Annotated in this window: 44 protein-coding genes (1 of these 44 running past the window's edge); 22 read left to right on the top strand and 22 right to left on the bottom strand. The window is 63.4% G+C overall.

Features of this window, described 5'->3' with window-relative positions:
• From OEX18_00220 to OEX18_00200, 5 genes are all read right to left on the bottom strand, one after another.
• On the bottom strand, positions 1–2,658 hold the 5' portion of the coding sequence (locus tag OEX18_00220) for a S8 family serine peptidase (protein MDH4335686.1). Its footprint begins 4,359 nt before the window's first position; 2,658 of the gene's 7,017 nt are visible here — the first part of the coding sequence; the start codon lies at positions 2,656–2,658; its stop codon lies off the left edge, out of view.
• A 37-nt stretch (positions 2,659–2,695) separates the two neighbouring features.
• Positions 2,696–3,430 (bottom strand): GEVED domain-containing protein, encoded by a 735-nt coding sequence (locus OEX18_00215; GenBank protein ID MDH4335685.1) that lies wholly within the window; start codon positions 3,428–3,430, stop codon positions 2,696–2,698.
• The gene (locus OEX18_00210) at positions 3,427–4,842 is read right to left on the bottom strand and encodes a T9SS type A sorting domain-containing protein (protein MDH4335684.1); all 1,416 of its coding nucleotides are present in this window, start codon (positions 4,840–4,842) and stop codon (positions 3,427–3,429) included. Before OEX18_00210 ends, OEX18_00215 begins: the two co-directional genes overlap by 4 nt.
• 113 nt (positions 4,843–4,955) lie before the next feature.
• Positions 4,956–5,627: a hypothetical protein gene (locus tag OEX18_00205; GenBank protein ID MDH4335683.1), complete on the bottom strand. Its 672-nt coding sequence runs from the start codon at positions 5,625–5,627 to the stop codon at positions 4,956–4,958.
• Positions 5,628–5,792: 165 nt separating this feature from the next.
• Positions 5,793–10,007 carry a response regulator gene (locus OEX18_00200; protein MDH4335682.1) on the bottom strand — a complete coding sequence of 1,405 codons (4,215 nt, stop codon included), beginning with the start codon at positions 10,005–10,007 and terminating at the stop codon, positions 5,793–5,795.
• Positions 10,008–10,098: 91 nt separating this feature from the next.
• On the opposite strand from OEX18_00200, the gene OEX18_00195 reads away from it, so the two are divergent.
• The gene (locus tag OEX18_00195; protein ID MDH4335681.1) at positions 10,099–10,470 is read left to right on the top strand and encodes an STAS domain-containing protein; all 372 of its coding nucleotides are present in this window, start codon (positions 10,099–10,101) and stop codon (positions 10,468–10,470) included.
• Positions 10,471–10,527: 57 nt separating this feature from the next.
• Here the strand turns inward: OEX18_00195 and OEX18_00190 are convergent, their stop codons facing one another.
• Positions 10,528–11,310: a dimethylargininase gene (locus tag OEX18_00190; GenBank protein MDH4335680.1), complete on the bottom strand. Its 783-nt coding sequence runs from the start codon at positions 11,308–11,310 to the stop codon at positions 10,528–10,530.
• Positions 11,311–11,489: 179 nt separating this feature from the next.
• On the opposite strand from OEX18_00190, the gene OEX18_00185 reads away from it, so the two are divergent.
• From OEX18_00185 to OEX18_00170, 4 genes are all read left to right on the top strand, one after another.
• Entirely contained in the window at positions 11,490–12,053 is a 564-nt protein-coding gene (locus OEX18_00185; protein ID MDH4335679.1) for an RNA polymerase sigma factor, read from the top strand.
• Positions 12,050–12,871 (top strand): hypothetical protein, encoded by an 822-nt coding sequence (locus OEX18_00180; GenBank protein MDH4335678.1) that lies wholly within the window; start codon positions 12,050–12,052, stop codon positions 12,869–12,871. Before OEX18_00185 ends, OEX18_00180 begins: the two co-directional genes overlap by 4 nt.
• A gap of 121 nt (positions 12,872–12,992) precedes the next feature.
• Entirely contained in the window at positions 12,993–14,906 is a 1,914-nt protein-coding gene (locus OEX18_00175; GenBank protein MDH4335677.1) for a von Willebrand factor type A domain-containing protein, read from the top strand.
• Positions 14,907–15,093: 187 nt separating this feature from the next.
• Entirely contained in the window at positions 15,094–16,629 is a 1,536-nt protein-coding gene (locus OEX18_00170; GenBank protein MDH4335676.1) for a sulfatase-like hydrolase/transferase, read from the top strand.
• Between the two features lie 8 nt (positions 16,630–16,637).
• On the opposite strand, the gene OEX18_00165 is transcribed toward OEX18_00170, so the two are convergent.
• Positions 16,638–17,525 (bottom strand): response regulator, encoded by an 888-nt coding sequence (locus tag OEX18_00165; protein ID MDH4335675.1) that lies wholly within the window; start codon positions 17,523–17,525, stop codon positions 16,638–16,640.
• A 162-nt stretch (positions 17,526–17,687) separates the two neighbouring features.
• On the opposite strand from OEX18_00165, the gene OEX18_00160 reads away from it, so the two are divergent.
• The 5 genes from OEX18_00160 to amrB all read left to right on the top strand — a co-directional run bounded on the left by OEX18_00160 (position 17,688) and on the right by amrB (position 22,665).
• Positions 17,688–18,269, top strand: a complete 582-nt coding sequence (locus tag OEX18_00160; GenBank protein ID MDH4335674.1) for a hypothetical protein — start codon at positions 17,688–17,690, stop codon at positions 18,267–18,269.
• Between the two features lie 164 nt (positions 18,270–18,433).
• Positions 18,434–18,730 carry a hypothetical protein gene (locus OEX18_00155; GenBank protein ID MDH4335673.1) on the top strand — a complete coding sequence of 99 codons (297 nt, stop codon included), beginning with the start codon at positions 18,434–18,436 and terminating at the stop codon, positions 18,728–18,730.
• A 764-nt stretch (positions 18,731–19,494) separates the two neighbouring features.
• Positions 19,495–20,679 carry a T9SS type A sorting domain-containing protein gene (locus OEX18_00150; GenBank protein MDH4335672.1) on the top strand — a complete coding sequence of 395 codons (1,185 nt, stop codon included), beginning with the start codon at positions 19,495–19,497 and terminating at the stop codon, positions 20,677–20,679.
• Positions 20,680–20,873: 194 nt separating this feature from the next.
• Positions 20,874–21,425, top strand: coding sequence for a hypothetical protein (locus OEX18_00145; protein ID MDH4335671.1), 552 nt, complete (start codon positions 20,874–20,876; stop codon positions 21,423–21,425).
• Positions 21,426–21,525: 100 nt separating this feature from the next.
• A complete protein-coding gene (gene amrB, locus OEX18_00140) occupies positions 21,526–22,665 on the top strand; it encodes an AmmeMemoRadiSam system protein B (GenBank protein MDH4335670.1) in 1,140 nt (379 codons plus the stop codon).
• An 18-nt stretch (positions 22,666–22,683) separates the two neighbouring features.
• Here the strand turns inward: amrB and OEX18_00135 are convergent, their stop codons facing one another.
• The 4 genes from OEX18_00135 to OEX18_00120 form a co-directional block, all read right to left on the bottom strand.
• Positions 22,684–24,528 carry a family 16 glycosylhydrolase gene (locus OEX18_00135; GenBank protein ID MDH4335669.1) on the bottom strand — a complete coding sequence of 615 codons (1,845 nt, stop codon included), beginning with the start codon at positions 24,526–24,528 and terminating at the stop codon, positions 22,684–22,686.
• A gap of 41 nt (positions 24,529–24,569) precedes the next feature.
• On the bottom strand, positions 24,570–25,595 hold the full coding sequence (locus OEX18_00130; protein MDH4335668.1) for a glycosyl hydrolase family 17 protein: 1,026 nt from the start codon (positions 25,593–25,595) through the stop codon (positions 24,570–24,572).
• A 91-nt stretch (positions 25,596–25,686) separates the two neighbouring features.
• Entirely contained in the window at positions 25,687–27,105 is a 1,419-nt protein-coding gene (locus OEX18_00125) for a T9SS type A sorting domain-containing protein (GenBank protein MDH4335667.1), read from the bottom strand.
• Between the two features lie 188 nt (positions 27,106–27,293).
• Complete coding sequence (locus OEX18_00120; GenBank protein ID MDH4335666.1) at positions 27,294–28,880, bottom strand: T9SS type A sorting domain-containing protein; 1,587 nt, start codon at positions 28,878–28,880, stop codon at positions 27,294–27,296.
• Between the two features lie 275 nt (positions 28,881–29,155).
• On the opposite strand from OEX18_00120, the gene OEX18_00115 reads away from it, so the two are divergent.
• Together OEX18_00115 and OEX18_00110 are read left to right on the top strand one after the other, a co-directional pair.
• Positions 29,156–30,517, top strand: a complete 1,362-nt coding sequence (locus tag OEX18_00115; protein ID MDH4335665.1) for a GH1 family beta-glucosidase — start codon at positions 29,156–29,158, stop codon at positions 30,515–30,517.
• 22 nt (positions 30,518–30,539) lie between these two features.
• A complete protein-coding gene (locus tag OEX18_00110; GenBank protein MDH4335664.1) occupies positions 30,540–33,725 on the top strand; it encodes a glycosidase in 3,186 nt (1,061 codons plus the stop codon).
• A gap of 9 nt (positions 33,726–33,734) precedes the next feature.
• Here the strand turns inward: OEX18_00110 and OEX18_00105 are convergent, their stop codons facing one another.
• On the bottom strand, positions 33,735–34,556 hold the full coding sequence (locus OEX18_00105; protein ID MDH4335663.1) for a glycoside hydrolase family 16 protein: 822 nt from the start codon (positions 34,554–34,556) through the stop codon (positions 33,735–33,737).
• A gap of 26 nt (positions 34,557–34,582) precedes the next feature.
• The gene (locus tag OEX18_00100) at positions 34,583–35,974 is read right to left on the bottom strand and encodes a hypothetical protein (protein MDH4335662.1); all 1,392 of its coding nucleotides are present in this window, start codon (positions 35,972–35,974) and stop codon (positions 34,583–34,585) included.
• Positions 35,975–36,145: 171 nt separating this feature from the next.
• Between OEX18_00100 and OEX18_00095 the strand changes: the two genes are divergently transcribed.
• Positions 36,146–39,541: a hypothetical protein gene (locus OEX18_00095; GenBank protein MDH4335661.1), complete on the top strand. Its 3,396-nt coding sequence runs from the start codon at positions 36,146–36,148 to the stop codon at positions 39,539–39,541.
• A 15-nt stretch (positions 39,542–39,556) separates the two neighbouring features.
• On the opposite strand, the gene OEX18_00090 is transcribed toward OEX18_00095, so the two are convergent.
• Positions 39,557–41,023 carry an MFS transporter gene (locus OEX18_00090; GenBank protein MDH4335660.1) on the bottom strand — a complete coding sequence of 489 codons (1,467 nt, stop codon included), beginning with the start codon at positions 41,021–41,023 and terminating at the stop codon, positions 39,557–39,559.
• A 394-nt stretch (positions 41,024–41,417) separates the two neighbouring features.
• Here OEX18_00090 and OEX18_00085 point away from each other — a divergent pair, with 394 nt between their 5' ends.
• The 5 genes from OEX18_00085 (at position 41,418) to OEX18_00065 (ending at position 45,695) form a co-directional block, all read left to right on the top strand.
• Complete coding sequence (locus OEX18_00085) at positions 41,418–42,068, top strand: hypothetical protein (protein ID MDH4335659.1); 651 nt, start codon at positions 41,418–41,420, stop codon at positions 42,066–42,068.
• A 315-nt stretch (positions 42,069–42,383) separates the two neighbouring features.
• On the top strand, positions 42,384–43,217 hold the full coding sequence (locus OEX18_00080) for a glycosyl hydrolase family 17 protein (GenBank protein MDH4335658.1): 834 nt from the start codon (positions 42,384–42,386) through the stop codon (positions 43,215–43,217).
• A complete protein-coding gene (locus OEX18_00075) occupies positions 43,210–44,190 on the top strand; it encodes a glycosyl hydrolase family 17 protein (protein MDH4335657.1) in 981 nt (326 codons plus the stop codon). The genes OEX18_00080 and OEX18_00075 overlap by 8 nt, the downstream gene beginning before the upstream one ends.
• 37 nt (positions 44,191–44,227) lie before the next feature.
• Positions 44,228–44,956: a hypothetical protein gene (locus OEX18_00070; protein ID MDH4335656.1), complete on the top strand. Its 729-nt coding sequence runs from the start codon at positions 44,228–44,230 to the stop codon at positions 44,954–44,956.
• A 16-nt stretch (positions 44,957–44,972) separates the two neighbouring features.
• Positions 44,973–45,695, top strand: a complete 723-nt coding sequence (locus OEX18_00065) for a class I SAM-dependent methyltransferase (GenBank protein ID MDH4335655.1) — start codon at positions 44,973–44,975, stop codon at positions 45,693–45,695.
• A gap of 136 nt (positions 45,696–45,831) precedes the next feature.
• On the opposite strand, the gene katG is transcribed toward OEX18_00065, so the two are convergent.
• The 8 genes from katG to OEX18_00025 all read right to left on the bottom strand — a co-directional run bounded on the left by katG (position 45,832) and on the right by OEX18_00025 (position 53,109).
• Positions 45,832–47,970, bottom strand: a complete 2,139-nt coding sequence (gene katG, locus OEX18_00060; GenBank protein ID MDH4335654.1) for a catalase/peroxidase HPI — start codon at positions 47,968–47,970, stop codon at positions 45,832–45,834.
• 106 nt (positions 47,971–48,076) lie between these two features.
• Positions 48,077–48,490, bottom strand: a complete 414-nt coding sequence (locus OEX18_00055) for a transcriptional repressor (GenBank protein MDH4335653.1) — start codon at positions 48,488–48,490, stop codon at positions 48,077–48,079.
• Between the two features lie 32 nt (positions 48,491–48,522).
• Positions 48,523–48,831 carry a hypothetical protein gene (locus tag OEX18_00050; GenBank protein MDH4335652.1) on the bottom strand — a complete coding sequence of 103 codons (309 nt, stop codon included), beginning with the start codon at positions 48,829–48,831 and terminating at the stop codon, positions 48,523–48,525.
• 42 nt (positions 48,832–48,873) lie between these two features.
• Positions 48,874–50,241 carry a permease prefix domain 1-containing protein gene (locus OEX18_00045; protein MDH4335651.1) on the bottom strand — a complete coding sequence of 456 codons (1,368 nt, stop codon included), beginning with the start codon at positions 50,239–50,241 and terminating at the stop codon, positions 48,874–48,876.
• A 26-nt stretch (positions 50,242–50,267) separates the two neighbouring features.
• On the bottom strand, positions 50,268–50,621 hold the full coding sequence (locus OEX18_00040; GenBank protein ID MDH4335650.1) for a helix-turn-helix transcriptional regulator: 354 nt from the start codon (positions 50,619–50,621) through the stop codon (positions 50,268–50,270).
• 204 nt (positions 50,622–50,825) lie between these two features.
• The gene (locus OEX18_00035) at positions 50,826–51,686 is read right to left on the bottom strand and encodes a hypothetical protein (GenBank protein ID MDH4335649.1); all 861 of its coding nucleotides are present in this window, start codon (positions 51,684–51,686) and stop codon (positions 50,826–50,828) included.
• A gap of 37 nt (positions 51,687–51,723) precedes the next feature.
• Positions 51,724–52,674 carry a pyridoxal-phosphate dependent enzyme gene (locus OEX18_00030; protein ID MDH4335648.1) on the bottom strand — a complete coding sequence of 317 codons (951 nt, stop codon included), beginning with the start codon at positions 52,672–52,674 and terminating at the stop codon, positions 51,724–51,726.
• Positions 52,675–52,857: 183 nt separating this feature from the next.
• A complete protein-coding gene (locus OEX18_00025; GenBank protein ID MDH4335647.1) occupies positions 52,858–53,109 on the bottom strand; it encodes a T9SS type A sorting domain-containing protein in 252 nt (83 codons plus the stop codon).
• 189 nt (positions 53,110–53,298) lie between these two features.
• On the opposite strand from OEX18_00025, the gene OEX18_00020 reads away from it, so the two are divergent.
• The 4 genes from OEX18_00020 to OEX18_00005 all read left to right on the top strand — a co-directional run bounded on the left by OEX18_00020 (position 53,299) and on the right by OEX18_00005 (position 57,528).
• Complete coding sequence (locus tag OEX18_00020) at positions 53,299–53,958, top strand: FMN-binding negative transcriptional regulator (GenBank protein MDH4335646.1); 660 nt, start codon at positions 53,299–53,301, stop codon at positions 53,956–53,958.
• A gap of 122 nt (positions 53,959–54,080) precedes the next feature.
• Positions 54,081–54,488: an OsmC family protein gene (locus OEX18_00015; GenBank protein MDH4335645.1), complete on the top strand. Its 408-nt coding sequence runs from the start codon at positions 54,081–54,083 to the stop codon at positions 54,486–54,488.
• A gap of 65 nt (positions 54,489–54,553) precedes the next feature.
• On the top strand, positions 54,554–54,721 hold the full coding sequence (locus OEX18_00010) for a hypothetical protein (GenBank protein ID MDH4335644.1): 168 nt from the start codon (positions 54,554–54,556) through the stop codon (positions 54,719–54,721).
• A 302-nt stretch (positions 54,722–55,023) separates the two neighbouring features.
• Positions 55,024–57,528: a PIG-L family deacetylase gene (locus OEX18_00005; GenBank protein MDH4335643.1), complete on the top strand. Its 2,505-nt coding sequence runs from the start codon at positions 55,024–55,026 to the stop codon at positions 57,526–57,528.
• Positions 57,529–57,671 lie beyond the last annotated feature (143 nt).

Genomic DNA, 57,671 nt, shown 5'->3' with positions numbered 1-57,671 from the left:
CGTGACCGCGGCGCGCACCAGGTATGGCGAGTCCGTCTGCTCGGTGTCCGGCAGCGGTTCGTGGGCGATCGTGGGATAGCCCTCCAGCCAGCCCAGGATTCGGTCCATCACGAGGTTGCGCGAGTCGCCATCGGCAATGCCTTCAAAACCGAATGGCAGATAGACGAGGCGATACACGCCCGTATCCACCGAGAGGCCGGCCGTGCCCCGCACGGACGTGGCTTCCAGCGGAGCAGCGCGGCCCGGATCGAGGGGCGTTTCCGTGTTCAGCGCGGGGACCTGTTCGTCGTACCAGAAGACGGGCTTCGCGGGCGCGATCGGATTGATCTCGGCAGGGTATCCCTGGTTGTTGGCCCCGTCGCCTCCCCGAATGAGGAACTCGAAGCCACCGCCGACGGGACTGTCGGCGTCGCCCCTTATTCCACGCAGGCGCGAATCGTCGACAACGAACTCGGCGTGTAGATAGTCGGCGTAGAAGGGCGAGGCGTAGGTACCCCACTCGATATCCTGACCTGAAATCAGCAGGTGCCCACCGTTGTCGAGATACGCGGAAAGGACCGCTTGCTCGAGAGAGGTGAGGGTCTGCTGATAGTCATTTCCGGTGAGCCACACGACCGAATCGAACTTCAGCATGTCTTCCGGGCTGATCACGCGATCAACGGTGAGGTATCTGCGCCCGGTTGCCACGACTGCCACCTCGTAGTAGCGCTCGAAATCGTCGCCCTGGTCGTCGTCCACGATGAGCACACTGGCGGGCGCAACCACAGCATCGAACGTGACCAGCCCGTCCACGATCACGTCAACCGTCCCCGTGAATATCTCGTACGGATATCCGGCAACGACACGAATTCTCTGCGCCCCCGCGGGGAGCCAGAGCGAATAAGCGCCCGTGGCCGCGTCGCTGACGGTCTCCTTGACGACTTTCGTGCCCACCATCACCTGGACGGCGGCCTTGAGTGGCTCACCCGTCTCGGCATTGCTAACCACTCCCGCCACCTCGCCCCCCGGCAGGCGCGTGAGAACGATATCGCCGGGCACAACCCGGTTGGCGGAGATGATGGTATTCAGGGTCGCGGACTTGTGGCCGTACTCCTCGAACAGAATCTGGCGGCGCCCCGGGGTGAGCTGCATGCCGTAGCGGCCGTCCGTGTCGGTGACGGCCGTCAGCCCGGTGACAAGATCCTTCACCCGCACTGCCGCCACCGCCTCACCCAGGTTGTTGGTGACGGTCCCGGTGATCTCCCCCACACCCCTCACCGCAGCCGCCACCGCCGCGTACGCGTCGAGACGGCCGTAGCCCCAGTTGTTGTCCTTGCCCGGCGTACCGTAATCGATGGCGGTGGTCACAAGGAGTTGCTTGAGGGTTGCAACGGTGAGGCCCGGGTTGGCCTGCAGCATCAGTGCAACCGTGCCGGCCACGTGCGGAGACGCCATGGACGTACCGTCCCAGCCGGACCACTGCCAGCCGCCGCCCGGTACGGTGGAGAGAATCTCCACGCCGGGCGCAGAGATGTCCGGTTTGATAAAGGTGCCCACATAGGGTGGCGTGTTCCAGGTGACGGGCCCGCGGCTGGAGAAGTCAGCGATGTCGTCATGGTCGTCGGTGGCTCCGGCCGCGAATGCGCTGGGTACATTGCCGGGACAGCCGGTCGTGCCCGGCGCCGGCCCGGCGTTGCCAATCGCCATGCTCGGAAAGATGCCTGCCGCCACCATATTGTCGGTGGGCGCAACCAGAACATCCCAGACACCGCCGGCACCGAGCGACATGTTTACCACCTGCGCGCCGTCGTCGGTGGCGGGGTTGCCGTCCGGATCGATGATCCACTCCATGCCGGCGATGATCTGAGCAAACGTGCCGCTTCCGCCCACAAGAATGAGACCGTGCATCAGCCGGGCACCGGGCGCCACCCCCACGTCATAACCGCTGGCGGTTCCACCGACCATCGTTCCGCTCGTGTGGGTACCGTGCTGATCGGTGTCGTGTGGTTGCGAGCCGGGCACGCGTTCTCCCAGGAGGTCGAACTCCGCCCAACCGCCGGGGTAGGTGGCATCCGAGGGGTCGTTCGTCACCATCTTGCCCGCAATGTCGGGGTGGGTGATATCAACGCCCGTATCGAGTCCGCCTATGCGGACACCGTGCCCGTTCAATCCAAGCTCGGACCAGACGCGCTTGGCGCCGATGTGAGCAATGTTGTCCCATGGTTGCACCGGGCTGGTGGGCTGCGCTTCCAGCTTCTGCGGAAACTCCGGCAACGTGTAGACGTAATTCTCGAAGACACGGGCAACGTCATCGCGGCGCGCGATCTCCTCGATCACATCCGCAGTCGCCTGGACCAGCACAACGTTGTCGATCCAGAACGGCCGAACGAGTCCCACCTTGCCGGCGGATGTGCGCGTCCGCAGGACCTGCAGGAGCGCGCCTTGCGACACGGATGCCGTCTGGCGCAGGGCGGACAGCGCCTGCACCGGCTCGCCTTCCACCGCGGCCAGGTCGCTGCGGGCCTTCATCTTGACGATGACAGTAACGCGCTCGCCACGCGCAGCCCGGGCGGCCATGGCGCGAACGCCTTCCGTGACCTTGTCGGTGCTGCGCGCATCGGTCTGGGCCACGGCGAGCGGCACCAGCCATATCATGGCCGATAGGACGAGGGCAGACACGACGCGGATTCTGTGGAGCATGTTGCGGACCCTCTCGCTAGTCGTCGCGCTTGTTGCGCCGCACTTCATACTGGACCCGGTAGTCTTCCACATCCCCGAACAACTGGTCGCCTGCCGGGCCCACCCGGGCGTCGCCATAGGCCACCGTTCCCCGCACCCACAGGTCCGCCACTTCGCCGCCGTGGCCATGGTCGAGGGTTCCCCTGGATGTGGGCGGGATGTCGGGCACGCGGAACGCCGTGATAAAGAACACCGTCACAGGCTCGCGACGCTTCGTGATCTTGCCGGACACGTCCACGTTGCGCTGGACGACGAGCTCGTCAATGCCCCAGGCGTCGTTCCGGTTCCAATCCACCCATAGCGAAACGGTGAGGGGGTCGCCGAAGTCACCGGGTATGCGCGTGGAAGCCTCGGGCAGGCGGATCTTCCACATGACGACGACAAGATGGTTCTTCTTCCACACCGGCCCTGAACCAATGAAACGAATGCCATCCGCACGATCCGGGTTCATGCCGAGCTGCTCGAAGCCCGGCTGCAGAATCCGCAGCGGCGGGTAGGCGGGGGGGACGGGAAGGGGGTCTCCGCAGGTAACAACGGGCTCGCCGGAGCGCAGGACAACCTCGCCACTGCGCATGAACTGCTCGACGTCGATCTCGTTCGCGATCGCCTCGTCGTAAACGTACACTTCGTCGGCGGGCGCGGCATTGCCGGTGGTGGCGGCCATCGCCGCCGCCACCACGAGCAACACAATGACCATCCTGCCAGGGGTCATTTCAAGAGCACCATGCGACGCGTCTGCTCGAGCCCTCCCGCACCCTGCAGGCGCGCGAAGTACACTCCGCTCGCCTGCGGCACGCCACGATCATTCACGCCGCTCCACGCAAAGCTGTGGATTCCGGCGCCGACGAAACCGTTGTGCAGCGTGCGCACGTGCTGGCCGGCGGCATTGAAGACGTCGAGATGCACGTTGCCGGCCGTGGTCACGGTCAGCGGAATGGACGTTGCAGGGTTGAACGGATTCGGGTAGTTCTGCCCGAGTTCCATTCCCGCGACACCGGGTGTACCGGCAACGCCGGTCAGCGGGTCCAGGTAGACCAGGAAACTGCGATAGGCGAAGGGGAAGGTCGTGTCCTGGCCAACACCGCATAGCACCTTGCCATCATCTGACACGCCGTTGAGTCCCAGAATGTCGAACTGCGGCGGCAGCGTGACGCCGTTGGCCACGAGGAAGGTCTCGAGGTTGACCATGCCCCCCGCCTGCGTCCAGATGAAGCCGGTTGCCGGCGCGGGCGCAAAGTCGAAGCGGTTGTACCCGACGACCATGCTGCCGTCCGGTGTCACGTCCATGCACTTGGCGAGGCCGTACCCCGGAAACGTGCCGGGCAGCGCGCCAATCAGCTGCTCATCCCAGGTGGTGCCGTTGAAGCGCCAGATGGCGGCGACCAGAGCGTTGGTCGTGGTGTTGTACGACTCACCCACCACCATCTTGCCATCCGCCGTGACTGCTTCCGCATCGTGAAAAGCATCCTTGGTTGACAGGTGCGTGAGCAACCCGTCATCCCACACCGTCGGCTGCCAGTTGCCGAAGGGAGCTTCGTCCCAGCCCACAATGACAGACCCATCTGCGTTCGCATCGTTCGCGCGGCTGTTCCTGCCACTGCTACCCAGGCTCACCGCACCGGTGGCCTCGGTCCAGAAAACGGCGTGCGCGGTCCCATCCGTCTGGCCCGGGCGCCAGTAAAGGCCGACCACTGTCTTGCCGTCGTCCGAAATGCCCCACGCGCTACCGTAAGCCGTGCCCAGGATCCCACCATCGGGGGGTGCGGGCGGCAGGCACTCCTCCCAGCCTGCGCCTTCCGTCCAGCGTCCGATTGTCGCGTATGTGCTGTCCAGGCTGGAGATGGTCGCAGACACCTGTGTTCCGTCGGAAGAGACGTCGGGCGTGCCGGCCTGAACACCGGCCCAGATTGCCGGGCGGCCGAGCGGCACGATGCCCGTGAGTGGTGTCCACCGGAAGGCTTCGAAGGTGCCGTTCATGTTGCCAACGACCACCCTGCCGTCCGCGTTGATGCCGGTCGCCTGCCCCTCACCAATCATCCGGAATGCGACCTGCCCGTTCGCTGCACCGCACAGAACAACCGAGCCGATACAGAATGCTCCGATAGCGGATGTGATACGTTTCATTCCAGGACTCCCGTAGAAAAGTTGTCTCGATTCATCGATGAGCAATGGGGGGGGCTGCATCGCGGAAACCGGAAACGGGCCACCCATGTGGGTGGCCCGTTTCACACTCGAAACTACCGGTACAACGACTTGACCTTGCCCCAGGTCGAAGTCTCTGTGCTCACCGGGCACGAGCCCTCGATCTTGATGGCGATATCCAGGCCGGGGTTGAACACAAACCACGCCGGCGGACCGGGGAACGCGTACTGGTCGTACGAGGCCGGATCAACGCCGAGGTAGGTCGTCGAACCCAGCGCGAGTTCGCCACCCCCCGGGCCGGACGGCGCGTTCGGGGTGATGCTGATCCAGTAGTCACCCGCGGGCAAATTGATGTTGAGCCCACAGGCGGTCAGGGCGAAGTACTCGCCACCCGCGCCGGACATCAGCGTGGCCGTCATCGGCACCACCGCTCCAACGGTCGGGTTGTCCGTCCCGTCAATCGGCAAAGCGCCTGTCCGCGGGAACACATTGACGACGCCCTGCGAGATTGCGCCACCCCAGCCCGGATCGAGGGCCGAGTAGTACATGGTCACGCAGTCAACCACGCACTGGCCGGTAAGTGTAACGTCTGCAACGGTATACACCGTCATTCCAAACGGGGGGCCACCGGAGATGGTGTTAAAGAAGCCGGCACCCAGGGGGTCGAACGTCGACTGGTCCCAGATGGTGGTGGCGTTTGCGATCGGCGCAACCGCGACGAGTGCAACGAGGGCCAGGGCTGCAAATCTGATAGCTGCCTTGTTCATAAGGATTTCCCCTCTTTATCGAGGTTGAGGGAGGCCGAATCCCACTGCCCTGTCTGGAATACCCAGGTGCTGGATCCGACGAATGTACGATTTACAGTGGAGATTGTAGAGAAAACGCCCTTTGGCCCGCTAGCAGGCATGTTGCGGACTTTAGCAGTATTGTCTCTATCGGCGGCGCTGGGGGTAGTCCGAGGGCAGAACCCCGTACTGGGCCCGGAAGCTCTTGGAAAAGTAGGAGAGATTCTGGAAGCCGACGGCCAGCGCCACCTCGGTTACGTTGCCATAGCCCCCCTTGAGGAGCTGCGCGGCCCGCTGGATCCGATGGGTTCGAACGAACTCGCTGGTGGACTTCCCCGTCAGTGCCTTGAGCTTGCGGTGGAGTTGGGCGCGGCTCATGGCGACCTCCTCGCACAGGTGCTCCACCCGGAAATCGGTATCGTCCAGGTGGGCCTCGATGACCTCGCGTGTCCGCACAAGGAAGCGCTCGTCCGCGGACGTCACCGGCATGGCGTTCGGGGCGAGAATCGCAACAGTGCGCGCAAAACGTTCGGCGAGCTTGCGCCGCTGCTCTATCAGGTTGTTGGCGCGCAACTTGAGTTCTTCGGCATTGAAGGGCTTGGCGATGTAGTCATCCGCGCCGGTCCGAAGCCCTTTCTTGCGGCTCTCCGCTTCGACACGCGCGGTGAGAAGGATGACCGGAATGTGGCTGGTCCGCTCATCTTCCTTGAGTTTCTCGCACAGTTCGAAGCCATCCGTTTCCGGCATCATCACGTCGCTCAGCACGAGGTCTGGGATTTCGGCCACGGCTTTTTCGAAACCCGCGCGTCCGTTCTCGGCTTCCAGAACCCTGAAATCGGGCGAGAGTTCGTGACGCAGATATGACCTCAGGTCCAGGTGATCCTCGACGACGAGAATCATCGGCGCGTCCTCGACCGTCTCCTCTTCTCCGCCCTCTGCCCCGTCCGTATCCGCCGGCTCGTAGGTGAGCGACTCTCCTGCCCCGGCCAGCATTCCCTCCGCCTCTGCGAGTTCGGCGACAGGCGCCTCCGTGAATACCGGCAGCACCACCTGAAAACGGGTTCCCGACTGCGGATCGCTGTCGACGGAGACATCGCCATACATCCAGTCCACGAGTTCCTTCACCAACGACAGCCCGATGCCGGTTCCGCCCGAGGGCGACACTTCGTGAAAACGGTTGAAGATCCGTTTTCGTTCGGCGGGGGGAATGTAGGACCCGGTATTGCTGACCGTGATCTGGACTCTGCGCGCGTTCCCGTGACGGCTACCCTCCACACTGGAGCGGCCCATGCGCGGCACGCGTGTCAGGACGGTTTCAGGCGAGACGGATACCCCGATCAGAACAGTGCCACCTTCCGGCGTAAACTTGAACGCGTTGGACATCAAATTCGTGACGATCTTCTCCACGATGTCCGCATCGAACCATCCGTCACCTGCCTCCACAGGGATGTTCGTCTCCATGCGGACGCCGCGTGTGCCCGCGAAGGAATCGAACGACATCACCAGTGCCCTGAGAAACGCCAGGTAATCTCCCCGTTGCCATTTGACGGGCAGGCGGCCGGCCTCCAGCCGCGACAGATCCAGCAACTGGTCGATCAACTGCCCGAGACGCCTGGCATTGCGCGCCATCGTCTCGAAGAGGCGCGAATCCCCCGACCCTGGATCGGTCGCAAGACGCTGCAGCGGCGTTTCGATGAGGGTCAGCGGTGTGCGGAACTCGTGCGATATATTGGCAAGGAAGCGCGACTTCACACGATCCAGCTCGTGAAAATGCTCCGCCTCGGCGCGTTCGACGGCGAGCGCGGTCCGCATACGCGCCCGGTGCATGATCTGCCGGTAGACAACCGAGAGAACACCGACGCCCAGCAGGAAGTAGAGCGCGTTGGCCCAGTTTGTCTGCCACCAGGGCGGGGCGATACGGATCCGCAGGGATGTGCCTGCTTCATTCCACACACCGTCCCGGTTGCTGCCCTGTACCCGGAACACATAGTTGCCCGGCGTCAGATTGGTGTAGGTGGCCGTTCGCCTCGGGCCAGGCGTGCGCCAGTCGTTGTCGTAGTCATCGAGGCGGAAGCGATAGCGATTACGTTCGGGCCGGCCGTAGTCGAGGGCGGCGAAGGAGATCGACAGATCGTTCTGGTTGTGATCGAGCCTGATATTCTCCGTCATGTGCAGTGCCGCGCTCAGGGGCGACGCGCCACCGATTCCCATCGGCCGGTCCGACACGGTCATGCTGGTAAGCACCACCGGCGGCACGAAGCCGCTGTCGCGGATGTCACTGGGCCGGAACGACGTCAGCCCTCCTGCTCCACCAAACAGCAACGTGCCATCGCCTGCCCGAAAGCTCGCGAACTGGGCGTCGTTACCCGGCAGTCCGTCGCGCTCCTCGTAGGTCTTGACCACGCCCACGCCGGGCATGTAGCACGCGATTCCCTTGCCGGTCGCCAGCCACAGCCGCCCCGCGTCGTCCTCCAGAATCGAAACCACGAGATCATTGGGAAGACCATTGTTGATGCCGACGGACTGGACCACGCCGTTCTTGGCATTGAAGCGCAGCAAGCCGGCGAAGGTTCCGAGCCACAGATCACCGCCTTCGGCATCGTGAATGTCCACGATGGAATCGAGCCCCAGGCGAGGGTCGAAGAAACGCGTGAACGTCTGCGTACCTTCGTCAAACAGGTTGAGCCCGCGCGCGTCGGTGCCGGCCCAGACACGCCCACGCGGGTCGACATGAACCACGACCACCGCCTGCTGGCTGAGGGACGTCGTGTCCGAGGGATCGTTGGCGAAGTTCGTGAGCTGGCCCGTCCGCTTGTTCAGACGAAACAAACCATGGTTGGTCGTTCCCACCCAAAGGTCTTCCCCCTGCGATGCCATGGACCGCACATTGGCGTGGCCCAGCTTGTCGGCCACGGGCCCGGATTCGATCCTGGCGGGGACGGGCGCGCCGTCCCGCAAGTACCAGACGCCCCGCGACGTACCAACCCAGACAACACCGTCATCGTCCCGGTGGAAACTGCGCACCACGCCAAACGCGCGCCCCGCGTGCTCCTCCACCGCCCGGAAAGGCGCATCGATGGTGGCCGCGCGGGACAACGCGCCCACATCGCTGTCGCGTCCGTAACGTCCGGTCGACACCAACACTGTGCCTTCGCGATCCCGATAAACCGCCTCAACCTGGTCATAGGGAAGACTGCCGCTGTCGGAGGGGTCGTGACGGCGCACCCGGAAGCCCACGCCGGCCGGATCGATCTTGTTGATGCCGGCCAGCCAGCTGCCGGCCCATATCAGACCGGAGCGATCACAGTACATCGCCAGAAACGGGCCGTTTGCGAGCGTTGGCAGGCGTTCCGGATCGTACGCGAAACTGCGAAACCGCCGCGCCACGGGGTCGAACGCATAGATACGGGCCACGGAGCCGATCCACAGCACGCCGTCCGGGGCGGCGGCAATGCTCAGCATGCGCAATTCCCGGGCACCGCCGGTATCGGGCTGCGGGACAAACGGAACGAATGTATCCGTGGTTGGGCTCCACAATGACAGCCCCAGATCCGAAGCCACCCACAGCGCACCGTCCGGCGACAGAAATATATCCCGGATGATGGTCTGGTGGAGCAGTTCGGTACCGGGACGGGTGGTATCGAAAAAACGTGCCTGCGCGGACCCGCGCTCCACGACAGCGATGCCGTTCGACTCAGTCCCCACCCACACGTTTCCGCGCGGGTCGACCCCGAGCGATGAAAAGACGACCGCGGTGCCATCCTCGGAGCCGTCCTGTGGCCAGATCCAGGAGATTACTCCGGTCTCGGGGGCCAGCACCGCAAGGCCGTTGTCGAGTGCAACCCACAATCGTCGGTCGGAATCCTCGGCCACATCGCGAACGTGGCCTCCGCCCGCGCTGCCATCGCGCCGGAAGGAATACCCCCGGAAGGTTTCGGTTGCGGGATCGAAGCGCCACAATCCATTGAGAAAGGTGCCAATCCAGATGTAGCCGGCTTGATCCTCCATGATGGACTCAATGGTCCGATCCCCGAGTGCCGTGCTGTCGTCGGGCGACGGCAGAAACACCGTCATCTCGTAGCCGTCGTATCGCGCCAGGCCGTTCTGCGTTCCGAACCACATGAAGCCGCCGCGATCCTGTGCGATTGCGCGGACGGAGTTCTCCGGTAGCCCGTCATTGACGGTGAGCTTGTCAATGGTGGGCTGGTAGGCACTGGAGAAGATGGACTCGTTTTGCGGGCCGTTACCGACCGGAGACGAAGACGCCATCGCGGGGCACAGAAGCAGCAGCACGGCGGCGCAGATGCCGCTGCCGCCGCCTCGCTTGAGCCTCGAGATCCCGCGGAGACGCCCTTCGAGCATAGGCTTCTATTATAGCAGTCCCGGTACCCTCTACGGTAAGCTGTAGCAATCGCAGGGGGGGGCAACGAGTACCGTTGAAGGAGGGGTCGAATTGCTGAAGCTGAAGCGAAGAGATATTGACGAAGTTGTAGTCGTGGAGATGTCGGGGAATCTCATGGGCGGACCCGGCCACGATCGGGACGATTTTCACGCCTTTATCAAGGCGTCGCTGGAAGAAGACAAGAGGCTCTTTGTCATCGACCTGGGCAAGGTTGCCTGGGCCAACAGCCTCGGCGTCGGGATGCTGATTGGCGCGCTCGCGAGCGTCAGAAGCGCCGAAGGAGAAATGGTGCTCGCCCGTCTGGCTGACAGAATGAAGAGTATCTTCATCACCACGCAACTGACCCGTATCTTCCAGACATTCGATAGCACCGATGAGGCCATCCAGTATTTGAAGCAGAGCAAGGCCGCCGGAGCCCAGTAAGCCGGATCAACGGGCGAATGGGCCTTCGCAACCCATGCGGTGCCTGACCATCATTTCTCACCCGCTCGTGAGGATCAGACTGCAGCACGTCACGCCGCCCTCGGCCTTGGCCAGCTCCGAGGCGTCGACCAGACGGAGCAACATTCCCTTTGAATCGAGGTGCGTCCGCACGAGAGCTGCCGTGCGTGAATATGCGCGCGGATAGATGACGCCGTCGCCAACCCATAGCGCATTCGCCGCATGTGGTTCCGCGGGATCCACATCGATCCACGCGACATCGCCAAACGCACCCCGGTCCACCCACGTGCCGTTTCCCAGGAGCGTGCTCTCCCCCACCGCCGTTACCGCGGACTTCAGGTGCAGACAGCCGCGCACGTCCACCGCATCCACCGAATAGCCGTGCTCTGAGACCAGAGCGCGCAGGTGCACGATTCCCGCATCATTGGTCCGGCTCGACCGCCCCACAAAGAACCGCCTGCCCACAAGTAGAACGTCGCCCCCATCCAGTGTGCCCGGGGCTTCGATGCGCACCACGTCGCGGTAGCGCGCGAGCAGCGGTTCCACCCCCGGCAACTCGGCGCGGCGCGACTCCGCGCCCGGGCGGGTCATGACGGCCACCTCGTCCATCACCAGGGCCACGTCTTCCACGAATACGGCGTCGGGCAGGTCGTGCGCCGCGGGTGCGCGCACGATCTCGCAGCCCAGTTGTACGAGCGCGGCTTCGTAGGCCTCGTGCTGTTCGACGGCGCGCGCGTAGTCGATGGGCTCACGGGCGAGGTGGGTGAGCTCGCAATGAACAATACTCCTGCTGACTTGACGGGTTATGGCAATGCGGGACATGGGACGCTCCTGACCGGTTGGGGCGAACCCCACACTACCAGAGCAGAAGGCCTCCGGCAACGCCGCGCTTGGCCGGCAAAATCAATGGCATTAAGCGGTTAGAGTGTTCGCCAGGATGTCGCAGGCGTGCCATCATTCCTCGATTCCATCCAAACCTTTTCCCGACTCGGAGCGACTCAATGGCTGAGATGAGCGCGCCCCAGGAAAGCCTCCGGACCGACCGCGAACTGGTCGAGGCCGTTCTCCAACGCAGGGACGAACGCGCCTTCCGGGAGCTCTACCGCCGCCACACGCCACGCCTGTTCATGCTGGTGGCGCGGCTGCTGGCGCGGGGCGATCACGAAGCGGAGGATGTCGTGCAGGAAATCTGGGTCCACGCCTTCGAGAGCCTCGACCGCTTCCAGTGGAACTCCGCATTTTCCACCTGGCTCACCGGCATCGGTCTCAACCGCGTGCGCGACCGCGTCCGCAAATACGGACGCTCGCGCGAAACCGGTGTGGCGGTGGTTCCGGACGTGGCCGTGGTTCCGGACCCGCACGAGGCGCGGGTCGACCTGGAACGCATGATCGCGCGCCTGCCCGACGACCAGCGCATGGTGTTCGTATTGCACGACGTGGAAGGAATGAAGCATCGGGAGATATCCGACCATCTCGGCATCCCGGAGGGAACGTCCAAGACGCTCCTCTCCGGCGCGCGGCAGAAACTCCGCGCCCTGATGTCGAACAAGGGAGCAGAGCGATGAGCGACGAACTGACGCCAGAAGAACGCAAGGCACTGGACAGCCTTCCCCGCGAGCGCATACCCGCCGGGCTGGAGGAGCGCGTGGTGGGCGCCATGCGCGAGCACGGCTTCCTGGAGAAGCGGCGCCCGGCCATTGTGCTCACCCAGACGCGTATTGCGGGGCTGCTGGCCGCGTGCGTGGCGCTGGTGATCGGCGCCTATTCCGTTGGATTGCACCGGGGCGGCGACGGGCAGGCGCCCCCTGCGTTCGAACGGGTGAAGCCGGACGAACCGGGGCGTTTGAATCAGCCGGCCGCGACGCTGCCCGAAGAGGAAGCGGCTGAACCGGTCGCAACCGCCAAGACGCTTGTCGCCGACCAGCCTGCGAAGGAGCAGCCGCGACAGGCGGCGCCATCGAAGGATGAGGCGCGCGAGGACGAACAGAAGTTGGCGGAGGGCTCGCTGGAATCGAAGCAGAAGCGCAGTCGCGCAGCGCAACCCGCGGCACCGGCACAGTCCGAGGCGGACCGTGCTGCCCGGAACGCGGCGCTCGAGAAGGGGCTCGCGTCGCGGGACAACGAGCTGGACGACGTGCTTGAATCCGCAGAAACCCCCGCAGCCACGGCCGTCCTCCAGGAGCAGGCTGCGCCCGCACCGGACGCGCGCGAGGCTGCAGGCAAGAAGAACTCCACACCCACCTTCACGTTCGTGCTGAACGGCGTGGCGGTTACCGTCGAGACGCCCGACAGCGTGCGCGTGGTCCAGGACGCCCAGGGCAGGATGCTCCTCATCTATACCTCGGACGGCATCATCCGCATCCGCGTGGCCGACGAGGACTGATCCCGCCCGCCCAAAAAGCCGCCTTTTCCAAAAACCAAACGCGCGCCCGCGGCGACTCAGGGGTGCAATCGAGAGTCACCGCGTCAGTGGGTGACCTCATCCTTATAGAAAGGGGCATCCCATGAAGACCATCATCTGGATCAGCATCATGCTGGCAATAACGCTGGGCGCGGTTTTCTCCAGCGCCAAAGGAACCGGACGCATCACGGGACACGTCTATGATCCCGCCACCCAGGCGCCCGTTGCGGGCGCCACGGTGGTCGTGGTGGGCACACAGCTCACCACGCACACCGGCACCGACGGCGCGTATACCATCAGCAACGTGCCCGCGGGCGTCTACATCGTTCGTGCCGAAAAGACCGGTATGCCGTCGCTTCTGCAACGGATTTCCGTAAACGACGGACAGACGGTCACGCTGGATTTCGGGCTGGTGACGGTTCAGGACCTCCCCGCCGTGCTGGAGAGCACAACCCGGAAGGATGAAGTGAAGGCCCTGGAGCGGCAGCGCAACTCGCAGCCGTCGATGCCGCAGGTCCCGGGTTCTGCGAGCGTGGGCAAGGTCAAGGGCATGTCGTGCGAGAGCCCCGCGATGTCATGGCGCTCGCCGGGATTCGAGTCCTACGACACCATCACTGAGAACAGCTGGCTGTCCGCACTCGCCAAACCACTCTCGACGTTCTCCGTTGACGTGGACGCCGCATCGTACGGCAACGTGCGCCGCTTCATTACCAGCGGCCAGCTGCCGCCGGTGGACGCGGTGCGCATCGAAGAACTGGTCAACTACTTCGACTACGACTATCCCGATCCGCGCGGCAAGCATCCCTTCTCGATCACCACCGAGGTGGCCGAGTGCCCGTGGAACCCCGAACACAAGCTGGTCCACATCGGCCTGCAGGGCGAGCGCGTCGCGGTGGAGGATCTGCCACCGAGCAATCTCGTCTTTCTCATCGATGTGTCCGGCTCCATGAATCAGCCCAACAAGCTGCCGCTGCTCAAGTCGTCGTTCCGCATGCTGGTGGATCAGCTGCGTCCGCAGGACCGCGTGGCCATCGTGGTGTACGCGGGCGCGGCCGGGCTGGTGCTGCCCTCCACCAGCGGGAGCGACCGCGAACAGATCCTGTGCGCCATCGATCGCCTCGAGGCGGGCGGTTCCACCGCGGGCGGCGCCGGTATCAAGCTGGCCTACCAGGTGGCGCAGCAGAACTTCCTCGACGACGGCAACAACCGCGTCATCCTGGCCACCGACGGCGACTTCAACGTGGGTGCATCGAGTGACAGCGACATGGAGCGACTCATCGAAGAGAAGCGCAAGAGCGGCGTGTTTCTCACCGTGCTCGGGTTTGGCGAGGGCAACCTGAAGGACTCCAAGATGGAGACCATCGCCGACAAGGGCAACGGTCACTACGCCTACATCGACAACATCGTGGAGGCCAAGAAGGTCCTTATCAACGAGATGGGCGCCACGCTGCTCACCATCGCCAAGGACGTCAAGCTGCAGGTGGAGTTCAATCCCGCGCGCGTGGCGTCGTACCGGCTGGTGGGTTATGAGAACCGACTCTTGCAGGACCGCGACTTCGACGACGACACCAAGGACGCCGGCGAGATCGGCGCCGGGCACTCGGTGACGGCGCTGTACGAGATCGCACTGGCCGATCGTGACGATCGCGACGGCACGCCGCTCAAGTACTCGGATCGCACGGTGCGGCACGACAGTCGCCACAGTGACGAACTGCTCACCGTGTCATTCAGGTACAAGGAGCCCACTGCCTCGGAGAGCAAGTTGCTCGCGGTCGCGGTCAAGGATCGCAACACGCGCTTCGCGAACGCCTCGGACAACTTCCGCTTCGCGGCGGCGGTGGCTGAGTTTGGCATGGTCCTGCGCAACTCGCCCGAGAAGGGCAGCGCCACCATGGAACAGGTCATCGCCACCGCGCGCGCCGCGCGCGGCGAGGACGTACACGGTTACCGCGCCGAATTCGTGAGCCTGGCCGAAACGGCGCAGGCACTCATGACGCCGGTGTACGGCGTGAGGTAGTCACGCGGGAGGGCGTTGGGCGCGCCGTCTTCCGCTGACCGGGCCGTCCCCGCAAGGGGACGGCCCGCACGTTTCCCCGCAAACCCCGGTCCCAAGGTACTTGTATCCGTGGCTTCCGCGGCCTACTCTGGCAGGATCACAATTGAGGCGTCCAGCGAGATAAGTTCCGAACGTCGGGGATTACCAGTTGAGATACAGCGCTTTCTTCCACCCCATTCTCTTCGCCCTTGCGCCTGTCGCGTCTCTCTATGCCAACAACGTCATGAAGGCGCATGCCTCGGCGGCCGTGGTCCCCGCCGTTGCAATGCTTCTGGCCTGGCTCCTTGGCTACGCAATTTCTTATCTCCTGTCGAGGGACCGCTACAAAGCCGCGCTGATTACATCCCTGTGGCTGTTCCTGGTGACCGCCTTCGGCCCGGTGTCGACCAGTATCAACGCGTGGGTCCTGTTCGGCATTCCCCTGGCGAAGCCAACCGTCCTGCTCACCGTCTGGGGACTGGCACTCCTGGCCGGCACGTTGGCGATACTGAGAACGAGGGCAGACCTCCGGCCGCTGAACCGTCTCGCCATCGTCGTCGGCGCGGGACTGTTCGTCGTTCCGCTGTGGACGATTGCGCGCTTCGAAGTCACGTCGAACCGAACGGCCACGACGGTAAACTGTACCTACTCCGATGATATGGACTTCGCCAGCGCCATCCCCGATTCCGCACCCGACATCTACTTCATCTGTCTCGATCGCTACGCCAGCAACAGCAGCCTGAGAGACTACTTTGACTACGACAACTCGGCGTTCACCGACCACCTGTCGAGCCGTGGCTTCTATGTTGCCCAGGAAAGCTACTCCAACTACGTAATGACGCTGCAATCACTCTCCGCCACGCTTAGCATGCGATACATCGACTGCCTCACCAGCCTCATGGGGAACGACAGCGTCAACCGGCTGCCCCTGTTCTTCATGCTAGAGGACTATCGCGTCTGGCGCTTCCTCAAGGCGAAGGGCTACCTGTTCATCCATGCCGGCACGCGCTTCCATGTGACCGCCCACAATCCCAATGCGGATATCAATTACAACGTGGAACAGCTGCCTGAATTCACACGCATGTATCTGGAAACAACCATGGCGGCTCCGGTTCTGAGCAAGCTGCGGGTGCTCGACGACAATCGAGCCGAGAAATACAAACGCGTCAACCACAACTTCGCCAGGTTGATGGCCGTGCCCGACACGCCGGGTCCCAAGTTCGTGTTCGGGCACTTCTTGATACCACACGAACCGTACGTCTTTGACAGCAATGGCGGGTTTGTCGACAGCGATGCCGAAGCGGCGCGCAGTGCCCGGGATAACTATGTGGGTCAGCTGGAGTACACCAACAAGCGCGTTCTGGAACTGGTCGATGCGATCCTGCAGAAGTCCCGCAAGCCCCCGGTCATCATCGTGCAGTCCGACGAGGGCCCCTACCCGGCGGGCACCAAAGCGGCGGAGTTCAAGTGGGAGAGCGCAACCCGGGACGAGTGCCGGGAGAAGACACGGATACTGAATGCAATGTATCTGCCCGGGATCGACCCGGCCGTGTTTCACCCGTCAATGACACCGGTCAACACGTTTCGCCTGGTGTTCAACCAGTACTTCGGGACGAACTACGAAATCCTGCCGGACGAGTGCTTCGCCTACTACGACCTGTTCCACCTGTATCGCTTCGTACCAATTACCGACCGAGTTCGCTAGATTATTCGTCAGGTTGTCCGCCGGCGTCTCGTCATGGTGACTTCGCTACCGGTCGCGTTGAAGGTCACGTCGTCCATGAAGGTGCGCAGCAGCAGCAGTCCGCGACCGCTCACCTTGAGCAGGCAATCCGGGTGGAGCGGGTCCGGCACGCAGGAAACATCGAACCCCTTGCCCTCATCCTGCACGCGGTACTGTACCACGTCGGGGCGGAGCGTTTCCGTCACCCGCACACGACGGTCGCGATAGGGATCTTGCGTCGCACGCTGCTGCCGGAGTTCCGCGTACACATCCGCGCCCTGCTCGCGAATCGCGGAGTCCAGTTCCAGGTTGCCATGGTCGATGGCGTTGCTCAACGCTTCCGCCAGCGCGGTGCCAATTTGAAACAGCTCGGTATCGTCGCAGAAGTTGACCTGGCGGAGATTTCCCTGCAGGTGGCTGATCAGCGCATTGGGACCGTCCATTTCGTAGCCCAGGAGGAAGCTGGCCTCGCTGTGTTCCAGCAGCGAACGGGTTCGCTCGCGAAAACGCCGCTCTTCGACCGCGGCCATCACCATCCCCATTGCGTCGCAGAGATTGTTGCGCAACTTGGCCTTGGGAACGTAGCTGAGCGCGCCCGCACGCAACGCGCTGACCGCGGTTTCCTCGCTCCCCTGCGAGGTCATGAGCACCACGGGCAGGCCTGAAAACCGGCTCCGCACCAGCCGGACAAGCTCCAGGCCGTCCATCTCCGGCATGTGCAGGTCGGTCAAAACGGCGTCGGGTGGATGGTCCTCGATTGCGGACATAGCCTCGCGGCCATTGCAGGCGAAAATGGGGGTCATGCCGTGGTCCCGCAGGCACTCCCCCGCGAGATCACGGGCCTCCTGGCTGTCGTCGACGACGAGGATTCTCTCCATGCTCTTCAGCCTCCTGTCTCGGCGGTTGGAAGCCAATCATATCACATTCCGCTGCCTCCTCACTGACGCCAGCCGGGTTTTCTGTAGTAGAATCGTGCCGGCCACAGCTCCAATACGAGAAGGAAGGCCGACGATGCACGCATCCGTCTCCCCGGTGCTCTGTTGTCTGCTGCTGCTCCCGGCATCGTGCCGGACACAATTGGCCTCTACGGATCCAGCCAGGCGAGCTACGTGATGGCGGTCGCGCTGGCACGGACGCGCGATGTCGCATTCGTGGTTGCGTGGTCGTGTCCCATGGAGAACAGTATTTGGCAGGGCGCCTACCTTGTTGGCAACTACGTGCTCTGCGCGGCGGAGATTCTGGAGGGCATTCCCGCTATTCGCGACGGTCTGGGGTGGGCGGGCGTTGCGCCCGAGGAGGACTTCACGCCCGCGGACACCACGTCGGAGTCGTTCTTGGATCCGGCGAAGACGGTCAGCGCGTTGCCAATCCCCGTCCTCGCGTTGTTCGCGGAGAACGACCGCCAGGTCGACCCCGCGCAGGGCGCGGCGGTGTTACTCCAGACGGTGGCGGAGTGGCTGGGACGGTTGCGGGGCGTGTTGCAGAAGCCATGGCCGCTCTGTTCATTGTGTGAATCAATGCACAAGGTCCGTGGGTGGGCGGCGGTCCATCCGCACGTTGCCGGCATACAGGCGCACACCCATGTGGTAGAATTCCCGTCTATCTCGTCAGCAACCGGTTAACCCTCATGCCGAAAGGCTCCCCTATGAGAAAGCGCAAATGGGCAGGGATTACCCTTGTGTTGGTTTTGAGCGTGGCGACGCTCGTGGTTTTGTCGCCGAGGAGCAGTACCGACAGCAGTGTTGTCGCGGTTGAGCCGAGCACCGAGACGCCGGGTACGGCCAGTATGATGGCGTACCTGGACCCGGAAACCGGCGAACTCACCGTGGGCGTCATGCCCACCGAGCCGCTTACGCTCGATGCCGATACGCAGAACGCGCTGCGCCGTGACACCGAAGGGTTGGAGATCGTGCGGCACGCCGACGGTTCCGAGTCGATGGACCTGCAGGGCCGCTTCCAGAGCGTGTCCGTGGTGCGCATCGATCAGAACGGCAACGCCGTCGTGTGCGCCGACAATGCCGAGAACGTGGAGAACATCCTGACGGAAACGACGGTTGCTCCCGCGACGCTGGAGGTGAAGTAATGCGACGCCTGCTCGTATTCGCATTGCTCCTGACCCTCGCGAGCGTAACCGCCGCCAATGCGGCGGTCATCACCATCCTGAACAACGACACCGCGGGTGAAGGCTTCAACGACCCGACCCCCGCCACACCGGTCGGCGGCAACCCGGGCACCACGGTCGGCCAGCAGCGGCTGAATGCGTTCCAGCACGCGGCCGACATCTGGGGCGGGCTGCTGCCCAGTTCGGTGACCATCATCGTCCGCGCGCAGTTCAACCCGCAGACGTGCACGGCGACATCCGCGGTGCTCGGTTCGGCCGGACCGTCGCAGGTGTGGTCGGACTTCGCGGGCGCGCCGCTCGCCAACACCTGGTACCACGTCGCACTGGCGAACAAGCTGGGTGGGGTCGATCTGAATCCCGCGCTGTATGACATCAATGCCACCTTCAACAGCAACCTCAACGGCGATCCCGCCTGCCTCGGCGGCCGCGGCTGGTATTACGGCTATGACGGCAACGAGGGCACCGACGTGGAGTTGCTGCCGGTGTTGCTGCACGAGATGGGTCACGGCCTCGGTTTCAGCACGCTGGTGGGCTCGAGCGGCGCCGAATCCGGCGGCCGCCCCGACGTGTACGAGCGGCACATCCGCGACAACACGCTGGGAATGACCTGGGACAACATGACCCAGGCGCAGCGCGCGGCGTCCGCCGTCAACACGGGCAACGTGGTGTGGAACGGCAACTGCGTCACCACCCGGGCGCCCGAGGTGCTGGGCGGCACGCCCACCATGTTCGTGAACAGCGGTGGGCCGCTGCCACCGAAGATCCTGTACGGCAACGCCTCCTTCGGCCCCTCGTCGTTCAACGTCACCGGCAACCTGGTGCTGGTGGACGACGGAACCGGTACGGTTACCGACGGGTGTGAACCGCTGGTCAATGCCGGTGCGGTTGCCGGCAACATCGCGCTCATCGACCGCGGGACCTGTGCGTTCACCCTGAAGGCCGCGGCCGCACAGGCCGCGGGGGCCATCGCGGTGGTCATCGCCAACAACGTCGCCGGCTCCACCCCGCCGGGACTGGGCGGTGCGGACCCCACCATCGTCATTCCGGTGGTGAGCGTCACCATGGCCGACGGCACCGCGCTCAAGAACGCGCTGCTGGGCGGTCCGGTGAACGTTACGCTGGGGCTGGACCCGTCGGTTCTGGCGGGTGCGGATGCCAATGGCAGGGTGAAGCTGTACGCGCCCAACCCGTACCAGGGTGGCTCGTCGATTTCACACTTCGACGTGAGCGCGTTTCCTGACCTGTTGATGGAGCCGGCGATCAACAGCGGCCTGTCCAGCGACGTGGACCTCACGCTGGCGCACTTCCACGACCTGGGCTGGACGAACACCTGCGACCTGCCGGTGAGCGTCGCCATCGCGGCCTTCAACGTTCGTCCCACCAGCAGCGGCGTCGAGATCCGTGCGCGGTTCTCATCCACGCTGGGCAGCGCGAACTACGTGGCGGTGTATCGGGCCGACAGCGGCCGCGACGTGTTCGCGGAGCTTGCGATTGTCGACGCGCCGCGCAACGGCGACTTCCTGTATGTCGACAACACCGCGCTGGCGGGCAAGACGTACGTGTACCGGATCGGCGTCATCGACGGCGACGGCGAGTTCCTCTCGCCGACGGCGGAAGTGAGACTGCCCGGTGCGAGTATCGAGCTGGCGCAGAACTCGCCGAACCCGTTCAACCCGACCACCAGCATCCGCTTCACGCTTCCGGCGAGGGAGCGGGTCGGCCTGGCGATCTACAGCGCGAGCGGCGCGCTGGTTCGCATGCTGGTCGACGACGTACGCGACCGCGGAGCCCACGACATCACGTGGGACGGCCGCGACTCGTCGGGCACACCGGTGGGATCGGGCGTGTATTTCTATCGCCTGACGGCCGGGAAGTTCAACGAGTCGAAGAAGATGGTGTTGCTGAAGTAGGCGCGGGCAACCCCGCTTTGGAACAACGAAGAGGGCGCCTGGACCGCGAGGTCCGGGCGCCCTTTTCTTGGGCGGGCCTTCCACAATGCTGAGGGGACCTTTCGACGCCCGGATGCTGATACCGTGATCACTTTCGGGGCCCTTTCCTGCGTTGAGGGTGAGCAGACACTTACCCGATCGACGAAAGGATCACCGTGAAGATCGACAAACTTATTTCATTGCAATCAGTTAACGGGATCGCCCTCGCCGCCGTGCTCACCCTCACCGTGGCCGGCTGCGGTGACGAGGACACCCCGCTGGCCCCTCCGGTGGACACCGGCCCCACCACCCACACCGTCACCGTCACCGTGGCCTCCGCGATCGTCATCGCGAGCTGCGAGAACGACCCCACCAACCCCGGCGACTTCACCTTCGAGCTGGTGGTGCGGGAGAGCGGTGTGGACCAGGCGGACTGGAAACGATTCAATGGTTCGTTCAGCGGCCTCGCCGGCCAGGCGGCCGACTTCGATGACATCGTGTTCACCATGGAACGCGAGCCCAAGACAAACGACTTCTTCATGCTCGAATTCCACCTGTACGAGTGGGACACCAACGGGCTGTACGACGACCGCATGGCCGATTCCATCGGCTACAGCAATCACTACTGGCAGGGCGGCAGGGACTGGAAAAATGGTCCCGAGACGATCTCTGTTTCCGGCTCATCGGAATGCCGCGTGCAGATGGTCTGCTCGGTGGAGGTGGAGTAGACAGCGGGAATGGCCGGCTGTAAGCGCGGCGCGGGGACCGTGCTATAATGACGACCTGCTTTGCATCCGCGGATTGTCCGCAGGCAGGTGAAGGATCGTCATGCATGGTTTCCTCAAGCGGGGCGCCGCCCTGGCAGCGCTGATCGTCTTGTCGCACTCCGCGCGGGCGGACGAGCGGCAGGACCTTCTTGCCGCGGTTAGCATTCCGTCCGAAAAGCAGCTGCGCGGGCAGGCGGACACGGTGGGGTTCGTCACCACCGCGGCGCAGATGGATTCGGTCCTGGCGCAAGCCCGTACGCTGGCGGCGGCACGCGGCGCGGAGCTCGTCGCTCAGTATGAATGGACCGATGACACCGCCTTCGCCGCAGCCGTCTGTCCCCACGACGACTACTACTACGCCGGCCGGCTCTACGCACTGCTGACACCGCACATCCGCGCGAAGACCGTGATCCTCTTTGGCGTGTTCCACAAGGCCCGCGCCTTCGACTGCCGTAACCGGCTGGTCTTCGAATCGTTCGACGCGTGGCGCGGTCCCTACGGCCCGGTGAAGCCGTCGCCGCTGCGCGACGCCCTGCTCGCACGCCTCCCGCAGGACGACTTCATTGTCGACAACGACATGCAGACGGTGGAGCACTCCGTGGAGGCCATCGTGCCGTGGCTCCAGGCCGGCAACCGGGACGTCGAGATTGTCTCCATCCTGGTCCCGTACATGGACTGGGCCACAATGGATCGCCTCGCCGGCGAAGTCTCGTCCGCGCTGGCTTCGATCATGAAGGAGAAGGGCTGGGCGCTGGGACGCGACGTCGCCATCGTCGCGTCGGCGGACGCGGTGCACTACGGCGACGCGGGCTGGGGTGGAAGCGTGTACGCGGATTTCGGCACGAGTCCCGACGGATACGCGAAAGCCGTCGAACGCGACCGGAACCTCGCCACAACCCGGCTCACCGGCACCCTTCGCCGTGACAACCTGCGCGGGTTTCTGTACACGTGCGTCGACAGCACGGACGTCACCCGCTACGCCCTCACGTGGTGCGGCCGTTTCTCGGTTCCGTTCGGTCTCGACGTCGCCTCGCGAGTCAACGAAACCCTCTTCAGCCACCCGCTGACGGGAACACTGCTGGACTACGGAACCAGCCTCGGAGAAGTCTCCCTCGATCTGGCGCGGATTCCTGGCCTCGGCGCGACGGCACCCAACAACCTCCACCACTGGGTTGGCTACGCGGCCATCGGATACCGATAGAACAGATCGGCCAGCCGTCTACTTGAGCAGCACCATCCGTCTCGTCTCTGAGAATCCGCCCGCGTCCAGCCGGTAGAAGTAGACGCCCGAAGCAACAACCTGTCCGCTCTGGTCACGGCCGTCCCAGGTGAGTTCGTAGCGGCCCGCATGGCTCGATTGCTCATCCACCAGTGTCCTTATCCGCTTGCCGGTCACATCGTAAATGGCGAGCGTGACCGGAACGTCATCCTGAACGTCATAACGGATCGTCGTCGCCGGATTGAAAGGATTCGGATAGCACGGGTGCAATGCGGCCACCGCCGGCCGTCCCCCGCGTCCGACCGCGGTCGGCACCGTCGCTACATCGAAGTAGTTCACGTTGAAACCATCGGTGTCCGCCACGAACCGCATGACCTGCGTCCCCGCGGCGAGGGTTGCCGTGGCGGGCACGGTCGTCCACGTCTGCCATCCACCCGTGACCGGCACCGCAACCGGCCCCGTCTGGTTGATACCGTTGAAGGCCAGATGGAACGAACCGCCCGTGGAAAGAGACGCGACCCGCACGTCAAACGTGTAGTCGCCAGCCGTTGGAACAGAGACGGTGTACTCGAGCCATTCGCCGGCCGCCAGCCATCCCACGTTGTATCCGCCGCCCGTGTCACTACACGCTTCGATGTCTACGCCATCGGAGGGACGGTACTGCCCGCCATTGTTGCCCGCATCGACATCGTGGTACGCCACACCCTCTCCGCCGGCGTCGAAGTCCTCCGCCTCGATCTTTGTCGGCAGGACAAACGCGCTTCCCAGATAGGGCAGTTGCCCACAGCCCGCGCCAACGGTTACGTCAACGGCGTCCGTTGCAAAACCACCAAGGTTGTCAATGGCCCTGGCGACCAGCTGGTAACATCCGTTGGGTACGGACGTCCAAACGAAGCTGTAGGGCGCCGCCGTGTCCTCGCCCAGATAGGCGAACCCGTCGTAGAACTCAACGCGGGCAATGGAACCGTCGGGATCGGAGGCCGTCGCGTCGATGGTGATGTCACCCGCGGGAAGAACGCTACCCGAACCGGGCGCCGTGATCGTGACCATCGGGGCCGCATTGGCGATGTCCTCGTACACCCGGACGTAGTCGACAAGGAACTCCTGCGGAAAACTCGCGGTAATGCAGCCGGCATTCGTACAGCCGGTATAGTTGCCCCCCACGGCGGCATTCAGGATGATGTAGAAGTCCTGGTCAAAGGGCGCGCGCGGGTTTGCGGGTGCGCCGTCGCTGTACCACTGCGAGCTGGTTCTCGTGTAGTAGAGCGCACCGTCCACGTACCAGCGCATTTCATCGGGTTCCCACTCGATGGCATAGACGTGAAAATCGTTGGCGAAGTTCGCTCCGCCCAGTGAGTACGAGCCGCCCGAGTAGGTGTTGTTGGGCCAGCTTCCTCCGTAGTGAATCGTCCCCCCAACCGAGGTGGTACTGTTTGCCGCCTCCATGATGTCGATCTCACCGCTCCTGGCCCAGACGCCGTAGACCGCATCCTGGGGCAACATCCAGAAGGCAGGCCACATCCCGCCGCCGGTCGGTATCCTGGCCCGCATCTCGATACGGCCGTACAGGAAAGTCTGCTTGTTCTTCGTTGTTATTTTTCCCGAGGTAAAGCCCGCGCCGCCAAATGATTCTGCGCGGCTGGTGATGACCAGGTTGCCGCCGGACACAGCCACGTTCTCCGCCCGGTAGTACTCCAGTTCATTGTTCCCCCACCCGCACAGACTCGGGCATCCGGTCCCGACGTCATAATTCCAGTCGCCGGTGTTCAGACTGGTGCCATTGAATTCATCCGACCAGACGAGCGACCACGTCGCGTGGGCTGCGCTGGTGATTGAAACAAGCATCACCGCAAGCACAATGATGCGGAGGGATGCAGCAGGTCTTTTCACTTTGACACCCCGTTACGGACCGCGAGCTTGGGCGTTCTGTCGGCCTTGTAGAGGCCCCAGTGCTTCTCGACTTCGTCGGCGTGCTCGCCACCCTTCCAGTTTTCGTCGAATGCCTCGAAGAAGAAAACAGTGACGTGCTCGCGCTGTGCCCAGGACGTGATCGCATCAAGAAACGCGGCCTGTTCCGCCTCTCCGGGATGTCCCTTGATCAGGCGCGCCTGCTCGCCTTCGTTGTGCATCATCGTCGCCCAGCCGGTCTCTCCCAGGACAACGACGCGATCCGGGTGCTCGGCCGCAATGGCGTGATATGTGTCGCGCGTCCATTGGAAGGCGTCTGCCGCGAGGATTCCGTTCCACATGGGATGCGCGTGCATGACGATGAAATCCACCTCCCTGGCAAGCGCATGGCTCTCGGGCTTGTTCCAGAAGTTGTAGTCGTCTGCCACGGTGACCGGAACGAGGGTCGCCGCGCGCACGGTGCGGACATGCTGAATCAGAATATCCAGCGGGCTTCTGTGCGCCGACCAGTCTACCTGGGTTTCGTTCCCCACGCTGACGGCGACCACGATGTCGGCGTACTCATTTGCCAGACGGACGCCCGCCTCCACCTCGCGCCGGTTCGCCTCGCGAGCCTCCGGGAACGACTCGATCACGTCACCGTTCTCCCCCCGGCGCTCTTCGACTGCGATCCACACGCCCAGCATGACTTTCATATCGAGGTGATCGGCGCGAATGATCTCCAGCATGCGTTGCGTCGTTTCGCCCGCGCCGTAGGTTCGCAGCAGATGCCAGTGGCGCAGCATGACCCCCATGTCTTCGCGAATCTGCTCCCGGGAGGGCGATGGCCCGCCGGGATGCTGGCCGTCGCGGTGGGGTCCGTACGACACCGCATTCCCAACCCACCGTTCGTCGATGTAGGGACGAAACTCGCGCACAGCGGGCGCCATGGCCACAGGATCGCGCCCGGAACCGTTTCCGGCCACCAGTGCGACCGCCATGCAAACCAGAACCCACGAATCCATCGTCACCCGTACTCCTCAAACGACGCGGCTGCGCCCCGGGATCACCGGAGCGCAGCCAGCGCCATGGTCACAAATACCAGCAGGCACCGCTCTACTTGAGCAGCACCATGCGCCGCGTGATCTGGTCCGAGGAGGTTCGCAGTGAGTACATGTAAACGCCGCTCGATACGCGCTCGCCGCTTGCGGCGGTTCCGTCCCACGTCACGGCGTGTGAACCGGCGTCCATCGACCCCTTGAAGAGCGTGGTAACGCGGTGCCCGTTCACATCGTACACGCTGATTTCGACGTTGTCCCGCTCCACGAGGTCGAACGTGATCTGCGTGCTGGGATTGAACGGGTTCGGGATGTTCTGGTGCAGCTCGGCACCGCGCGCGCTCGGTGTGTCCTCGACGCCGGTTGCCGTGACCTTGGCGAAGGCCGCGTCATCCACGAAGACGGCGCCATTCTCAAGAAACACCCCCTGGGTGAACAGGATGAACGCGTCGACGGAAACCGCTCCCACGGGCGCCGTAGCGGTAACGAGGTACCGCGTCCATGTGCCCAGGGGCGATGTGTTGTTGGCGATGATTACATCAGCGCCGCCCAGATCGGCCCCGACGTTGTTGCGGTACACGATTCGGGCAAGGGCCACATCCTCGTTGGTGCCGCGAATGGCATTCTCCGCGCACGTATTCAGCGCGTAAACACTCAGCAGCCAGCGTTCGCCAGGAACGGCGGCGAAACTCTGGTACATTCCCGAGTCGCTTCCGGGGGTGAAGGTTCCAAACAGTTTCGCAGCGCCCGTCGGCGTCCGGCGCGCGAAGGAGCGGTTGTCATAGAACACATTGCCGAATGTGGTCCAGCCGCTGAGATCCGTGTTGAAGCTCGGGTTGACGAGCACATTGGGACTCGCTACGGGCGCACCCTCACAGAAGAGAAGGTCGTCCACGAAGACCGCTCCCGTATCACAACCCGGCTGGAGGAACAGGATCATCGCCTGGACACGCAGCGCACCCACCGGGGCGGGCGCAGACACCGAAAAAGGAACCCACGCGTCGAGCGGACTGCTCCAGTTGCCGATGATGACCTCGTTGGTCGCCATCTCCGCGCCACCGACGGCCGCGTTGTAGAACACGATCTTGGCGATCGCGCGGTTGCGGACGCAGGTGTCATTTCCCGGCATCGGATCGGCGCTGGACACGAAGGAATAGCCCGAAAACGTGTAGACTTGACCAGCCGTGGGCGTGAACGACTGGAAGTAGCCGCCCACGTCGAACGTCGGGATGGGACAGTTGTTGAACTCACCGTAGACCTTGGAGGCCGCTGTCCCGGTGTGAATGATGTTGTCGGTGCCGGGCGTGGATATCTGCACACCGCTGCCGAACGAAGTCCAGCCGGCGTAAGAACCACCGCCCGTCTCGAATCCGGGGTTGGTCAGGAGTTGCACACCGTCCGCGAACGCGGCGTGACTGACCGCGAGCACGGCCGCACACGCCACCGCTAGCAATGCAAACGTTCGTGTATGTTTCATTTTCTCTGGCCTTCCTTGGGCAACGCAGAACTTGCGTGCCGCCTGCATGGCCACCGGCTTGCACCGGCGTCTCAAGGGGTAAGCGCCTGTAGCGGTTCTCAATACCGCCACCGACTCTCCTGGACTTCAGTTCTTTTCCGTCACGTACCGCGGCGCCAAGATCATAGACCGCGACTCAGACGGTACTACTACTTCAACATCACCATCTTCTTGGTCTCTACCACATTCCCCGCCCGCAGCTGGTACAGGTAGACACCCGACGCCACCCGGTTGCCCGAGTCATCACGGCCATCCCATACCACTTCGTCGTAGCCCGCCACCACGCGGCCGCTGAGCAGCGTCCGCACCAGTTTGCCCCGCACATCGTAGACCGCGATCTCCGCAAACCCGGCCGCCGCCACCGTGTAGCCGATGGCTGTTGTCGGGTTGAACGGGTTCGGGCGCGCATCGGCCAGGAAACTCCGCGCGGCCGGCGGCACGTTACGGACCGCGGTTGCTGTCCCCGCGGGAACGAAAGTGAATGCGTTGATGACGACTTCCTGGTTACTCGCGGGGTTCGCGATTTGCCACAGGTTGATATGCACGCGCGGCTGCTCCGGCCGCGGAATGTGCGGCCCGGTATAGGTCCATGAGTGGATCTGGGTCGACGTGCCTTCGTCCAGAGGACCACCACGCCAGCTTCGGCATTCCACGCGGTCATGCAGCCAGCGGAACGCGTGGCTGGTTATCTCGTTGGTGGCAAAGGTGGCGCCGAAACGGCTGATGTTGCCGGGCCAGTCGTAGGGTTGCGCAACGAACTGTCCGATGTCGTTGGACGCGTTTCCCCAACGGCTGAACTCGATGTCGAATTCGTTGTACGGGCCCCACCAGAGATATGAGGGGTCGTAACACGGCCCGTATTGCCACGTGAAGAGCCCGAGCACCACGTTGGGATCCAGCAGATCCAGGCGGCCGCGGGTGGTGAAGATGTAATCGCCGTAACCCAGTGGATCGACCAGCGCGATTTCGCTGCTGTACCAGTTGCCAAAGTTGTTCTGAACGGTCACGTGCAACTGGCCACCCGCATCCACCCACACCGCGCTCGGGGAATCGTCATACCGGTTCGGACCCGGGCCAAATACACCCGGCCCCTTCACACGCCAATCGTAACCGCTGAACGTGATCGTCCGCCCACCCGGGAAGTCGTTCCACTGGATGTCATCGATGCTCGGGGGTCCGACTTTGTTGAACTGGGCGAGGTCGTAATAGACATCGGGCGAGGGATCGGTGGGTGACTGCAGCACGCCGAGCAGCAGGCGGGCCTTGACCGCCCCGACCGGTGCGGGACCGCTGACCACGTTGAATTTCTGGATCGCGTCCAGCGGCGTCGATGCGGTTGCGACGTCGTGCGACTCGTACGAAATCAAGTTGCCACCGCTGTCACGCCACTCGATGTTGAGAATCGCCTTGCACTGGCCGGTCAGTGGCTTCGTCGCTGTGTGCCACCCTTCGACCGATGCTTGCCACCTTTCACCGGGAGCCGTACTGAACGCCTGCCAGTACGCCGATACGTCCCATCCGCCCAGGTTGGGTCCGCTCACGCGCGCGGCTTTGAACCCGTGCGGCGCGGCGGGCGTGGAGCCAACGGCTCCAAACTGATTCCAGCCGCCGAACACCTGCCCACCGGTGCCGGCGATTTCGAAACTCGGGTTGGATAGGATGCACTGAGACGACGCGTCCAGCGGGGCAAGCGCGGTGCAGAAGAAACCGACGATCAGTAAGGCAGTCCGGCGCATGCGCCCTCCGTGCGTCAAAACAGATGTTGCGTCCCGCCAGCGGGATCGGAGACAGCGGCAACCGATGTGTAAGTATTTATAAAATAGCAATCTACGCGCGGCCTACCGCACACCCAATGGTACCAAATCCCGGCAGGCGAAGCAAATCCGGACGGCCGAACCACCCCTGACCCGCGCCGGGTTGACAGCGCGGCGTGTTTTTTGACAGGATCCCCCGTCCAGTCCATGCGTGTTGCGCCAAACTCCTTAATGAAAACGAGATACCGTTGCAACCCGTGCTCCGATTCCCCGACGGCTTTTTGTGGGGCGTGGCCACCTCCGCCCACCAGATCGAAGGCGCCTTCTGCGAGGACGGCCGCGGCCCATCCATCTGGGACACGATGGAAGCCATCCCCGGACGTATCGCGGATGGGTCGGATGCCAGCGCAGCCTGCGACCACTACCACCGCTGGCGGGCTGACATCGGCCTGATGGCCCGGCTGGGCGTAAACGCCTACCGGTTCTCCGTGGCGTGGTCGCGCGTACTCCCCGACGGCCGGGGAGCCGTGAACGCCGCGGGACTCGACTTCTATGACCGGCTGGTCGACGCCCTGGTGGAGGCCGGCATCCGGCCGTTCATCACCCTCTACCACTGGGATCTCCCGCAAGCGCTTCAGGACGAGGGCGGCTGGATGTCGCGCGACACCGCGGACGCATTCGTTAATTACGCCGACGTCGTCAGCGCGCGGCTCGGTGACCGCGTGCAGCACTGGGTAACCCACAACGAGCCATGGTGCATCGCCCACCTCGGTCATGACAGCGGCCATCACGCCCCCGGCATCAAGGACCCGCCGGGCGCGCTGCGCGTGGCGCATCACCTGCTGCTCTCGCACGGCCTGGCCGTTCCGGTCATTCGCAGGAACGCACCCGGCGTGCAGGTTGGCATTGTGCTCAACCTCACGCCGTCGTCACCCGCATCGCAGAGCCCGGAAGACGTGGATGCATCGCGATGGTTCGACGGCTTCTTCAATCGCTGGTACCTTGACCCGCTCTTTCGCGCCCGCTATCCGGAAGACGTGATCAAGGACCGCATCGCCGTGGGTCACCTGGAAAGCGCACAGCTTCCGTTCGTCCGCCCGGGCGATCTCACGGCGATCTCCGCTCCCATGGACTTTCTGGGGGTGAACTACTACAGCCGCGTGGTGATGCGGGCCGGCGACGGCGCGTGGCCACAATCCGTCCCGCAGGTACCCGAAGAAGAACTCACCGACATGGGCTGGGAGGTCTGCCCGTCCGGGCTGACAGCGCTGCTCGAACGGCTCCACCGCGAGTACGCGCCGCCGCCGATGTACATCACCGAGAACGGCGCCGCGTACTCGGACGGCCCGGACGAAACCGGCCGTATCAAGGACACCCGGCGCATCGAATTCATGCGCGGGCATATCGTGGCCTGCCACCGCGCGATCCAGGACGGGGTGCCGCTTCGGGGCTACTTCGCATGGTCGCTGATGGACAACTTCGAGTGGGCGCACGGATATGAGAAGCGCTTTGGGCTGTTCTGGGTCGATTACAAGACGCAAGAGCGAATACCAAAAGACAGTTCGTTCTGGTACCATGACGTCGTCACCGCAAACGGGGTGGACGACTCGACATCATGAAATTTTCCGGGAGGATTCCACAATGTCGCGCGCAGGAATAGCCACACGGAATCTGGCCTTCACGCTCGCTGCGCTTCTTGCCGGGCTGGTTGCACCGCCAGCCATCGCACAGGCGGTGGACACGGTTCGAGTCGTGTCTGACGAATCCGGCCAGCGGCTGCAGGTGAATGGCCGCGACACGATGGTCTTCGGAATGAACTGGGACTACTTCCCCATCGGAACCAACTATTCCTACGACTTCTGGGGCCAGCCCGACGATTTCATCAAGGAAGCACTCGCGCGCGATATGCCGCTCATGAAGGCCATGGGCGTCAACGCGATCCGCGTCTATGCGGGCATGCCGGCCCGCTGGATAACCTACATCTACGAGCAGTACGGCATCTACACCATCCTGAACCACTTCGTGGCACGCTACGGCTACACGCTGGACGGGGCATGGATCGCGGCCGTGGACTACGCCGATCCGCGGCTGCGCGCGGCGGTGAAGGCCGAGGTACTCGAAATCGTGGAACAGTACCGCAACACGCCGGGCCTCATGATGTGGATGCTGGGCAATGAGAACAACTACGGCCTGTCGTGGACGTCATTCGAGATCGCGAATCTCCCCGAGGGCGAACGCGACGCCGCCCGGGCGCGTTTCCTGTATTCCCTTTTCGGCGAAATCATCGATGGCATCAAGGCGCTCGATTCCAACCACCCCGTCGCCATCGCGAATGGCGACATCCAGTACATCGACCTGATCGCCCAGGAGTGCAAGAACCTCGACATCCTCGGCACCAACGTTTACCGCGGGATATCGGCGCGCGACCTGTTTGATGTGGTGAAGGAAAAACTGGGCGTTCCCGTGCTCTTCACCGAGTTCGGCTGCGATGCATTCAACGCCAAAGAGATGCGCGAAGATCAGATCATGCAGGCGCACTACCTGATCGGCCAGTGGGAGGAGATCTACGAGCAGTCCGCGGGCAAGGGCCGCGCGGGCAACTGCATCGGCGGCACAATTTTCCAGTGGACCGACGGCTGGTGGAAGTACAGGCAGGAAGAACGCCTCGACGTGCACGACACCAATGCCTCGTGGGCCAACGGCGGTTACCAGGAGGATCTCGTTCCTGGCGAGAACAACATGAATGAGGAATGGTGGGGCATTACCGCCAAGGGCTACTCCGACGTCAGCGGCCAGTACGACGTCTATCCGCGCGCGGCGTACTACGCGCTGCGGCAGGCGTTCACGCTGGATCCCTATGCGCCCGGCACCGACCTCGCGAGTATCCGCACCCACTTCGGGCGCATCCACCCGGCCGTGGCCGCGCTCGAGGCCCGTGGAAACACCGCGGCGCGGGAATCGAGCGCCACCAACCGCATTCGGGTGAGCAATGTGCGCCTCGAGTTCACGACCTACAACACCGGCGGGACCAGCACCAGCACGCCCGCCACCATGGGAACCACCCTGCCGACGCAGTTCCCCGCGTTCCGGGGGTTCGATCACATGGAGTCGTTCTACGCCGACTTCGTGGCGCAGCCCACCGACGCGATCACGGGGTTTCTGTCGCTGAACATCCTGGGACACGTGGCCACCGCGCCCATCGACGAGATCTTCTACGAGAACCGGGGGCGGCCCAAGACCGTCCAGGGGCCGAACGGAACGGTGACCCTCCCCGACGTCGAGCGGGTCGCGGTTTACCGGGCGGCGGTCAACTGGGACGACCGCTGGTTCTCCCTGGTGGGCTTCTACCGCACGGGCCACCTGCACTGGCAATACGAGGGCGACTTCTTCGGGATGTACCGGGACGCCTACTACGGAAACAACATCGACATCTACAACGGCCTGGCCCCGATTGGTGTGGAGATTGCCGGCAAGAGGACCCTCACGGGACTGAAGGTTGCATACGGGCCGCAGTTGTGGTGGGGCGCCAACCCGTCAGTATACGTGAAGTACAACCGCCGCATATGGCGGTGGGACGCGACGGCCGTTTATCAGAACGACATCCAGGGGCAGACGGGTACGGTCGCGAGCTCGGTTGCCATCCCGCTTCCACCAACGCGCAAACTTTCTCTCCAGCTCCACGGCTCGCGCGGCAACGTCGCCTATGACGTGGGCGGTATCTGGTCCGGTCAACCCAAGGTCGGCCAGACCTTCCAGATCGCGGAGCCGGATGGCGACAGCTACCGCGTCCTTCAGGACCAGGTGAAGGACTCGGACACATTCGGCGGCAAGGCCAAGGTGACTTACCAGAAGGGCCGGTGGAACTGGTACGGCGAGGGCGCCATCATGGGACTCGTCGCCGATGGCGGCCCGACGTCCATCCCGACCTTCACCGGCTGGCGCCTGCGCGACAGCGGCTCCGGGAACCAGTCCAACATCCTCGCCGGCATCGCCGTGCAGGTGAATGATTTCCAGATCTCTCCCAACTTCCTCTACCAGAAACCAATCGTGGGTCCGGTCCCGGGCGACGCGCCGCCCCCCGGACGGCCCCGCAACGTGCTCGACGACCCCTTTGCCGTGCGCGCAAACCGCGAGACGGCCGCCGCCGAATTGCTCATCACCTATGACCCCACCCCGGCCACGTGGATGTGGGCGTGGGACAACGAAACCGCCGAGGACGCCAAATTTGCCGCCGCGGTGGGATACGTGTACCGGCACATGCCCACCACGCAGGACGCCGCGAACTTCATCGCGGCAGACGGGACCACCGTCTACACGTTCGGCGCCGCCCCCCCGGGGCGCGACATGTGGGAGTTGTGGACCCGGATCGTATCCTGTCCCCGGCGGGACATGCGTTTGATTGCGAACCTTTACATCGGAACCGGCGAGGGCAACGGCTACGATCTCACCGGTGAGAACCAGACGCTCAACCGGCGCATCCAGCGCGCGGGCGGGACCGCCCGTCTCGCGTGGGGTCAGCACGTGTTCGAGGCCGCGGCAAAGTTCAACGACTGGGGTCCATACGACTACCACCACGACTTCAACGAGACCTTCCCGGTCCAGTTGATGGCCGACATCTCGCGCACGCTGGGGACCCCGCGGTGGTATGGTTTTCCGCAGACGAGGTTCGGCCTGCGCGGTACGTGGCGCTCGCTCGACCAGAACTCGCCGCGCTACTGCCCCGGCATGACGCCCGACGCGCTGGGCAACATGGTGTGCGATCCGACGCTGGACGCCAAGAACGGGTCGGAATGGGAGATCCGTACCTACCTGATTTTCACGATGTAGCGCGGGCAATCAATCGCGGGGGGAAATCGCGTAGACGCGCACCCAGTCGACAAGCATCGTCTGCGGAAAGACGGTCGTGGCGTCGGGTGGACCCGCCCATCTGCCACCAACCGCGACGTTCAGAAGCATGAAGAACGGGTGGTTGTACACCCAGCGCGCGCCTTCGGGCAGGTCGTCACGCGTGACACGGTGATACTGGATAGCGTCGATGAACCACGTGATGCTGCCACCGTCCCACTCGATCGCATACACGTGGTACTGCTCGTTCAGGTAGCCTGAAGACTGGTAACGCCCCGAGATCGCGGCGTCCCCGAAGTGCCCGGGGCCGTGGATGGTGCCAACGAGTATGTTGGGCTCCTGGCCGCGGTACTCCATGATGTCGATCTCACCACAGTCGGGCCACGGAACCTCGGGAAAATCCGCGCCCAGCATCCAGAAGGCCGGCCAGATCCCCTGCCCGATGGGAAGCAGGACCTTTGCCTCGAAGCGGCCGTGCTCGTGTGCGAACAATTGGCGCGTGTTGATCCGCCCCGACGTGTAGGCGCTCCCCTCGTACGCTTCCTCGCGCGCGATGATGCGGAGCCTGCCGTTGCCATCCAGCGAAACGTTCTCGGGGCGGTCGGTGTCGTACTCCAATTGCCGGTTGCCCCAGTCGGTTCCGATGTCGAAACGCCACTTCTGCGGGTTCGGAGATTGGCCTTCGGGGCCATCGAACTCGTCCTGCCACACGAGGCTCCATTGCAACGCATCTTCGCGGTCGCAATTGAACCCCAGAGAGGTCAGAACGAGCACCGACAGGGAAAGTAGCTTGAGGATGCGACGGTGTCGCATGAGGCGTGACCCCGAAGAGCGCGAGATCAATTCCCGGCGTTGTAGAAGAAGATGTTGTCGACCAGCAACAGCACCGAGTCGCTGCGCAGGATGATCTGCGCGAGGTGCGCCGTCTCTTTGAGCCCGCCCGGCACCGTGTAGGAACTCAACGGAAGGTCGAGACTGAGCCACTCGCCGAAAACCAGCTGCGGCGGCACCACCGCCACCAGCTTCTGGCTATCGTCGCCGGACGGAACCGGCTCACCCGAGAACACGCCGTCCGCGCCGAAGCTGAACAGTCCCAGACCGAAGAACGTGCCTTCCGGCGCCCAGATATCGATGTGAACGTGCGTCATCGCGGTGGCGTTGATGGTGTTTGCACCGAAGTCGATGACGGCCACATCGAGCGCGGTCGGAATGTTGTACACCTTGACGTTGTCCCCGCTGATCTTGATTTCGGACACACTCGCCTGGCTGAAGGAGGGAGAAAAGTCGGCGGGCCGGTTGGTATACGCGTTGCTGAAGATCGATATCACGTTCGCCGCGGGAATCGTCGGCCGGGGAGCAGGATCGGTCGGCGGGTCGAGTGCGCGGACCGTGAATCGTCCGGCCACCGCGATCGCGCCAAGCTGCGCGGTGATATCGGCGGTACCGCCCCCCACCACGCGGATCCCGCCACCCGACGGCGTGGCAACACTCTCATCGCTCGACAGGAACGTGAAATACGCCGGTGCATGATTCACCTGCAGCGTGGCGGGCGCCGGCACCGTGACATCGAACGCGGTGAACGTCCCCCCGACGCTGAACTGCACGCCGGTAACCGTACCCACATCGTCCTGGCGCATGACCGGGCGCGGGTTGGAAATCGCATCCGACTTCACGAACTCGATTTCATCAAACCAGATATCGTAGCCCAACCCGTTCTCTGGGCCCTCGGAAAAAAAGAAGAGGCCTCTTTCCGGGGTCATGAGTCCGGTGCGCGGGATGGGAAGGATGTGGCGCTGCCACGTAGTGGTCAGCGGGATGTTGCTCACGCTACCCTGGTACGGGAGCGCATCCGTGTTGTCGTTGCCGTATCCGGCGATGTCGAGTGTCGCAGCCATGCTGGCCTTCACCCAGAACGCAACCGCGTTGTACTGCGAGAGGTCGCGGGGAGCGTTGGCGGTGATGGCGCCACCCGCATAGCCGACGTCGGGCACGGCGATCTTTATGGACGCATCGCCCAGGTAATGTTCGTCGGTGTCGACGGAGAGGGCATCCAGCTTGGATCCGGCGAACGCCTGGTAGTCGATGCCGTTGAACACATCGCGGAAAACAACCGGGTCGGTCGGAAAAGGGGCGAGATCGAGGCCGGTGGTGTCACGCTCGCAGCCGGTGATTCCAAGCGGGGCCGTGAATACGACGGTCGACAGCAGCACGGCGGAAATGCGGTTTCTCATGGCGATATCTCCGTACCCAATAGTCGGATACCAGACCGGCGGAGTCAAGTTCGTTCGCGGCGGCGGCACGAAGTTATCGCTTGAATCGCGGCCTCTGGTCTACAAAGATATACGCTTCCCCCCGATTTCCGGAGGGAAGGTCGCGATCTATCAACGGGAGCAACTTCTCAAATGGCAATACGACTGGGGCTGCCCCGAACACCGGAGATGTCGCCATCCGTCGCCGGCGGCCTGATCGAGTGGCGGGGCGACGTCTACTACGGAATCGCCGGATACGACCTGATAGACCCGTTCCTGACCAGCGTGGTCAGTCACTCGGATCTGTGGATGTTCGCGTCGTCGCGTGGCGGGCTGGCCGCAGGCAGGCGGGACTCCGCACATTCCCTGTTTCCGTACGAGACGGTGGACAAGTTGCATGCGTCGCAAACCTGCACCGGACCCACGACCATCGTCCGATGCAAACAGAACGATGACGTCTTTGTATGGGAGCCGTTCAGTGGCGATGGGCGGATGCGCTACGAGTTGGAACGCAATCTGTACAAGCACAATCTGGGCTGCGAACTCTGGTTCGAGGAACACAACCTCACGCTCGGCCTCAGGTTTCGCTACGGCTGGCGCCCGAGCACACGCTTCGGCTGGGTGCGGACGTGCGAATTCGAGAATACGGGAAAGCGCGGGCAGACGATTGAAGTCCTCGACGGCGTTCAGAACCTGCTCCCCGCCGGCGTCAGTCAGGCGTTGCAGGACTCGGCGAGTTGCCTGGTGGACGCGTACAAGAGTGCCGAATGCGACCAGGCGTCGGGACTGGCGCTGTATCGACTCACCGCCAACATTGTCGACCGCGCCATTGCCAGCGAGGCCCTGAGTACCACAGTGGCATGGAAGAGCGACTTCGACGGCGCCGAGACGATACTCGATAGCGGCTGTCGCGAGGACTTCATTCGAGGTCGTGTCACCCCACCCGTCGACGTGTTCAATGGCCGCCGCGGATCCTACCTGCTGCGCGGCGCGATCGAGCTGGCCCCGGGCGCGAACAAACGCTGGCACATGGTTCTCGACTCGCCTGTGGACCACGTTCGCCTGTCACGTTTCCATCAACTGGACCCCGCGAGCACGGGCTTGGCCATCCACGACGATATACGCGACGGCCGCGACCGACTCCGCCGCAGACTCGCAGGATCCGACGCGATGCAGCTGACCGGCGACGAACTCGTCTCGGCCCACCACATCTGCAACGTGCTCTATAACATTGCGCGCGGCGGGTCCCCCTCCGACCACTACCAGGTTGATCGGAACGACGTCGCCAGATTCCTCGCGTCCAGAAACGACCCGGTCGCAAAGCGAAATGCCGCCTGGCTGCGCGATTTGCCCGCGCGGCTGGCGCATCCGGAGTTGCTGGCCAGAGCGGCGGATACCCGGGACGCCGACCTGCTCCGTCTCTGCTACGAGTATCTGCCGCTGGTTTTCTCGCGCCGGCACGGTGATCCGTCGCGCCCGTGGAACCAGTTTGCCATCGTGATGGAGAGCCCGGACGGCTCTACGTTTTATTCCTACCAGGGTAACTGGCGCGACATCTTCCAGAACTGGGAGGCGCTCGCGCGAAGCTTCCCGGAGTTCCTCGAGCCGATGATCGCCAAGTTCGTCAACGCGAGTACGGTTGACGGATTCAATCCGTATCGAATCACGCGCGACGGCATCGACTGGGAGATCAGTGAACCCGACAATCCGTGGAGCTCGATCGGCTACTGGGGCGATCACCAGATCGTATACCTTCTGAAGCTGCTCGAAGCATCGATCGCGCACCACCCTGACAGGCTGATCGGAATGCTGGAGCTCGATCTTTTCAGCTACGCCGACGTCCCCTACGACATCAAACCGTACGCGGACATCATCGCCGACCCGCAGAACACCATTGATTTCAACCATGGCCGGCAACGCAACACCGAGGCCCGCGTCGCGCGGATCGGCGCGGACGGGCGTCTGGTTCCCGACGGCGACGGTGTGCTGCTTGTGAATCTTGCCGAGAAATTACTCGTGCCCATCCTGTCCAAGCTGTCCAACCTGGTGCCCGGCGGTGGCATCTGGATGAACACGATGCGCCCGGAGTGGAACGATGCCAACAACGCACTGGTCGGCAACGGTTTGTCGGTGGTCACAGCGTGCTACCTGTACCGGCACCTGGGCGTGTGCGCGGACATCCTGGAGCGAGGCTCGGAGCGACTGCGACTCTCGGCACCGGTCGCGCGCTGGCTGGATGCCATTGGCGAGGCAATCACCGCCCACGGAGACGCGAAGGACGACGACCGGTCGCGGCGCACGTTCATGGACCGCGCCGGACGGGCCTTCTCCGACTACCGCCGCGTGTATACCGATGGCATGGGCAAGCGCGTGGATGTGGACACGCCGCGCGTGCTGGACGTGCTGCGCGCCGCCACCGAACTGATCGGTATGACCATCCACGCGAACCGGCGTGACGACGGTCTGTACCACGCCTACAACATCCTGCATCTGGGTGACAGTGTGGCTTCCATAACGCGCCTCCCCCTGATGTTGGAGGGCCAGGTGGCGGCACTGAGCAGCGGGCTGGTCGCTCCCTCCGAGGCGGTGTCCCTGCTGAGCGCGCTGCGCGCGAGCAGCCTGTACCGTGCGGACCAGAACTCCTACCTTCTCTACCCGTGGAAGACACTCCCGCGCTTCGCGGACATGAACCGCGTGCCGGATTCCATTCTCGAACACTCACCACGCCTCAAACGCATGCTCGACGACGGTGACAACACCGTAATCACGCGTGACGCAGGCGGACAGCTTCGCTTTCACGCTGCTCTGGACAATGCGGCTTCGCTGCGGGCACGGCTGGTGGACTTCCCACAAGCGGAGGCGACGGCGGTGCTTTCCGCGTACGAGGACGTGTTCCACCACAAGGCGTTCACCGGTCGATCAGGAACCATGTACGGCTACGAGGGGATCGGCTGCATCTACTGGCACATGGTAGCCAAACTGCTGCTCGCGGCGCAGTCGGTTTTCGAGACCGCGCTGCGGGCGGGCGAGGACCGCGCGCTCGTCGAGGCGCTGCGCGCGCACTACTACGATATTCGTGGCGGCCTGGGCTTCATGAAAACGCCGGACGAGTTCGGCGCGTTCCCGCTGGATCCATACTCGCACACGCCCGGGTACGGTGGCGCACGGCAACCGGGGATGACGGGGCAGGTGAAGGAGGAGATCCTGACGCGCTGGGGTGAGCTGGGTGTCTATGTGGACAACGGCGTCATCCGGTTCGACCCGGTCCTGCTGCGCGAGGACGAGTACCTTGCTTCCGACACGCGGTTTGCATACGTGGACGCGGGAGGGAAAGAACAGTCAATCAAGCTGCACGCCGGTTCGCTTGCGTTCACACTCTGCGAGATTCCTATCGTCTATAGCCGCGGGGAAAGCGCATTGATTTCGGTGCGATACGCGGATGGCAGGGCGGACAGTGTAACGGGGAATGCGCTCCCCGCGGAAGTGTCGGCGCTGGTGTTTGCCCGTTCCGGGGTCATCCAACGCATCGACGTCCGTGTGCGCGCCTGACGCCGGGCCGCGGCTCTAGGCGGGGATTGCCCCCGCGGCGCCTCTGCGACGCTCGAGTTCCTGCCTGACCTCGCGCGCGCGCGCTTCCGTAATCGGGTACTTTGCCACCACCCAGATCGCGATACCGGAAGTGACGATGGGAATCAAGATGTCACACAGACGCATGAGGATGATCGTGCGAGGCGACTGGTGTCCCTCCAGTCCGACTTCGAATCCGGTCGCGTTCAACAGGTAGCCGCCGCCCAGCAGCGCCGCGGACATGCCAAGCTTCACCACCCACCAGAATATCGAGCCGAACATGCCCTCGCGGCGCTCGTGCGTCTTGAGTTCATCAACATCGACCACATCCGCGACCATCGACGGCATGAGCGTGAACAATCCGCCAAGGCCAAACGCGAGCAACGGCGCCGGCAGGACCACGAGGATCGGCATGTTCGGGTTGTAGCATACCCACTTGAGGGCATACCCGATCATCGAGAGTCCGGTCGACACGAAGAACGCACGCCGCTTGCCGATTCTGGTTCCCAGCCAGGTTACCAGGATGATCACCAGAAACGTGGAGACCGCACCCACCGTGCCGGCATAACCCGCGTACTTGGCGCCGAGGTTCTGATTGCCGGCTGTCACGTAGTAGATGATCACGTAGAACTGAAATGACGAGATCAGGATGAAGCCGTTGAAGACCATGAACGTGGCCACGCAGAGCTTCAAGAACGGTCCCGATGAGACCGTGACGCCGAATCCCTTGAAGAAACCCACCAGGTTGCGAAGTAGAGCGCTGCCGAAAGAGCCGCTCAAGGCCTCGTTCTTCTCGGCGGCGGCGACATCCTTGAGGCGTTCGCGCAGGAGTATCGCGGGCAGCACGCCAAACACAACCACCACGACCGCGATGATGATCGAGAGGCCGGCGGCGCCTTCGATCTGGTTGGAGAAGAACGCCTTGTAGGTCATGATCCACAGGAACCACGGGGATACCACGTAGGCCAGCTGGCCGATGAAGTTCTGCACCCCCATCAGACGCGTCCGTTCGTTGTAGTCGGGCGTGAGCTCGTAACCCAGCGCGACCCACGGTGTCGCGAACACCGTGTATCCCATGTAGAAGACAATGGATCCCACGAGGAAGTACGTGAAGTAGAAGGTCTGGCTGCGGCCCTCGGGCAGTTGCCACAACAGCGCGAACAGGATCGCGGCGGCGATTGCGCCCCAGAAGATGTACGGCCGTCTTCTGCCCCACCGCGTCGTGGTGTGGTCCGAGATGAAGCCCATCATCGGATCGGTCAGCGCGTCGGTCAGCCGCGGCAACGCACCCAGGAGCCCGACCATGCGCGGGTCCATTCCCAACCCCAGATTGAGGACGATCATCATCCCGCCGCTGGCCGCCGCCAGCAGGTTGTTGACGAAGGCTCCGCCGCCGTACGCGAGCTTTTGTCGAAACGGGATGCGGTCTTCAGGTGCGGTCGTGGAATGCGGCGCCTGGCTCATGTTGCCTCCAAGTGGTCTCGGAATGGGCGAAGCCGCGGGGCTCAGGCCTCTGGCGGCGCCGGTAGGGATCTGGGAGTCGCCATGCTATACCACCCGGGGGGACCGCTCAAGCGGAACCGCGCCCGCCTCAGCCACCGGGTGCCCGGGTCCGGAAGCCCCCATCCGAAACGCCTGAGAGGGGCCAGATTGTGGCTTATCCACGCCCTGACCGGCTTGCCGCTGCGTTCAGTATGGTGTATGATTGGGACCATACCAGCACGGATAAATAGATGAAGCCTGGTACTCAGGCGGCACCGATTTTATGCCACCGGCCGCGAAGTTCATGGAGGCACGCCGGGCCGCGATCGCCCTTAAGTACGACAGTTAGTGAACTTGCAACGCGGAGGATCGTATTATGTCGAAATTGGTAAGTGCTCTATTCCTGACCCTGTGTGTGTTTCTCGTGGTCAGCGCCGTCCCCGTTTCGGCGGACGTGCTCACCAACCCCGGCTTCGAGTCCCCGGTCATCCCTGCGGGCCCGCCGGAGTATTACGGTGCCGGTGATGGCTGGACGTCATTTGGCGGGGGGATCTACACCATCAGTTCCACCGTCGGGGTTCCGCCGAACACGGGAAATCAACTCCTCAAGACCTTCGGTGGTTGCTGCAGCGGCGCGTTTCAGCAGTTCCCCGCCTCCGCTGGTCAGACCTGGAACGGCGGCGTCTGGATGCGCAATGACAGCCTCGATCCCATGGCGGGCGGTCAGACCGCAGCGGTGAATATCGAGTGGATCGCGGCGGACGGAACGACGCAGTTGTCATTCATCAGCAACGGCACGTTCACGGCGGCAACCGCGCCAGTGAACGTCTGGACCCTGAATACGATTACGGGCGTTGCCCCGGCCGGAACCGGGTACGCGCGGCTGGTCGTCATCACGGGTGACTTTGACGCCGCCAATGGTGGTCCCGGCGGCGCACCGTTCTTTGACGATGCGTTCTTCGAGAACATCACCCCGGTCTCGACGGAACAGTCCACCTGGGGTAAGATCAAGTCGCTCTATCGCTAGTCGATGGGGTGCCCGTGAGGGCCTCGTTCGGCAAGCCGGTTGAGCGTTTGTGATAGAGAGACGCCGCCTCCAATTTGGAGGCGGCGTTTCTGCTTTCTGGTGCCGGCGCCGGGGGCGTTTACACGCCCCGTCTTTGTTGCTAGACTCCGGCCCCAATTCACCCGAAACCGGAAACCGAAACAAAGGAAACCAGTGTCGAGACACGATCAACATTCTTCTGCAGGAACGTCGGACACCCAGGCGGCCGTGTCCAGAAGGTGGGCCGGTTTCAACGTGCCGGAATCCAGCGTATTCGGTGGGGTTGACTTCTCGCGGTTGTCCCGGGCCGACAAAGTCGCCCTCTTCCACAGGATTCTGCAGCAGAAAATCCACGGAATTTCTTTCAGCCCATATATTGACGGGCAGGCGCCCGGCAGCGAAATCGGCGAGGCGCAAATACGCGAAAGACTGTCCATCATCCGGCCCTGCGTGCACTGGATTCGGACCTTCTCCTGTGTCGCGGGCAACCAGGCCACGCCCCGTATCGCCCACCAGATGGGGTTGAAGACCATGGTCGGCGTGAGCCTCTCCGACGACCGGGACGCCAACGAAAAGGAACTCGCGAACGGCATCGAGGTCGCGCGGGCCGGACATGCCGACATTCTCGCGGTTGGCAATGAGAACCTGCTGCGCCGCGATCTGCCCGTGGACGAACTGATCGGCTACATCCAGCGCGCGAAGGATGCCGTGCCGGGTGTACCCGTGAGTTACGTCGACGCGTACTTCCTGTTTGAAGACCATCCGGCGGTTGCCGGGGCCTGCGATCTCCTGCTGGTCAACTGCTACCCCTTCTGGGAGGGCTACGCCGCGGAGCACGCGCTGCAGTACATGCGCGAGATGTACCGGCGTGCCGTCCGGGTGGCCAATGGCAAACCGGTCATCATCAGCGAAACCGGGTGGCCAACCATCGGCTCTGCATTCGGGGCTGCGGTACCGTCCAATGACAACGCACTCGAGTACTTCATCGGGGCGTACCAGTGGGCGGCACAGGAGGGCATCGGAATCTTTTATTTCTCGTCGTTCGACGAATCCTGGAAGGTCGGCGCCGAGGGGGACGTGGGCGCCTACTGGGGGCTGTGGGACAAGGATGGAAACCTGAAACATGTCTGACAGCCACGCCACCGGGAGCGGACTCGGCATCGAGTTCGGCAACGCCATCTGCTATTCGGGCTACCGCGAGGGCCAGTCGCCGTTGACCCGGACATATCCGTCCTACGATGAAATTCGGGAAGACCTGCGCATCCTCGACCAGCACTGGCAGTACCTGCGGCTGTACGACTGCACCCGGCACGCCGAGCTGGTACTGGAAGTGATACGCGACGAGGGACTGGACCTCCGGGTGATGCTGGGCGCCGACATGCGCGCCGAACAGAGCAACCCCAACTGTCCATGGGGTGCCGAGTTTGACGAGGCGCAGCTGATTGCGAACCGGAGCGCCAACGACGAAGAAATCGATCGTATGATCGCGCTCGCGAACCGCTGCCCCGACATAGTCTTCGCGGTATCGGTGGGCAACGAGGCCACGGTGGACTGGACCGATCACATGGTGCCGGTGGAGCGCCTGCTTGGATTCGTGCGGCGTATCCGGCAGACCGTCAAGCAGCCCGTGACCTTGTGCGACAACTATGCGCCGTGGATTGAGAAGCTCGCGCCACTCGCCGCCGAGCTCGACTTCATTTCAATCCACAGCTACCCGGTCTGGGAGTTCCATACCGTGGAGGGTGCGCTCGAATACACGCGGCAGAACTACCGCGCGGTTGCCGACCGCTACCCCGGCAAGACCGTCATCATTACCGAAGCGGGCTGGACCACCAAATCCAACGGCCGTGGTATCGAACCTTGGAACGCATCCGAGGAGTTCCAGGCACAGTACTATGGTCAGTTGATAGACTGGAGTAACGAGCGCGGCGTCCTGACGTTTGTATTCGAGGCGTTCGACGAACCCTGGAAGGGCTCCCCTGATCCCATGGAACCCGAGAAACACTGGGGCGTCTTCACGGTGGACCGGAAACCCAAACTCGTGATGCAGGAACTGTTCGCACACATGCAGCCCCGGCGCCCCACGGGAAAAGCGCGGAGATAGCAATAGCTGCCGGAACTCGGCCGCGATTGGAGCCCCATTGAGAACCACCACAGTGATAGTCGGTCTGTGCCTGTGCTGCCTGGCGAGCAGCGCGCCTGCCCAGCAGCAGGACCCCCGTATAGCGGACGTGACATCCCGCGTCATCGACGCGTACGGTGGCGAGGAGGCGTTGCGCTCCGTGCACGGCTATCACGCGAGCGGCGGCCAGCTGGCGATGCAATCAGAGACGCCCATTCGCGTGGAGCGGTGGTTCGCGCGGCCCGACCGGCTGCGCCTGGAGCTCGCGTATCCCGATCACCACGAGACCCGCATTACCGACGGTGCGCAGGGATGGACCGGATCCAGCCGCGAGTCACTGGAGCCCGCCAACGCGATGAAGCTCCAGGCCATGCGGTTGCAGACGGCGCGTCTCGACACGCCGCTGCGATTGCTGGAGCAGAAGGATGAAGTCGAGTGGCGCGACACGGATACCGATGGGCGCGCGGTATTGCGCGTTCCCATCGACACCGGTCTGTATATTAACTACCACGTCGACCCCGACACGTGGCACATCACCCATGTAACGATGGGAATGGCGGGGCCGCCTTCGATGGAGTTTTCCGCCGACTACGACGACTTCCGTGAGATCGATGGTGTATTGATCCCGTTCAAAGAGGTCACATACGCCGGCGGCACGGTGACGTCCGTGTACCAGATGACCGCTTTCGAATGGAATCCGAAGGACCTGGAAGACGAGCTGTCGGTGGGAGCCCGTAACACGTATTAACGAACGGCACTATTCGATGCAAGAAGGACCAATCGTCATTCGTTTCCGTCGGAACGCCGTGGTGCTTGCCCTGGCACTGCTGTCCCTGGCCACACTGACCGCCGTGTCACCCGCCCAGGACAACCATGGCAGCGGCGATCACCAGCACAATGACGATGCAACCATCGAGCACCGATTCAACGACGCGGACGCCTGGGCCGAGCGATTCGAGAGCCCGGCGCGCGACGCCTGGCAGCTTCCGGACAGCGTCGTCGCCACACTCGCCACGCGGAAGGACATGCGGATCGCCGACATCGGATCCGCCACCGGTTATTTTCCCGTTCGTTTTGCCCGCGCGTGCCCGGACGGGTTCGTAATCGGCGCGGACATCGAGCCCGGCATGATCCAGTACCTCAATGACAGGGCACGCCGGGAGGGGTTGGCCAATCTGGTCAGTGTGCTGGCCGCACCCGATGATCCACATCTCCCCATGCCCGTGGACCTGGTGTTCATCTGCGACACCTATCATCACATCAACAATCGCGTGGACTATTTCACGCGCCTCAAGGAACAACTGCGCCCCGGCGGGCGGGTGGCCATCGTGGACTTCCGCCCCGCATCCAGTCTCGGGCCTCCGCACAAACTCGCTCCCGAGGTCGTCGAATCGGAGATGAAGAACGCCGGGTTCGACATTGCCGAGCGGCACGATTTCCTGCCGGAACAGTACCTCCTGGTATTTGTCGTGGCGTCCCGGGATTAGGCTCAGCACGTGCCGCGAGCCGCGACGGGCCGACGGAGCCATTGAACACAAGAAAACGCCCTGCAATGGCGCTCATTGCAGGGCATTCTCATGAGTTTTCAGCTTTGCGGGCGGTTACAACCGGATCATCCTCCCATCATGCGAGGTCGAACCGGTCCAGGTTCATCACCTTGTTCCACGCCGCCACGAAGTCGCGCACGAACTTCTGCTGCGCGTCGGCACACGCGTAGACTTCGGCGAGCGCCCGGAGCTGCGAGTTTGAACCGAACACGAGGTCGACGCGGGTACCGGTCCACTTGACCTTTCCCGTCTTGCGATCGTGGCCCTCGAACACGTCCTTGCCGGCCGCCTTCCACTCCGTGCCCATGTCGAGCAGGTTCACGAAGAAGTCGTTGGTCAGAGTCTCCGGCTTGTCGGTGAAAACACCGTGCTTCGACTGTCCGGCGTTGGCGCCCAGAACGCGCATGCCTCCCACGAGCACCGTCATTTCCGGCGCGGTCAGCGTGAGCAGCTGCGCCTTGTCGAGGAGAAGCGCCTCCGGCTGTTCGATTCCCTTGCGCACGTAGTTGCGGAAGCCGTCTGCCATCGGCTCGAGAGGAGCAAACGAGTCAACGTCGGTCTGATCCTGCGTCGTGTCCATGCGGCCCGGCGAGAACGGAACCTCCACGCTGTGCCCGGCGTCCTTCGCCGCCTTTTCGACGGCGGCACACCCTCCCAGCACGATCAGATCAGCGAGCGATGCTTTCTTGCCACCGCCATTGAACTCCTTCTGGATCTTCTCCAGCGTCGCGAACACCTTCTCGAGCTGGGCCGGCTGGTTTGCTTCCCAGCGGCGCTGCGGCTCGAGCCGAATGCGCGCGCCGTTGGCGCCGCCGCGCTTGTCGCTGTTGCGGAACGTCGACGCTGACGCCCACGCGGTCGCGACCAGCTGGGAGATCGACAGGCCCGACGCGAGGATCTTGCCCTTGAGCACCGCGATGTCCTTTGCGTCGATCGACTTGTGGTCGGCCGCGGGAACCGGGTCCTGCCAGATCAGATGCTCTTTCGGAACCTCGGCGCCGAGGTAGCGCGTTATCGGTCCCATGTCACGGTGCGTCAGCTTGAACCATGCCCGCGCGAACGCGTCGGCGAACTCGTCGGGGTTCTCGAGGAAGTGCTTCGCGATGGGCTTGTAGATCGGGTCCATCTTCATCGCCATGTCCGCGGTGGTCATCATGAGGGGTTGCGTCCCCTTCGAACCGTCCGCGGCAGGCGCCTTGGGTGCGTCCGGCGAGGCGGGCGTCCACTGGTGCGCACCGGCCGGGCTCTTCACGAGCTTCCACTCGTACGCGAACAGGTTCTTGAGATAGTCGTGATCCCACCGGGTCGGGTTGGGTGTCCATGCGCCCTCGAGCCCGCTGGTGATCGCATCGCCTGCCTTGCCGCTGCCGTGCTTGCTCATCCAGCCCAGGCCCTGCATCTCGATGCCGGCGGCCTCCGGCTCCGCGCCAACGAGTGCGGCGTCACCAGCACCGTGACACTTGCCGAAGGTGTGCCCGCCCACCGTGAGCGCGACCGTCTCATAGTCGTTCATCGCCATGCGCGCGAAAGTCTCGCGGATGTCCTTGCCCGAAGCAATCGGGTCCGGGTTGCCATTCGGCCCCTCCGGGTTCACGTAAATCAAACCCATCTGAACCGCGGCCAGCGGGTTCGCGAGTTCGCGGTCGCCGCTGTAGCGCTCGTCGCCGAGCCACTTGCTCTCAGCGCCCCAGTTGATGTCCTCCGCCTCCCAGACATCCTCACGCCCGCCACCAAAACCGAACGTCTTGAAACCCATCGACTCCAGCGCCACATTGCCGGCGAGAACCATCAGGTCCGCCCACGACAGCTTGCGCCCGTACTTCTGTTTGATGGGCCACAGAAGCCGGCGTGCCTTGTCGAGGTTGGCGTTGTCGGGCCAACTGTTCAGCGGCGCGAAGCGCTGCGCGCCGGACGACGCGCCGCCGCGGCCGTCGGCGATGCGGTATGAGCCGGCGCTGTGCCACGCCATGCGGATGAAGAGACCGCCGTAATGGCCGTAGTCGGCCGGCCACCACTCCTGCGAGTCCGTCATGAGCTTCGTGAGGTCCTTTTTCACGGCCTTGAGGTCGAGTGTCTTGAATTCCTTCGCGTAGTCAAACGCTTCGCCCATGGGATTCAGCGTGGGCGGGTTCTGGTGGAGAATCTTCAGGTTCAACTGATCCGGCCACCAGTCCTGGTTCGACCGGGATCCCATCGTCGTGTTGGCGCCCGTCATCGGGCACCGGCTTACTTTTCGATCAGTCATGGCTGCTCCTGATATTGAGTGAACGGTTGCGAGTGGCTCTTGTAATTGGTTGTGAGTGGTCGCGTGGCTTGTCGCGCTAATGCTGACACGCCGGACAGCGCCCCCAGTAGATGACTTCGGCTTCGTCGATCTCGAACCCGTGGTCCTCGCTGGCGGTGAGGCAGGGTTTCGCGCCGACCGCGCAGTCGATATCAACCATCTTGCCGCAGCTCCGGCAGATCAGGTGGTGATGGTTGTCATCCACCCGATCCTCGTAGCGGGCGGCAGATCCCGACGGCTGAATCCGGCGGATGAGGTTCTTGTCGACCAGGACACCGAGCGTATCGTAAACGGCCTGGCGGGAGATCGATCCGATGACTGCCCGGACGTCTTCGGTCAGTTCGTCGGCCGTCGCGTGGGGGTGCGAGGCCACGGCCCGCATGACGGCCAATCGTTGCGCCGTCACCTGCAGCCCGTGCCCGCGAAGCAGTGGTTCCATTTCCCGCGACATGGAACACAGGCTAGCGTTAATTCTGGACTTTGTCAATTCTTGGATTGAGCCGACTTTATTGCCGAACGGAGCAGCCGCCCGCCGTACGCGCCGACCAGTGCGAAGGCGATCGCGACGATGGAGGCAGGGTTATGCGTGGTGAGGATTCCATAGAGCGGTATCCATGCGCCGACCGCCAACGCGAGCAACCACGACCGGCGGTAGCCGAGCACCGAGAGCAACCCCGTCGTCAACACGAGCATACCAACGGAAATGCCCGTGTCATCCCAGCCGGGCCGCGAATCGATGTAGGCGATGCTCACTCCACAGACGACTGCAATCGTAAGAAGGGCCTTCTGCATGGAGCCTCATCCTTTCCGAATGGAGCGTCGAACGAGACGCTCCTACTTGAACTTGAAGATGATTGGGAACAACGCCACCACGATCCACGCCCAGATCCCGTACGCGGGAAGGTAGGCCGTCTGCCAGCGCTCGAGTTGCGTGAACGGAGCGCGCCTGGTCAGGAACCGCGCGTAGAGCACGGCCGACCAGCCGAGATTGACGAGCAGCAGGATATTCAAGCCGAGCGCCGCCGTCTTGTTGGGGCTGAAGCCGAACTGCGACGTCCGTGCAACCATCGCCCACAGCGCGAGGGCATCGACGACCAGAGCGCACAGCACGAGCAGCAACCGAAGCCGGTCGAACGTTCCGGGAGCAGCTTGCGAGTCGCGCGCGGAGATTGCGTACAGCAGCAGGCCCAGCACGAGCACCAGCAGCAGGTCGAATCCGATCAGCACTTCCCGTCCGACGTCAATCGCGTTGCCCGTCCAGATCATGGTCACGACGAATACGAGCAGCAGCAGCGCAAAGAGCGGTGTGAACAGCATCGTCAGCACGGGTGCCATGTTCTCGATGACGCCCTGCTTGGCTTCCACCAGCCACGCGGCGATGATAACCGCGCCCGCCGCACCGCACGGAAAGATCCAGCCCTGGATCAGCGGCTCCGCACTCAGGCCGATCGCATTGAACACGAACACCGTAAACAGGGTGAGGACGCCGCCACCAAGTGCGATGAGCGTGTAGTAGATGAACCATTCGCCCGAGAAGCGCACGAAGTGCATGCGCTGTTCATGGCTGCGCCACAGCCCGCCGACATACGCAAGACCGATGGTCAGCCACAGCGCGATGGGCAGGTGGATCGCGGCCAGCACCTGCGTGTGCCCTCCCGGCACGAAAGGCAGGAGGTTTACGATCAAACCCCCGGCAACAAATGGAACAGCCAGCCGCAAGCAGGCGCTGGCTTGCATGCCGCGTTTGAGCGCAAAGAACCCGGCGAGGAAGGGCAGGACGAAGAGGCTGAGATTGCGGAGATAGAATGACGTGTCTGCGCCGTCACCCGAAATGCGCAGGCCGAAGAGCTCGGGAATCTTGAGCGCGACGGCCGCGGTGATTCCCAGACCCACCGCCGCGACGGTATCCCGGTGCGCACGCGGCGAAACATCGCCGGCACCCGGTGAGACTACCAGCTGTTTCCAGAGGCGCTCGGAGTACTCGTTTGCAAACTCGCGCGAAACGGAATCCATGTTGCCCAGCCGCTTGACCGCGACCAGGAACGCCTCGTCATCGTCCAGACCGGCTTTGTGCAACGCGTCCACCTGGCTGCGCAGATGGTCTTCGAGCTCATCAACGTCGGCGGCACGAACCGCCTGACGTTTCAGGAAGTACTGCCGCCATTCCCCGATGCGTTCTTCCAGCAGGAACCCCACGTTCACGGTCTTCTCTTCTCCGTTGCAGCCGGTCAGGCGGGTTGCGCCCCGGGGTCGGCCACCATTTTCCAGATACCACGCATGGCCTCGTCGACCACCTGCCACTGGCGGCGCTGGCGGTCGAGCTGCTCCACCCCGGCCCTGGTCAGGCGGTAGTATTTGCGCCGCCTGCCGGTCTCCGACTGACCCCACACCGCCTCGACCAGGCCGTTGCGCTCCAGGCGGTGCAGGAGCGGGTAGAGCATACCCTCGGTCCACTCCAGCTCGCCGCCCGACACCTCGGCCACCCGCTTGATGATGGCATAACCGTAGCTTTCACCTTCACTTAGGATGGCGAGCACCAACGGGGTGGCCGACGCGGCAACAAGGTCTTTATCAATGATCATGCCTTTACCTAGTGCTACTATACATTGCAGTTCTAGGTAATAGCAAGGGGATTTTCAGGATCAAGGGTAGCGGGAGGACAACCATGAGCGCTCGCCACCCCGGTCAGGCAACTTCGGGAGGAGGCCGTCGTGTCATCCCGCAGATCGAGGCGAAGCTGACCTGGCTCGACGAGCTGGAGAAGTCGGTTGAGCGTTGAAACGAATCTACGTTGTCGAATCGGCGACCGGGTCGTCGCGCTTGAGCATATAAGGAATGATCGCCAGGGTGCTTACCAGCAGAAACATGACGATGACGGCGATGATGGTCTCTTCTTCCGCCGGCAACACCGTCGTCGCGACCACAAAGGAGATTCCCGGGTGGCGCTGAGCGCTGCCCATGGTGAGAGCAATGCGGGTGCCCTTTTCCGGCCCTCCAAACAGATGGCAGCCCAACAGCATGAAGCCGGTAACGGCGACCACACTGAGCAACCGTCCGTTGACTGCCATGAACCATACCTTCGGCAGGAGAAGCGCGAGAATGAGCACCATGCCGGCGGTCAGTACGGTGCTGCCGATGCGCTCAAGCCAAAGTGCCACGCGCACCCGCCTGTCACCCAGCAACCTGGCGAGGCCGATGCCGACAGCGAGCGGCAGGCCTATCACCCTCAGTAACATGATGGCGATCTCGCTGACGGGAAACCGGGTGTGAAAGTCGAAGACGCGCTCGGCAACCGCGAGCATTGCCGGTACGGCCGCGAGCGAGACGACTGCGGTGAAAACCTGCAAGCCGACGGTATAGTCGCCGTCGGTGTTGGCGCTGGTTCTGGCTCTGAAAACGATGGGCGCCACGGGCGCGACCGCCAACGCCAGCAGGCTGGCCTGGATCGCCGGCTCGAGTGGCAGGCGCCATACCATGAGCAGCGTGCATGCCGGCACGAATACGAACATGGCCAGTACGGCGCGCACTCCGAGTACCGGGCTGCGGAACAAAAGCAGCGTGTCGGCCGGCCGGGTGCGCAGGCCAAGCGCCGTAATGACCAGCATGACGCCTGCGTTGATGATCGGAAGTGCGTACATCAAGTTCATGTGTCAGTTTTCGTAGCCGCCACGCTCAAACATCGGCCTACATGAAGCCGTGTTCGATCATCCATTCCCTGCTGACGAACTTGGAGAGGTAGTTGCGGATCGAGTCGGGAAGAATCGTGATGGCCCGTTTCGTCTTCGGGTAGCGCTTGATGGCCTCGAGCATTCCCCACACCGCCGATCCCGAGCTCCCGCCCACGAGCAGGCCCTCCTCACGGATCAGGCGCCGTGCCATCGCAAAACTGTCATGGTCGTTGCAGTACACCCACTCGTCGATGTGATCGTAGGACAGGACATCGGGAATGAAATCGTAACCGATGCCTTCGACCTGGTAGGTCTTGACCTCTTTTCGGCCGCCGAGGATCGAGCCCTCCGGATCGACACCGACGATCTTGATATTCGGATTCTTTTCCTTCAGGTACCTGGCCACACCGGCAATGGTTCCGCCGGTCCCCGCGGTCAGCACGCACAGATCGAGTGTGTCGCCGAAGTCGTCCCAGATCTCCGCGCCCGTTCCACTGTAGTGGGCATGCGGGTTGTCGGGATTACCGTACTGATCGGGAATGACCGAATTTGGAATCTCCTTGTTGAGGCGCGCGGCCACCCCGATCAGGCTTTCCGGCGAGTCGTGCGGCGCCTCGGTGGGCGTGCGGATGATCTCGGCGCCCAGGGCCTCCATGACCACCTGTTTCTCCCGGCTCATCTTCTCGGGCATGGTGATGATCATGCGGTAGCCCTTCACGGCCGCCACCATGCACATCCCGACACCCGTGTTTCCGCTGGTCGCTTCGATCAGCGTGGTCCCCGGGCCGATCCTGCCGCTCTTCTCGAGTTCCTCGATCATGCGCACGGCAATGCGGTCCTTCACCGACCCGCCGGGGTTTAGAAACTCACACTTGGCGAAAATCTCCGCACCGGTTTCCTTGCCGATACGATTGAGCCTCACCGTTGGCGTATTGCCGATCACCTGCAGAATGTTGTCGTAGATCACGCGTCTATCCTTCCGCTTTCCGGAGTCACTTTCTCATATCCGTGGCCGGGTACCAATGCGGTGGGAAGTATAGCCGAAGCGGGAGGAATGCTGCAGCCCCTACCACGGAGGCCAGCGAAGACCTGATTGGGGGCCGGTGGCCGAGGCTCCTGCGAGCCAGGAGGTGTTCCAGGATGTTCCGCGTCAACGCGTGACGATCACCTTGCGAGTACTGCTCGAACCATTGACCTGGAGTTGAACCAGATACACTCCGCTTCGCACGCGACGTGCGCTGTCGTCCCGGGTGTCCCACGTGAATTCGTGCAGACCCGCGCCGAATATACCATCGGCGATTTCGCGCACACGCCGACCACGCACGTCGAATACGCGGCAACGAACGGAGGCTGCACCCGGGAGCTTGAAGGCCAGTTGAGTGAAATCGCCGGTCTTTGCCATCGATTTGCATTGCTTGCTGGAGCGGGTGCTGGGATTTCGTCATGCACAATAATTGCGAGGATAAGCGCGCGACGGCCCTCATACAACGATCAAATGCCATGAACGGCCCCGGGGTTGTCAGGGGATGGAGACGTATGGTACACACACCCTGTCCCGCGACACACACCCCCAACCAGCGGATTCATCGCCATGTACAACCTGCCCGATTACAAGGACAAGAACCCGGCTGCCATCCAGGCCTTCATCGACCAGCATCCCTTTGCTTTCGTGGCGGGATGCGATGCGGACAACAAGCCGGTCGCCACCCAGGTTCCGGTTTTCATCGAGGAAGAGGCGGGCCGGAAGGTGTTGCGCGGGCACATCATGAAGAACACGGATCACCACCGGGCGTTCCTGCACAATCCCAATGTGCTCGTGGTCTTCACGAGTCCCCACACCTATGTGAGCGGCACGTGGTACAGCAATCCGAACATCGCGTCCACGTGGAACTACATGAGTGTGCACATCCAGGGCCGGATCCGGTTTCTGGATGAGGCCGCCCTGGAGCGCGTGTTGCAGAAGACTTCCCTTCATTTCGAGAAGTACAACGCCAAGTCCCCAACGGTGTACGACAACCTGCCCGACTCATTCAAACAGAAGTACATCCACGCCATTGTCGCGTTCGAGATCGAAATACTCGAGATGGGCCACGTGTTCAAGTTGAGCCAGGACCGGGATGAGGCCAGCTATCACAGCATCATCCAGAAGCTCAAACAGCAGGACGCAAACGGTCAGTTCATCGCCGCGGAGATGGAAAAGCGGACGAAGTCGGTGTTCCCGGACGAGGAAGAAAAGACTCCGTCGGATTGAGCGCCGCTAGATCCCTCCGGAATGGTTGCCAACCGGATTGACTGCGCCTATTATTGGTGAGTGGCCGCTTGAAAGAGACTGCACGTACCCATCAAGCACCCTCAACGCATGGAGCTCTGGACATGGCAATGGTCGAGGTATCGTTTCCCGGCAACAAGAAGGTCGATGCGAAAATCGCCGGACATTCAGTGAACACGGATCAGTCCGTGGAGCACGGAGGCGAGAACCAGGCGCCCGAGCCCTTTCAGGTCTTCCTGGCTTCGCTCGCAACCTGTGCCGGCATTTATGCCAAGTCGTTCTGCGATCAGCGCGATCTGCCGTCACCGCTCAGTCTTGAAATGGACGTCGAGCGCGCGAACCACGGCCTCCTGTCGCGCATCGAGATAGTGCTCCATGTGGATGCCGGTTTCCCCGACAAGTACGACCCGGCCATCATCCGCACCATGGAACTCTGCGCCGTGAAGAAACAACTCCGCGAAGAAATCGAGACGTCAATCCGCGTGGTGCGTGTCGACAAGCAGGGCACCTGACGGCCGCCCGACATCGGGCGAGCACGTTCCTGACGGAGGGGCCCACCTTGTGCTAATGTGTTTCGATGATCCCACGTAAACTCGGACATTATGAAATCGTCGATCAGCTGGGTGCTGGCGGGATGGGTGAGGTGTATCGGGCCAAGGACACCAAGCTGGGTCGGGATGTTGCCATCAAGATCCTGCCGGAGGTCTTCGCCCAGGGGAGCCGGGAACGTGAAGTTCACCGCTGAGGAACTGGCAGACATCCGAACCCGCCTGCCCCAGGAAACCGCCGGAGCGCGTTACTGAGGACAGCGGCTATTGCGCGTTCTGCCCCGCCGGCGGCGCATACAAGAACTCAATACTTACGCGAGAAGATGCATCCTGCTGCTCGCCTTGCTGGCCTTCCCGGGTGGGTGTTCCTCACAGCGAGCGCATCCTGCAGGCCATGGGCGCCCGCGAACCTGCGATCTGGACTTCTCCGGGAGACTCGTCAATAATCTCGCCCGACGCTCCGCAATTTCGACACACGTTCTCTCGAGAGGAAATCACCTTGCGCATCGCACTCCGGCAGGCCGTGCTCACACTGTTCATCGTGGCTGCTGGCGCCACCGCGTCGGCGGCTTCTGATGGTCCCCCCGCGGTGCTGGACGCCGCGACGCTGCATCTCGCCATGGAGAAGCTCACCGTCGTCGGCTCGGTGCTCTACGTGGCGGCTCACCCCGACGACGAGAACACGGCCATGCTGACCTGGCTCGAGAACGAGAAGCTGGTACGGGCCGGCTACCTCTCCATGACCCGGGGCGACGGCGGACAGAACTTGATCGGCGACGAGCAGGGTGATCTCCTCGGCGTCATCCGCACCGAGGAGCTTCTCGCGGCGCGCCGCATCGACGGCGCCGAGCAGTTCTTCACCCGCGCGGTGGATTTCGGGTACTCCAAAGGGCCCGACGAAACGCTCGCCACGTGGGGATACGACGCGGTCCTGGGCGACGTGGTGCGCGTCATCCGAACCTTCCGGCCCGACGTCATCGTGATGCGCTTTCCGACCACCGGCGAGGGCCGCCACGGCCATCACACCGCGTCGGCGCTGCTCGCAGTCGAGGCGTTCGAGGCGGCCGGCGATCCGTCCCGATTCCCCGACCAGTTGCGCACGCTCTCGCTCTGGAAGCCGAAGCGGATCGTCTGGAACTACTTCAGCTGGGCCGCGCCGCCCACGGGCGACAGCGCCAGGCAGCTCCTCAAGATTGATCTCGGGGCCTACAACCCGCTCCTCGGCCGTTCCTACACGGAGCTCGCCGGCGAGAGCCGGAGCATGCACAAGAGCCAGGGATTCGGCTCGCCCGAACGCCGCGGCACGTCGATCAATTACTTCCAGGTCATCGCCGGGGAGCCGGCGGCCACCGACCTCTTCGAGGGTGTCGACCTCTCGTGGAAACGGATCCGCGGCGGGGATGCGGTGGGCAAGCTCCTGGATGAGGTCCACCGCGCGCACGATCCCAGCAACCCCGCGGCGAGTGTGCCGGGGCTCTTGCGGGCACGCGCCGCGCTGGCGAAACTTCGCGCTTCGGCGTCGGCCGGTGATGCGCCGCTCCTCATCTACAAGGCACGCGAACTCGACGGCGTGATCCGCGCGTGCTGCGGGCTCTGGCTCGAGGCCGTGGCCCATCAGCACACACTCTGTCCCGGCGATTCGATTCAGGTCGATGTGACGGCGATCAACCGCTCGAGCGCGGCGCTGCGCCTGGCTGGCGTCCGGTCGGAGCCCGCCGGGCTCGACAGCCCGGCCGACAGCCTTCTGGCAGAGAACCGGCCGGTCACCGTGGCGCTCCAGAGCGTCGTGCCCGCGAGCCTCGACTGGCGCACCACGCAGCCCTACTGGCTGCGCCAACCGATCAAGGGAGGTCTGCAGCAGGTTGCGGATCCGGCGCTCATTGGAACGCCGTGGAACGATCCCGCGCTGCAAGTAACGGTTTCCGTGACGGTGTCCGGGCAATCGATCGACTACACGCTGCCCGTCCTGGTCCGTTGGGTGGACCGGGTGCGCGGCGAGCTCTACCGGCCAATTTGCATCGCTCCGGAGGTGACGCTGGCGCTGGACAAGCACGTCTACCTCTTCCCCGACGGCTCCGCGCGTCCGATACACCTCAGGCTCGAATCGCGCGCCGCGCTCCGGGGCCAGGCCCGCCTCGCACTGCCTTCCGGCTGGCGCTGCGATCCAGTCGCGCAGGAGGTCGATCTGCCCGCGGGGCAAACCCGCGACGTCGTTTTCCAGGTCACTCCGGGTTCGGAGGCGAGCGTGCTCGCGGCCGAGTTCACGACCGGCGACCACACCTTCACGCGCGGCATGACCGTGATCGATTATCCCCACATTCCGATCGTGACCGTGTTCCCGCCGGCCACCGCGCACGTTGTGCGGCTGCCGCTCTCCAAAGTGGGCGAAACGATCGGCTACATCATGGGTCCGGGTGACGACGTGCCTGCCGCCCTCGCCCAGGCCGGCTACGGCGTGACACTCATCGAAGACGCCGAGCTTGCTTCGGGGGACCTCTCCGGGTACGACGCCATCGTCACGGGAGTGCGCGCCTACAACACCCGCGAGGCGCTCAAGCGGAACTCACACCGGCTCCTCGACTACGTCGCGTCGGGTGGGACGCTCGTGGTGCAGTACAACACGGCCGATCGAACTCTGTATCGTGACTTCGCGCCCTTCCCCCTCGAGATCGGTCGTGACCGGGTCACGGTCGAGGAGGCCCCGGTCGATTTCGCGGATCCCGCAAGCCCGCTCCTCGCAACGCCCAACCGGATCACCGCGCAGGACTTCGAGGGCTGGGTGCAGGAACGCGGGCTCTACTTCGCCTCCACGTGGGGACCCGAGTACCACACCGCGCTCTCCTCCGCCGATCCCGGAGAGAAGCCGGCGGCGGGTGGTCTCGTGTGGGCGCGCCACGGCAAGGGGATCTTCATCTACACCGGGTACTCGTTCTTCAGACAGCTCCCGGCGGGGGTGCCCGGCGCCTACCGGCTCTTCATCAACCTGGTGTCGGCCCGCGGATGAGAGAGACGGTGCACCGAACAGCGCCGGCGCCGGACGGCGAAGAGCGGCCGCCCATCGGTGGGAGCTGGCGCGTCCTCTACGCCGTCGTCATCGGGAACCTGGTGCTCCTCATCATCCTCTTCTACGTGTTCACGAGGGCGTTC

It is taken from the genome of Candidatus Krumholzibacteriia bacterium, assembly GCA_029865265.1.
Classification (GTDB): domain Bacteria; phylum Krumholzibacteriota; class Krumholzibacteriia; order WVZY01; family JAKEHA01; genus JAKEHA01.
The sequence above is the reverse complement of the archived record's forward strand: the minus strand, read 5'-3'. Positions and strand labels throughout refer to the sequence as shown.

Bases quoted from the DNA above. Each gene is read 5' to 3' on its own strand.
- OEX18_00110 (MDH4335664.1), top strand. From the start codon at position 30,540: ATGTCGCGCGCAGGAATAGCCACACGGAATCTGGCCTTCACGCTCGCT.
- OEX18_00075 (MDH4335657.1), top strand. From the start codon at position 43,210: ATGTCTGACAGCCACGCCACCGGGAGCGGACTCGGCATCGAGTTCGGC.
- OEX18_00090 (MDH4335660.1), bottom strand. From the start codon at position 41,023: ATGAGCCAGGCGCCGCATTCCACGACCGCACCTGAAGACCGCATCCCG.
- OEX18_00105 (MDH4335663.1), bottom strand. From the start codon at position 34,556: ATGCGACACCGTCGCATCCTCAAGCTACTTTCCCTGTCGGTGCTCGTT.
- OEX18_00035 (MDH4335649.1), bottom strand. From the start codon at position 51,686: ATGAACTTGATGTACGCACTTCCGATCATCAACGCAGGCGTCATGCTG.
- OEX18_00050 (MDH4335652.1), bottom strand. From the start codon at position 48,831: ATGCAGAAGGCCCTTCTTACGATTGCAGTCGTCTGTGGAGTGAGCATC.
- OEX18_00200 (MDH4335682.1), bottom strand. From the start codon at position 10,007: ATGCTCGAAGGGCGTCTCCGCGGGATCTCGAGGCTCAAGCGAGGCGGC.
- OEX18_00010 (MDH4335644.1), top strand. From the start codon at position 54,554: ATGATCCCACGTAAACTCGGACATTATGAAATCGTCGATCAGCTGGGT.
- OEX18_00015 (MDH4335645.1), top strand. From the start codon at position 54,081: ATGGCAATGGTCGAGGTATCGTTTCCCGGCAACAAGAAGGTCGATGCG.
- OEX18_00025 (MDH4335647.1), bottom strand. From the start codon at position 53,109: ATGGCAAAGACCGGCGATTTCACTCAACTGGCCTTCAAGCTCCCGGGT.
- OEX18_00065 (MDH4335655.1), top strand. From the start codon at position 44,973: ATGCAAGAAGGACCAATCGTCATTCGTTTCCGTCGGAACGCCGTGGTG.
- OEX18_00205 (MDH4335683.1), bottom strand. From the start codon at position 5,627: ATGAACAAGGCAGCTATCAGATTTGCAGCCCTGGCCCTCGTTGCACTC.
- OEX18_00055 (MDH4335653.1), bottom strand. From the start codon at position 48,490: ATGTCGCGGGAAATGGAACCACTGCTTCGCGGGCACGGGCTGCAGGTG.
- OEX18_00085 (MDH4335659.1), top strand. From the start codon at position 41,418: ATGTCGAAATTGGTAAGTGCTCTATTCCTGACCCTGTGTGTGTTTCTC.
- OEX18_00165 (MDH4335675.1), bottom strand. From the start codon at position 17,525: ATGGAGAGAATCCTCGTCGTCGACGACAGCCAGGAGGCCCGTGATCTC.
- OEX18_00130 (MDH4335668.1), bottom strand. From the start codon at position 25,595: ATGGATTCGTGGGTTCTGGTTTGCATGGCGGTCGCACTGGTGGCCGGA.
- OEX18_00125 (MDH4335667.1), bottom strand. From the start codon at position 27,105: ATGAAACATACACGAACGTTTGCATTGCTAGCGGTGGCGTGTGCGGCC.
- OEX18_00135 (MDH4335669.1), bottom strand. From the start codon at position 24,528: ATGCTTGTTTCAATCACCAGCGCAGCCCACGCGACGTGGTCGCTCGTC.
- OEX18_00120 (MDH4335666.1), bottom strand. From the start codon at position 28,880: ATGCGCCGGACTGCCTTACTGATCGTCGGTTTCTTCTGCACCGCGCTT.
- OEX18_00190 (MDH4335680.1), bottom strand. From the start codon at position 11,310: ATGTCCCGCATTGCCATAACCCGTCAAGTCAGCAGGAGTATTGTTCAT.
- katG (MDH4335654.1), bottom strand. From the start codon at position 47,970: ATGACGGGCGCCAACACGACGATGGGATCCCGGTCGAACCAGGACTGG.
- OEX18_00180 (MDH4335678.1), top strand. From the start codon at position 12,050: ATGAGCGACGAACTGACGCCAGAAGAACGCAAGGCACTGGACAGCCTT.
- amrB (MDH4335670.1), top strand. From the start codon at position 21,526: ATGCATGGTTTCCTCAAGCGGGGCGCCGCCCTGGCAGCGCTGATCGTC.
- OEX18_00210 (MDH4335684.1), bottom strand. From the start codon at position 4,842: ATGAAACGTATCACATCCGCTATCGGAGCATTCTGTATCGGCTCGGTT.
- OEX18_00185 (MDH4335679.1), top strand. From the start codon at position 11,490: ATGGCTGAGATGAGCGCGCCCCAGGAAAGCCTCCGGACCGACCGCGAA.
- OEX18_00215 (MDH4335685.1), bottom strand. From the start codon at position 3,430: ATGACCCCTGGCAGGATGGTCATTGTGTTGCTCGTGGTGGCGGCGGCG.
- OEX18_00175 (MDH4335677.1), top strand. From the start codon at position 12,993: ATGAAGACCATCATCTGGATCAGCATCATGCTGGCAATAACGCTGGGC.
- OEX18_00095 (MDH4335661.1), top strand. From the start codon at position 36,146: ATGGCAATACGACTGGGGCTGCCCCGAACACCGGAGATGTCGCCATCC.
- OEX18_00155 (MDH4335673.1), top strand. From the start codon at position 18,434: ATGATGGCGTACCTGGACCCGGAAACCGGCGAACTCACCGTGGGCGTC.
- OEX18_00150 (MDH4335672.1), top strand. From the start codon at position 19,495: ATGTTCGTGAACAGCGGTGGGCCGCTGCCACCGAAGATCCTGTACGGC.
- OEX18_00040 (MDH4335650.1), bottom strand. From the start codon at position 50,621: ATGATCATTGATAAAGACCTTGTTGCCGCGTCGGCCACCCCGTTGGTG.
- OEX18_00100 (MDH4335662.1), bottom strand. From the start codon at position 35,974: ATGAGAAACCGCATTTCCGCCGTGCTGCTGTCGACCGTCGTATTCACG.
- OEX18_00020 (MDH4335646.1), top strand. From the start codon at position 53,299: ATGTACAACCTGCCCGATTACAAGGACAAGAACCCGGCTGCCATCCAG.